The following is a 57,380-nucleotide window of genomic DNA, read 5'->3' on the forward strand; positions in this document are numbered from 1 at the left end:
CGCCGCGGCGGAGAGCGCCGTGTCGCCCTGCATCTCGCCGTCGGCCTCGATCTCCGGATGCTTCTCCTTCAGCAACTGGGTCGCCAGACGCATCTTGCGCGAGGAGTCGGTGTCGTAGCTGCCGAAATCCGAATGCGAGATGAAGGCGATCTTCGGCTTGATGTTGAAGCGCTGGACGTGGACCGCGGCCAGTGACGCGATCTCGGCGAGCTCTTCCGCGCTCGGATTGGGCCGCACCTGCGTGTCGGCGATGAAGAAGGCGCCCTTGCTGGTGATCAGCAGCGCCAGTGCCGCGTAATCGCTGATGCCCGGGCAGAAACCGACGATCTCGCGGACATGGCGCAGATGGCTCATGTAGCGGCCCTCGACGCCGCAGAGCATCGCGTCCGCCTCCCCGCGCGTCACCGCAAGCGCCGCGATGACGGTGTTGTTGGTGCGCACCACGGTGCGGGCCGCATCGGGCGTCACGCCGCGGCGGCCGGCGACCTCAACATAGGACTGCACGTAGGAGCGGTAGCGCGGATCGTCCTCGGGATTGACCAGGTCGAAATCCTTGCCGGCGCGGATCGACAGGCCGAAGCGCTTGATGCGCGCCTCCACGACGGAGGGACGGCCGACCAGGATCGGCCGCGCCAGATTCTCCTCCAGCACCACTTGCGTGGCGCGCAGCACGCGCTCGTCCTCGCCCTCGGCGTAGATCACGCGCACCGGCTGGGTCTTGGCCTTGGCGAACATCGGCTTCATGACGAGGCCGGAACGGAAGGCGAAGCGCTCCAGCAGCGCGGTGTACTCGTCGAAATTGGTGATCGGCCGCGTCGCGACGCCGGATTCCATTGCCGCCTTCGCCACCGCCGGCGAGATGCGCAGGATCAACCTGGGATCGAACGGGCTCGGGATCAGCGAGCCCGGGCCGAAGCCTTGCGTCTCGCCAGTGTCGAAACCCTGCGCGACGGCATCCGACGGCGCCTCGCGCGCGAGCTGCGCGATGGCCTCGACGGCGGCGTGCTTCATCTCCTCGTTGATGGCGCTGGCGCCGACATCGAGCGCGCCGCGGAAGATGAAGGGGAAACAGAGGACGTTGTTGACCTGGTTCGGATAGTCGGAGCGACCGGTGCAGATCATCGCGTCAGGGCGCACCTTGCGCGCCTCCTCCGGCATGATCTCAGGCGTCGGATTGGCAAGCGCCATGATCAGCGGCTTGTCGCCCATCGCCTTGGCCATCTCGGGCTTGAGAACGCCCGGTGCCGAGAGCCCGATGAAGATGTCGGCGCCGCCGATGACGTCACCGAGCGTGCGCTTGTCGGTTTTCTGCGCATAGACCGCCTTCCAGCGGTCCATCGTGGTGTTGCGGCCTTCGTGAACGAGGCCATCGATGTCGCACACCCAGATGTTCTTGCGCTGAGCGCCCATCGACACCAGCAGATTGAGCGTGGCGATCGCCGCGGCCCCTGCCCCGGACGCGACGATCTTGACATCGGACAGCTTCTTGCCGTTCAGGCGCAGGCCGTTGGTGATCGCGGCGGCGACGATGATGGCGGTGCCGTGCTGATCGTCATGGAAGACCGGGATCTTCATGCGCTCTTTCAGCTGCGCCTCGATCTCGAAGCATTCCGGACCGCGGATATCTTCCAGATTGATGCCGCCGAAGGTCGGCTCCAGCGCCGCCACGGTTTCAACCACGCGCTCGATGGTGTCGGCGGCGATCTCGATGTCGAACACGTCGATGCCGGCGAATTTCTTGAACAGGACGGCCTTGCCTTCCATCACCGGCTTGGAGGCCAGCGGGCCGATATTGCCGAGGCCGAGCACGGCGGTACCGTTGGAGACCACGGCGACCAGATTGGCGCGGGTGGTCAGCGTGGCGGCTTCGGCTGGATTCTTGGCGATCTCGGTGCAGGCCGCGGCGACGCCGGGCGAATAGGCCAGCGCGAGGTCGCGCTGGTTGGCAAGCGGCTTGCTTGCCTGGATCTCGAGCTTTCCAGGGCGCGGCAGACGATGGTAGGCGAGCGCCGCCTGGTGGAGATCATCAGAATAGGACGACATGCGGTGTCTCGCCTCGCGTTACCGGCCTCAAAATGCACGATCCGCAAGGGGCTGTCCAAGCGGACCGAATTTCCGGGTCATGGAAACGGGATGAAGCACGCCGGGCGCCCCGGTGGCAACATCGGATTGCGGCCTCATCAACAGGAGGCCCGGTCAAATATCTGAAAACCATAGCTTTCCCTGGACCGCGCCGCATTTCACGAATATGGCAGGTTGCGCGATGCAACACGGCAACTGGAGCTGGGAATGAAGCGAATCCTGATCGGCTTGATCGCATTGCTCGCGCTCGGCGCGGGCGCTTGGTTCGGCTTCAATATCTACATTCAGCACCGGGCGACCAGCGAGGTCGAGGCGGCCTTCGAGCAGATCCGCTTGGGCGGCGGCAAGGCCAGCCATGGCAGGATCACGTTCGAGCTCGCGACCCGGACGCTGACGATCGAGGACATCGCTGTCGAGCCAGCCCAGCCGCAGCTCGCCAACGTCAAGGTCGCCAAGGTCACGGCCGTCGGCGTGCGCCAGCCGGACGAGGCCCGGTTCTCGGCGGACAGCATTGAAGCATCGGGGGTCGAGGTCGCCTTCACGTCCACCGAGCGGGCAAAGCTGAAGGCGAACTACAAGATCCCGCAGATCAGCGCCCGCGACTTTTCCGGTCCGATCCGTGCAGACGCTACGCCGCTGTCCGGCTCGATCATCGACATGTACCGCTTCATGCTCGCGCAATACGCGACTGTCTCGGCGTCCTCGATCGCGGTGCCGACTGTCGCGGTCAACGTCGATGCGGGCAACGGTAATCCCGGCAGCGGCGATTACGTCTATTCGGGCCTGTCGGTCCAGAACGTCGACCGCGGCAAGATCGAGACGGCGAAGACGGACCGCGTCACCTATTCGATCGACCTCGCCCAGCCGGGCAAGCCCGCGAAAATGACCGGCGAGCTGTCCGGCCTTGCCGCCTACGATTTCGACTCGACCGCCATCAGGGCCGCGCTCGATCAGAACGGCTCGAGCGACGACGGCCTGCACAGGATCTATCGGCGCATCTCGGTCAACTCCTATGTGGTGACGACGTCACCCGGCGTGCGCGTGCAGGTCGACGGCTTCACCTTCGACGACATCGGGATCCGGCCCGCAAAATTCCGCCCTGCCGAGATCATCGCGCTGGTGCCCGCCGACGGCGCGATCCCGACGCCGGCGCAGTCGCGCGACATGATCGCGAAGGTCGCCGACTTCTTCGAGGGCTTCCAGATCGGCAAGGCCGAAATCGGCAAGCAAACGGTCGAGACGCAGCAAGGGACGGGACGGCTCAACGCCATCAAATACGATCCCGACAGGATAGCGCTGGAAGGCCTCGAGATGCCGATGCCGCAGGGCCAGCTCAAGATGGAGCGCTTCACGCTGAGAGCCTTCAGCGCGGCCAATCTGATGCGCTGGGCGGCCAGCCTCCGAACACCCGGGCAGCCGCCCTCGCCCGATCAGATGCTGGGCCTGTTCCGCGTGCTCGAAGGCGCCGAGATCAAGGGCGTGGTCTCGCCCTACAAGAACACGCGGCAGCTCTTCACCGTCGACACGATCAGCCTGAACTGGGGCCAACTGGTCGGGTCGATCCCGAGCAAGGCCAGCCTCGTCGTGAAGATGGTCACGCCGACCGATCCCGCCAATCCGGTGCTGCAGCCGCTGATCATGGCGGGGGTCGACAAGCTCGCGATCGACCTCGATCTCGGCGCGGCCTGGACGGAATCGTCGGGCGCGTTCGCGCTCGCGCCGGCCACGCTCGATCTCGGCAGCCTAGCGAGAGCGAGGGCCCGCTTTGCGCTCGCCAACGTCCCGCGCGCCCTGTTCACGACCGACCCGGCGCAGGCGATGGGTCAGGCGGCGCAAGTCGAGACCGGCGCGTTCGAGCTCTCGCTGCGCGACAGCGGCGTGGTCGATCTCGTCGTGGCCCAGTTCGCGCGCATGCAGGACGTCAGCCGCGACGCCGCCCGCAGCGCGATCGTCGCGATGATCAGGGCCCAGGGCGAGAAGATCGTAGGGGCCAATGGCGACGTGAGAACGGCGATCGATGCGCTCGCCGGCTTCGTCGAGACCTCAGGCCAGACGCTGACCGTCAAGCTCACACCCCGCGCCAAGGTGCCACTGATGCAATTGATGCAGCTGTCGCAAAGCGATCCCGAGAGCGCGCTGGCCCAGTTCAGGATCGAGGCGTCGACGGGGTTGTAGGGTCTATCGCTGCGGAAGAGGTGGCAGCGGGCTCGCAAAACTTCCTCCCCGTCATTGCGAGGAGCACTTGCGACGAAGCAATCCAGGCTGCCTCTGCGGAGGCAGTCTGGATTGCTTTGCTACGCTCGCCATGACGGCGTGGAGAGAGCGGAGGCAATATCGGCGAGATCAACTCGTGGAGAGTCCCCCCTCACTCGCCCCGCATCTTCTATGCGCGGCGGCCTCTCCCCGCGAGCGGGGAGAGGCGAAGAGCAGCCTCACTTCTGCGGCAGGTTCACCTTCACATGCAGCTCGCGGAGCTGCTTGGTCGTGGCGTCCGACGGCGCGCCCATCAGCAGATCCATGGCCTGCTGATTCATCGGGAACAGCGAGATCTCGCGCAGATTGTTGGTGCCGCAGAGCAGCATCACGATGCGGTCGACGCCTGCCGCCATGCCGCCATGCGGCGGAGCGCCGTACTGGAAGGCGCGGTACATGCCGCCGAAGCGGTCGACCACTTCCTGCTCGCCGTAGCCCGCGATCTCGAACGCCTTCACCATCGCTTCCGGCACGTGGTTGCGGATGCCGCCCGAGGCGATCTCGTAGCCGTTGCAGGTGATGTCGTACTGGAACGCCTTGATGGTCAGCGGGTCCTGGCCCTTCAGCGCGTCGAGGCCACCCTGCGGCATCGAGAACGGGTTGTGCGAGAAGTCGACCTTCTTGTCGTCCTCGTTGTACTCGTACATCGGGAAGTCGACGATCCAGGCGAGCTCGAACCGCTCCTTGTCGGTAAGGTTCAACTCCTCGCCGACCTTGTTGCGCGCGAGACCTGAGAACTTCCAGAACTTGTCGGGGTCGCCGGCGACGAAGAAGGCGGCATCGCCCTCCTTGGTGCCGATCTGCGCACGGATCGCGGCGGTGCGCTCAGGCCCGATGTTGTTCGCGAGGGGACCCGCGCCCTCGCCGCCCTCGCGCCACATGATGTAGCCGAGGCCGGGCTGGCCCTCGCCCTGCGCCCACGAATTCATGCGGTCGCAGAACGCGCGGCTGCCGCCGCCCGTGGCCGGGATGGCCCAGACCTGGTTCTTGGGGTCTTCGAGCATGCGCGCGAACACCTTGAAGCCGCTGCCGCGGAAATGCTCGGAGACGTCCTGCATCTCGATGGGGTTGCGCAGGTCCGGCTTGTCGCTGCCGTACTTCCGCAGCGCTTCGGCGAACGGGATGCGGCGCCAGTTCTTGCTCACCGGCTTGCCCTTGGCGAACTCCTCGAACACGCCGGTGATCACAGGCTCCATCGCCGCGAACACGTCTTCCTGCGTGACAAAGCTCATCTCGACGTCGAGCTGGTAGAACTCGCCCGGCAGACGGTCGGCGCGCGGGTCCTCGTCGCGGAAGCACGGCGCGATCTGGAAGTAACGGTCGAAGCCCGACATCATCAGCAGCTGCTTGTACTGCTGCGGAGCCTGCGGCAGCGCGTAGAACTTGCCGGGATGGATGCGCGAGGGCACCAGGAAGTCGCGCGCGCCTTCCGGCGAGGACGCCGTCAGGATCGGCGTGTTGAACTCGAAGAAGCCCTGCCCCTCCATGCGCCGGCGCATCGACTTGATGATCTCGACGCGGGTCATGATGTTCTGGTGCAGCTTCTCGCGGCGCAAATCGAGGAAGCGGTACTTCAGGCGGATGTCTTCCGGATATTCCTGGTCGCCGAAGACCGGCAGCGGCAAGTCGCCGGCCGGGCCCAGGACCTCGATCTCGCTGACATAGATCTCGATCTTGCCGGTCGGCAGCTCGTCATTGTCGGTACCATCGGGGCGGCGGCGGACCTTGCCGTCCATCTTGACCACGAATTCCGAGCGCAGCTTCTCGGCCTGCGAGAACGCCGGCGAGTCCGGGTCGACCACGCATTGGGTCAGCCCGTAATGGTCGCGCAGGTCGATGAACAGCACGCCGCCATGGTCGCGAACGCGATGGACCCAGCCCGAGAGGCGGGTGGTCTCGCCGATGTTGCTCTCGCGGAGCGCGCCGCATGTATGTGACCGGTAGCGATGCATGGTCGTCCCAAAATCGATGTCTGAAGGAAAACGAATCGAACCGCCTGTCATGGCCGGTCCGAGATTGCGGCAGGGTTTACCCGACGCGCCCCAAGGCGGCAACCAAGGGAACGGCCTGTTTTGGGCCCGAAGTGCCCATTTTTGGCATATCGGAGGCCGAACCTTTGCCATCCGGCGTTCCAGCCCTATCTTGAGGCCATGACGGTACATTTCCCCTTCCAGAACTCCTATGCGGCGCTGCCGGACGGCTTCTTTGCCCGCGTCGCGCCGACCCCGGTGTCCGCGCCCCGGCTGATCAAGCTGAACCGGCCGCTGGCGATCCAGCTCGGGCTCGATCCTGATATGCTGGAGACGGCGGACGGCGCGGCGATCCTGGCCGGCAAGACGGTTCCCGCCGGCGCCGATCCCATCGCCATGGCCTATGCCGGCCACCAGTTCGGCCAGTTCGTGCCCCAGCTCGGCGACGGCCGCGCCATCCTGCTCGGCGAGGTCATCGACAAGGACGGCGTCCGCCGCGACATCCAGCTCAAGGGCTCGGGTCCCACCCCGTTCTCCCGCCGCGGCGACGGCCGCGCGGCGCTCGGGCCTGTTCTGCGCGAATACATCGTCAGCGAAGCCATGTATGCGCTGGGTATTCCGACCACGCGCTCGCTCGCGGCAGTCGTCACCGGCGAGCACGTCATCCGCGAGACCGCGCTGCCCGGTGCGGTGCTGACGCGCGTTGCCTCCAGCCACATCCGCGTCGGCACCTTCCAGTTCTTCGCCGCGCGCGGCAACACCGAGGCGATCCGCGCTCTCGCCGACCACGTCATTGCCCGCCACTATCCGCAGCTGCGCGACGCGGAGCGGCCCTATCACGCGCTGCTCGCCGGTGTCGTCGCGCGCCAGGCCGAGCTCATCGCGCGCTGGCTCTTGGTCGGCTTCATCCATGGCGTGATGAACACCGACAACAGCTCCGTCTCCGGCGAGACCATCGACTACGGCCCGTGCGCCTTCATGGACGCCTACAACCCTTCGCAGGTATTCTCGTCGATCGACGCGATGGGCCGCTACGCCTATGCCAACCAGCCGCGCATCGCGTTGTGGAATCTGACCCGCCTCGCCGAATGCCTGCTGCCGCTGTTCTCCGACGATCAGGAAAAGGCGATCGCGGAAGCGCAGGATATTCTCGGCGCCTTCTCGGATCAGTTCAGCGCCGCCTATCAGGCGGCCCTGCGCAGGAAGATCGGCCTGTTCACGGAGCGCGACGGCGACGAGGCGCTGATCCAGGACCTGCTCGACGCCATGGCCAAGAACCAGGCCGACTTCACCCTCACCTTCCGCAAGCTCGGCGACGCCGCAGCCGACGACGCCGCGGACGTGCGGGCGCAGTTCATGGAGCCCGCAGCCTTCGACGAATGGGCCGACCGCTGGCGCGCGCGCATCGCACTGGAGCAGCAAGGCGCGGAAGAGCGCCGCACGGCCATGAACGCCGTCAATCCCATGTTCATCCCACGCAACCATCGCGTCGAAGCCGTGATCCAGGCCGCGGTCGACGACGACAATTACGCGCCGTTCGAGGAGCTGGTGCTGGTGCTGGCAAAACCGTTCGACGACCAGCCGGACCACGCCCCCTACGCCGATCCCCCACTGCCGGACCAGCGAGTGCTGCGGACGTTCTGCGGGACGTAACGGCGATTGTGGGCTTCAATGGGGCTCCCGTGATCACGCAACTCCCGGACGACTTTCGGTTCTCAAGCTTCCCGATGGAGCTCTGCAGCCTCACGGTTCGCGTCGCGGACCTTGCGGGGCGCTTTGGCTTTAAGCTGATCCATTGGGATGATCAGCTCGGCCCGGCTACCTCGATGCTGGTGAAATTGGAATCCGGACGTGACGCGGCCCTGACCGAAATTAAGTATGCGATAGAATACCACGGCATGAAGGGCCCTGTTGTCGAGGTCGAGGCGCGGGATGTTGCGGCGGTCGGCGTCGCAGCATTGGTGGAGGAAGTGCTGGCCGCCCTCCGGCTGTCACGCGCGGATACCGACTGGATCGCGCCAGCCGAGAATAAGGCACGAGCAATCGATCTGCTCCACTGCTGGGCTCAAACATCATGGGATGACACGCATCCCCGTCCCGAGCAGAGGGAATGAGCTGCCCCTACTTCGTCGCCTTCTTCACCCCGCCGAACGAGGCCGCGTCGAACTTCTGGGGATCGACGGGCTCGTAGCGCGACCAATCCATGTCGGGCACGCCGGCGTAGCGCTCGGCCCACGCCTTGATCGTCGTGATGTTGCCGGGCGCGACGGGGCGGATCTCGAAATGCAGCACCTTGTTCGGGCCGATCTCGCCGATCGCGTCCTTGGCCTTGACGCTCGTGCCCACCGCGAGCGCCGCACCCTTCGGCCCGATGATGCGGCCGAGCTGGACGTAGCGCGTATAGACGACGCCGCCATTGGGATAGGTGTGCTTGAGCACGACATACCGGCCGCAGCCGCCGATGACGGGCAGATCGGCCGACGCCTGCTCACTATTCTCGATCTTGACGACGACGCCGTCCGCCATCGCCGCGACCGGGCCGCCTGGCTTGTCGGAGGTGAAGTCGACGCCGGGATGCTCGTCCTGCGTCCAGCATCCACAGGAGGTCATCGTCTTGTCTGCCGGCTTGTCGGCGCGCGGAAAGCTGCGCGGGGTCAGAAATTCGTTGACCAGAAGACCCGGCCCCTCCGGCGACGTGTAGGCATGAACTGCATAGAGCGACAGCTTGTCGCCGACGGGCACTTCGTTCGGAAGAAAGCCGTAGACCACATCCTGCATGAACACCTTGAGCTCGCGCCCCTTGGCGGAGCGCACAGTGATGCAATTAGTCGCCAGCAAGCCGTCGGCGTCCGGCTTGGGCATGCCGCTCATGATCAGCGCGCGTTTGAGTGCGCCGCTGGCGCAAGGACCTCCGTGGGACGCCAAGGTGACATCGAACTTCAGCGGTGACATCGGATAGACGTCCATTCCGCTCGCCGGCCGCCGCCGCGCCAGGAATTCGTCGAGATCGGTCTCCTTGTACCGCGCGAAGTTGAATTCGGCCCGGGCCGCCTCGGGAGCGGCACAGGACACGACCATCAGCACAAGGGCCACAAGCCATCCCGGCTTGCGGAAAACATGCGGCGTCGCCATGCGAAGGTCTCGTGATGCAAATGCGGTGAGCGGCCCGAGCAAATCATAGCCGCACCTTCGCGGCAAGGTAGATCGTTGCGCGCGCCTCAATCGCTACAGGTCATCGCGCGACGGGCGGGTCGTCCACGCCATCCACATCTTCGACGACTCCACGGGAACCGCTGTCATCAAACTGAAACACACGCGCTCTAACGGCTGACGGGCCGCCTTGCCGGAGGCGGTCGTCCTCCAGCCATGACAAGCGCGCCATGCCCTTCAAGTTCATCCACCTCACCGATACGCATCTCGCGAATCCCGGGCTGAAGCTCTACGGCCTCGACCCGCGCGCCCGGCTGGATGCGGCGATTGCCGACATTAACAAGCATCAGTCCGACGCCGCCTTCGCGGTGGTGACCGGCGACCTCACCCATTGGGGCGAGGCGGAGTCCTACGCCAATTTCGCCGACGCGATGGCCGCGCTGAAGATTCCCTACATCGCCATGGTCGGCAATCACGACAAGCGCGTGACCTGCCTCGATGCGCTGAAAGCCGCGCCGCGCGATGCCAACGGCTTCGTGCAGGGCACCAAGACCACCGAGCACGGCCTGTTCGTCTTCCTCGACACGCTGGACGAGACCAGCCACGCCGGCGAGATGTGCGCCAAGCGCTTCGACTGGCTCGGCCAGACGCTTGCGTCCGCGCCTGCAAGCCAGGAATTCGTCGTCTTCATGCATCACCCGCCCTTCCCGATCGGCGTCCACGCGATGGACGAGATCGGACTGAAGCAGAGCGCCGAATTCGCCGAGGTGATCGCGCCGTATCGCTCCCGCATCCGCCACCTTTTCTTCGGTCACGTGCACCGGCCGATCTTCGGCAGCTACGGCAAGATCCCGTTCTCGACGCTGCGCGGCACCAACCACCAGGTCTGGTTCGAGCTCAATGCCGACGCGCCGCATCTGGCCAGCCACGAGCCGCCGGCCTATGGCGTGGTGCTGATCGACGACCAGAACATCGTCGTGCACAGCCACGACTTCCTCGACACCAGTCTGCGCTTCCCGTTCGAGCCACCGGCGGGAATGGACGGCCGCGACTATGCGCTCAAGTTCGCGGCGCGGTGAGATGAGCCTTGCTGAACCCGCGGCTCTCCCGGTCGCGACCTCGGCGGCGCCGCGTCTCGATGTCCTGCAGCGCTTCGCGGCGCGCCTCAAGGCCTCGCTGCCCGCCTATCTGCTGCTGCTGCCCTCGCTGGTCTTCCTCGCGCTGTTCACCTACGGCGCGATGGGCCGCGTGCTCGTCGATGCGCTCTACCAGCGCGCCACCCCGAAGGCGCCGGTCCGTTTCGTCGGCCTCGACAATATCGGCGCGGTACTGGTCGACCCCGCCTTCGCCGGCGCGGTCGTCAACAATCTCATCTACGCCGTCGGCACCACGATCCCCAGCATCGCACTTGCACTGTTGTTCGCACTCGCCCTGTCGCGCACCCACGCCGTCAGCAGCGCGCTGCGCGCCGCGTTGTTCCTGCCGGTGCTGATCCCGATGGTCGCGGCCTCCGCGCTGTTCATGTTCATCTTCCTGCCCAATGTCGGCCTGCTCGACCATTATATCGGCCGCCTGCTTCCGGTGCTGCCGAACTGGCTCGGCGACCCCGATATCGCGCTTTACGCGATCATGATCATCACGATCTGGAAGAACGCCGGCTATTACATGCTGTTCTTCCTCGCCGGCCTGCAGGCCGTGCCCGAGGACGTGATGGAGGCCGCGCATCTCGACGGCGCCGGACCCTACATGCGCCTGCGCCACATCATCCTGCCCGAGCTCAAGCCCACCTTCCTGTTCGTGACCGTGATCGCGATCCTCAACGCGGTGACGCAGGTCGACCACGTCTTCGTCATGACCCAGGGCGGCCCGTCCAATTCGACCAATCTCGTGCTGTTCTACATCTACCAGCAGGCGGTCGAGCATTACGACGTCGGTAAGGCCTCGGCCGCGACGCTGCTGACGCTCGCCGCGCTGATGGGGCTGACCGCACTCTCCTTCCGCACCATGGCGAACCGCGAGGGCGGGCCATGAAGCTGATCGACAGGTTCTACGGGGATGCTCCGCTCGCCACGAGGCGCGAGATCACGCCCAAGCTCGGCTTCCTGCTGACCTTGCTGCTCGCGACCGTCTGGCTCATCCCGTTTCTGTGGATGGTCGTCGCGACGCTGCGCCCGGCCTCCGACGGCATCAACGCTATGGCCGAGCTGATGCCGAGCCTGAAGCCTACGCTCGACAACATCAGGGATGCCTGGGATATCGGCGATTTCCCGCGCTACACGCTCAACACCACGATCATCTGCGCCGGCATATTGCTGGTGCAGTTCGTCACGATCACGCTGGCGGGCTTTGCCTTCGCGCGCCTCGACTTTGTCGGCAAGACGCCGATCTTCTATCTGTTCCTGATGCAGTTGATGCTGGTGCCGGTGCTGCTGATCGTGCCGAACCTGTCGCTGGTGGCACAGCTCGGCCTCTACGACACCCTCGCCGGCGTGATGATGCCGTTCTTCGCTTCCGCCTTCGGCACCTTCCTGATGCGCCAGGCGTTCGAGGCCATTCCGACCGAGCTGGAAGATGCCGCCCTGATCGACGGCGCCAGCCTCATCCAGCGCATCCGCCACATCTACGTGCCGCTGTCGATGCCGAGCTTCTCGGCCTTCACCATCATCTCGGTGACCAGCCACTGGAACGACTTCCTGTGGCCGCTGATGGTGATCAACTCGCCGGACAAGCGGCCGCTCACAGTCGGCCTGTCGGTGTTCACCAAGACCGCCGAGGGCACGCAGGCCTGGGGCACCATCGCCGCCGGCACGCTGATGGTGATCGGCCCGCTGCTCGTCACCTTCCTGATCTTCCAGAAGCGCTTCATCAGCTCTTTCGTCACCTCAGGCATCAAATAGGAGATTTTCCGATGCTGTTCTCCCGCAGGCTCACGCTCGGCCTTGCTATGGCCGGTACTCTGGCAAGCGCCCTCGCCTTCCCGGCGCTCGCCGGCGAAGGCCCGACCGAGATCGATCTGTTCTTTCCCGTGCCCGTGGACGGCAAGCTCGCCCGCGACATGGGCACCCTGATCAAGGAGTTCAACGAAGGTCACCCCGACGTCAAGGCGACCGCCGTCTACACCGGCTCCTATGACGATACGCTGATCAAGACGCGCGCAGCGATCAAGGCCGGCAAGCCGCCGTCCGCCGTGATCATGTCGGCGAACTTCCTGCTCGACATGCAGATCGAGAACGAGCTCACCAATCTCGATGCGCTGATCAAGGCCGACGGCACCACCAAGGAGCAATTCCTTGGTCAGTTCTTCCCGGCCCTGCAAGGCAACGCGGTGATCAACCGCTCGGTCTACGGCGTGCCGTTCCACAATTCGACGCCGCTGCTCTACATCAACGCCGACAAGGCCAAGGAAGCCGGCCTCGACCCGAGCAAGCCGCCGCAGACATGGGCCGAGCTCACCGACTGGGCCAAGAAGCTCACCAAGCGCGAGGGCGACAAGGTGACCCAATGGGGCATCGCGATCCCCTGCGCCTACGACTATTGCGGCTGGATGATGGAAACGCTCACCATGACCAATGGCGGGCGCTACTACAACGAGGAGTTCGGCGGCGAGGTCTATTACGACACGCCCTCGATGCTGGGCGCACTGACCTGGTGGAACGACCTCGTCTACAAGCACAAGGTCCACGCTCCCGGCGCCACCCCTGGCCCCGCCGTCAGCACCTCCTTCATCTCCGGCAATGCCGCGATGATGATGCTCTCGACCGGCTCGCTCACTTACGTGCGCGACAACGCCAAGTTCGCCTACAAGGTCGCCTTCATCCCGCGCAACGTCCGCAACGCCGTGCCGATCGGCGGCGCCTCGCTGATCATTCCGGCCGGCCTCGAAACCGAGAAGCAGAAGGCGGCCTGGACGCTGATCAAGTGGATGACCTCGCCCGAGAAGAGCGCCTGGTGGAGCCGCGCCACCGGCTATTTCGCGCCCAACATGGCGGCCTACAAGACGCCCGACATGGTCGACTTCCTCAACAAGAACCCGGACGCCAAGACCGCCGTCGAGCAGCTCGACGTCGCCAAGCCCTGGTTCGCGACCTACAAGACCGTGCCGGTGCGCAAGACCCTCGAGGACGAGGTGATGCTGGTCCTCAACGGCAAGAAGCAGCCGAAGGAAGCCCTCGTCGCCGCCCAGAGGGCCGCCGACGAGACGCTCAAGCCGTACAACGCGGAGACGTCGCTGAAGCTGCCGTAAACGAACGACCTCGTCATGCCCGGGCTTCCCGGGCATCCACGAGCTTGCACGCGCGTGAAAAGAACGTGGATGGCCGGGACAAGCCCGGCCATGACGACTTGGCGAATGGAGCCATTAACCCCCCGTCCACCATCCGGCCCGGCCTCCCGCCGGTAACCATCGCAATTAACAGACCCTCAACGCACCCCCGACAAATCTACCTATGTTTCTGGAGATTTCGCCGTGGATCTGTTGGTTTTCGAGTTCCTGGGGCTGGCGCTGGTCGGCATGTGCGTGGTCGTGGTGGCGCTGCCCTGCGGCCGCAAATCCTCGCACCGGGTCCGCTACGAATAGGAATTTCGTCGGAAAAAGCGATTCCGGACCGAATGCAAGGCTCGAATTCGCATCGAGCCCCTTGACATCACAGCGCTTTCGGCAGAACGGCTGATGGCAAGTGTCATGGGTCGTTCATGGATTTAATTACCACCACCGCTGACCTCGCGGCTGCCTGCAGCCGGCTGGCCAAGCACCCCGTCATAACCGTCGATACCGAGTTCCTGCGCGAGACCACCTACTACCCGCTGCTGTGCGTGGTGCAGATGGCCAGCGCCGAGGAAGCCATCGTCGTCGACACCCTGGCCGCAGGGATCGACCTCAAGCCGTTCTTCGCGTTGATGGCCAACGAGAGCGTGCTGAAGGTCTTTCACGCCGCGCGCCAGGACATCGAGATCATCTGGCACCAGGCCAACATCATCCCGCACCCGGTGTTCGACACCCAGGTCGCCGCGATGGTGCTCGGCTACGGCGACAGCATCGCCTATGACGCCCTGGTCGAGAAGGTTGCCGGCCACCGCCCGGACAAGACCCACCGCTTCACCGACTGGTCGCGCCGGCCGCTGACCAAGGAGCAGATGCATTACGCGGTGTCCGACGTCACGCATCTGCGCGACGTCTTCGCCGCGCTCGATGCCGACCTGAAGAAGCGCCGCCGCAGCGAATGGGTCTCCATCGAGATGGAGGTCCTGACCTCGCCGAGGACCTACGACTTCCATCCCGAGCGGGCCTGGGAGCGGCTGAAGACGCGCGTGCGCAAGCCGAAGGACCTCGCCGTGCTCATGGAGGTCGCCGCCTGGCGCGAGCAGGAGGCGCAGAGCCGTGACGTGCCGCGCGGCCGCGTGCTGCGCGACGAGGCCGTCAGCGACATCGCCACCCACGCGCCGAACACCATCGAGAAGCTCGCCAATCTGCGCTCGGTGCCGAAGGGCTTCGAGAAGTCGAAATGGGGCGCCGACATCGTCGCCGCGGTCCAGCGCGGGCTGGCGCGGGATTTAACGACGCTGCCGAAGCTGGAGAAGCCGCGCAACAACAACAACGGCGCCGCCATCGTCGAGCTGTTGAAGGTGCTGCTGCGCATGACCGCGGAGAAGCATGCGGTCGCCAGCAAGGTGATCGCAACCGTGGACGATCTCGAGGAGATCGCGGCCAACGACGAGGCCGACGTCCCCGCCCTGCGCGGCTGGCGCCGCGAGCTGTTCGGTGATGCCGCCTTGAAGCTCAAGCGCGGCGAGCTGGCCTTGGCGGTCGAGAAAGGCCGCGTGATCGGGGTGCAGCGGGCTTAGGCGGCCGCTGCGATCTACCAGCGCGAGAACTGTTACCCGTCATCCTGAGGTGCGAGTGGCGCGATGCAAAGCATCGCGCCAGGAGCCTCGAAGGATGCACGCCCCCGCTGCCCCCCCTCCGCAAGAGCCGGGCCGTCGCCCTTCGAGGGCCGCTTCGCGGCCACCTCCAGCAACAACCGCTTCGCGGTTGCGCGGGGGTGACGGCGATGAATTGGGGGCTCGCTGCTTCCACATCGTCATTGCGAGCGCAGCGAAGCAATCCAGAATCTTTCCGCAGATGCAGTCTGGATTGCTTCGTCGCAAGGGCTCCTCGCAATGACGAGGAGAGCAGCCAGCCCTTACGCCGGCGTCAGCTTCGCCACTTCAGGCTTCATGTCATTGAGCACGCCCGAGATCGCGGCGACCAGTTCGTCGATCTGCGCCTTGGTGACAATCAGCGGCGGGCAGATGGCAATGGCGTCCAGCATGTTGCGCGAGATCACGCCGCGTTCCTGCAGCATGCGGCTGGCCATGCCGCCGACGGCGCCCGGCGTCGCCGCGGCGGTCTTGCGGCCCTTGTCGAGCACGAGCTCGATCGCCGCGATCATGCCGACGCCGCGGACCTCGCCGACCAGCGGATGGCTGGTGAGCTCACGCAGTTTGCCCTGCATGTAAGCGCCTAGCTCGGCCGCGTGCGCGACCAGGCCGCGCTCCTCGATGATCTTGAGGTTCTCGAGCGCGATCGCCGAGCCCACGGGGTGGCCGCCGGCGGTGAAGCCGTGGCCGAGCACGCCGATCTTGTTGCTCTCGTCCGCGATCGGCTCGAACATGCGGTCGTTCATGATGATCGCCGAGAACGGGAAATAGCTCGAGGTGATCTGCTTGGAGACCACGAGCACGTCGGGCTTGATGCCGTAGGTCTCGCAGCCGAACATCTTGCCGGTGCGGCCGAAGCCGCAGATCACCTCGTCGGCGACCAGCAGGATGTCATACTTCTTCAGGACGGCCTGGATCTTGTCCCAATAGGTCGCCGGCGGCACGATGACGCCGCCTGCCCCCATCACCGGCTCGCCGAAGAACGCCGCGATCGTGTCGGGGCCTTCCTTCTGGATCAGCGCGTCGAGCTCCTCGGCCCGGCGCGTCGCGAACGCCTCCTCGCTCTCGCCGGGCGCGCCGTCCTTGTAGAAATGTGGCGAGCCCGTGTGCAGGATGTTCGGCAGCGGCAGGTCAAACGAGCGGTGGTTGTTCGGCAGGCCCGTGAGGCTCGCCGAGGCGATGGTGACGCCGTGATAGGCGCGCATCCGGCTGATGATCTTCTTGCGCTGGGGTTGGCCGAGCGAGTTCGAACGATAGGCGATCAGCTTGAGGACGGTGTCGTTGGCTTCCGAGCCTGAGTTGGTGAAGAACACCTTGCTCATCGGCACGGGCGCGAGCGCGACCAGCTTCTCGGCGAGGTCGATCGAGGGCCCGTGCGATTTGGCGGAGAAAGTGTGGTAGAACGGCAGCGCCAGCATCTGCTTGTGCGCGGCCTCGACCAGCCGCTTCTCGTTGAAGCCGAGCCCGACGCTCCACAGGCCCGCCATCGCCTCGAAATAGCGCTTGCCCGACGCGTCGAACACGTAAGGCCCCTCGCCGCGCTCGATCACGAGCGGACCGGCCTGCTGGTGGGCGCGCGCATTGGTGTACGAATGCAGCTGGTAGGCCACATCGCGGGCTTCTTGCGAATTGGGCAGCATGGACATTGCTAGGATCCTTGAAAACGTCACGTCGCAGGCACAGCCGGCGTCATCACTCGATGATCAAGTATCTTGGCTATTGCGACAGCGGAGAACTTGCAACGTCAATTCGTCGGCAGCAAGCGCTCAGCAGCGTTGCACAAAGCCGCACATGACGGCACGACGCACGAGGCAGCTTTCACGCCGCATCGTCGTCATGCCCGTCGTCGTGGCCGGCAGCGGCTTCCCTCACCTCCACCAGCGCCATCGAGAGCAGATAGACCGTCGTCGGCAGACCGAGCCTGCGCGCCATGTCGGCGGCATGCGACAGGTCGCTCGCCAGCTCCTTGAGCTCGTCTCCCCGTGACAATCTCTTAACCCCATCCGCCGGTTGCGGCGGCCTACACCGCAACGGCACCGCTGGTTTTGATCAGTTCGGCGCTGGGGAGGATTGTAGCAAAATTCGCAACGACATTCACTACCGCAAGCTTATAAGCGGCGGCATCTCCCGTGCCGGGTTGCCGGCAGGCCACGGCGTCCGCGACCATCTGGTAGCGATGGCTGCGATGAAACCCGTCGACGGCGGTCGCCAGGATGGTCTCGTCCAGGGAAAAACCGACGAGAATACAGCGCACATTGCGGATATTGGACATGTAGTCCACAAACCGCGAGGAGCTGTAGGCGGACGGCAGCGGGTGCTCGAACGTCATCTCGCCCGGCCGCGGCTTGGCTTCCGCGATCCAATCGGTCAGCCTGGATGCCGGATTGAACCAGGCCGCCTGCGCGATGCGCTTCAGATGCATCACCGGCCACAGATTGCCGCGCCACAACGTCAGCAGTTCCAGGCAACGTGCGGTGGCAGCGTCGCCATCGCGGATGACGTGGCGGCGCCCAGGGGTCAGATATTCGACCTGGAGATCCGCGCAGATCAGGATCGGCGGATCGTCGTGAATGGAAGCCAGCATTGTCTTGCGCCGAACTGCACCAATTTCAGCTGTCGGCGAGCGCGAGGTCCCGCAGCGGTGAAGTCACCGCCCGCCCCGCCGAGGCGTCGAGCACGCCCGGCCGGTCCCAATCGCCCTCGGGCCGGATGATCACATAGGGATCGCTGTCCAGCGTGATCGCGTCCGGACCCGGCTCGATCTCCAGCAGCATCTCCGTGTAGGAAAAATCCGAGAAGGTGATCTTCCTGTTGTGACCGAGCGGCTTGGCGCCGAAATGGGCCCAGAAATCGACCAGCCTGTCCTGGGCCTGGCCGTAGATCTTGCGAAAGCCCTTGCGCTTCACGTAGTCGACGCTCGCCTGCACCAGCTTGAACGAGACGCGCGAGCGCCGGTACTGGTGCCGCACCGCGAGCCGTTCCACCTTGGCGAAATCGCCGAAGAAGCGCACCCGCAGGCAGCCGGCGGGCTCGTTGCCGACGAAGCCGATGAAATGCGCGGCCACCATGTCGTTGCCGTCGAACTCTTCCTCGAACGGGCAATCCTGCTCGGCGAGATAGACCGCGGAGCGAATGGCCGTAACCAGCATGAGATCGCTGGGATCGCGCGCGAGGCGGATGGTGATGGCGCGGGAACAGGGCTTGGCGAGGGGAATCCTAGTACCGTGCATCTGCAAAACTCCTAGCTTGGATGATCGCGCCCGGCATGCGCATCGGTGCCCGATGCCAAGGCCGCTCGTAGCACCAGAGGTCGGGCTGGAAGCTCGGCACCGGCACGAAGCCGGTCGCCTTCATGATGTCGCGTCCGGCCACCGTTGACGGCTGCGCATAGCAATCGGCGCCGCGAAACCTTAGCTGTCGAAGATGCGCCGCGGCCTTGCCGAGACCGGCGATACCGCGCCCCGTAGCGGCGATCGCCCAGATGTAGATGGCCGCGACGTCGTCGTTCGCGGAAGCGAGATAACGCGCCTCGGGCGCCGTGAGGCAGATCTCGTCGAGCCGCAGCGCATCGTGCCCGCGGTCGTTGAGAAACAGGAAGGCCATGCCGCCGACCAGATCGCCCTTGCGGCTGAACGTCAGGATGCTCTGCGAATCGAACGCGAAATATCGCGCAAGCTCGGCGGCCCCGATCCGCACGCCCGGCACCAGCCGATGCGCCATTTCCGCAAGCGCGGCAATTTCGGAAAATTGCGCGCAGCGGACATCGACGTCCGCGCTCGGTGGCAAGGCATCGAAATCATGCCTTGCGGCAAACGAGCCTCTTTCCATACCCATGTCACGCCTCTATCGTCCGAGGCTTTCGTGCCCCGCTATGCCAGTGAGCTTAGCGGCTGGGGATCAGGAGTATGCAGCAGTTATTGCACCGGGGTGCTGCGATGACGCAGCACCGTGAAGAAGCCCTGGATGCGTCCTGGGACGATTTGAAACTGTTTTTAGCGTGCGCAAAATATAAAAGTTTTCGCAATGCAGCCGAGGAGCTCGGGCTCACCTCGACCACCCTGATGCGCCGGATCGACCGGCTCGAGGAGAGCATCGGCTGCAAGCTGTTCCTGCGCGACCAGAGCGGACTCACGCTCAGCGATGAAGGCACGGCAATGATCGCAGACGTTGCGCATATGGAGCGCCATGCCTTCAACGTCTTCCGCCGCGCCTCGCGGTCGTCGAACGACACCTCGGGCACCGTCCGTGTCGCCGTGACGGAAGGCCCCGGCAATTTCTGGATCCTGCCGCGACTGATCGACTTTCAGAAGACCTACCGCAGGATCGCCGTCGATCTGCGCTGTGCGATGGAGCAGGCCGACGTCGCTCGGCTTGAATCGGACATCGCGATCCAGCTCGAGCCGCCGACCAATCCCGACCTGATCGTCGCCAAGCTCGGTCGCCTCCACATCTATCCCTTCGTCTCCAAGGAATACGAAAGCCTCTACGGCGTGCCGTCGACGCTGGCCGAGCTGGCAAACCATCGCATCATTAAGCAGAGCGCACCGCAGGTCGACGACGGCGCCTATGCCCGCGTGCTCGGATTGAAGTCGCTCGACGGCATCGTCGGGATCAAGACCAATTCCTCGGTCGGCGTGCTCTATGCGGTGGAGCGCGGCGCCGGCATCGGCTTCCTGCCGACGGTGTCGATTGCGCTCGGCGCGCCCCTGATCGCCGTCGATCTCGGCGTCAGCCACCACGCCGATCTCTGGCTCACCTATCACAGGGAATTCCGCACGTCAGAGCGCCACAAGATCGTGGTCGACTGGCTGAAGAAGATCTTCGATCCCAAGACCTATCCCTGCTTCCGCGACGAGTTCATCCATCCGAACGCGCTGGTGCCGATGATGACGGCGGCGCGCGAGGGATTTGGGTTGACGGGATATGTCGCGGCGACACCGACCTGAACATCCTGAGCTTCCGCTCCGATCGCATCGGACATGGATCGAGGTCAGCTCACCATTTGTATTCGAAGCCGACCGTGCCCTGGTGCGAGGTCAGCTCGTTGCGAAACTTGCCGTCGTAATTGACGTAGAGCCGCGCCACGCTGGTCAGGCTGAGCGAGGCCGAGGCGCCGGCATCCATGCCGTAACGGCTCTCGCCGATGCCGGGAACCACGATGTTCTGGGCGCCGAGGCTGACCCGGATCGATCCCAAATCCTGGTGGAAATTGTCGACGAACTTGCCGTAGGCCGACAGGTCCAGGATCTTCTGGTCGATGATGAAGTAGCGGCCGATTTCGGCACCGACCATGATGCGTGCGCGCGAGAGCGCCGTCGAGCCGACATTGAGCGGATCGAGCCCGCCGGCCTCTTGGAACGCCGCGCTGGTGGCACGCACATATTCCAGCGCACCCTTCGGCACGATCCGCATCTGGTCCTTGGTCCAGTAATAGCTGATCTCGGTCAGCGCACCGTCGATCGCGGCGTGATAGCTCGCCGTCGCAAAGCCAAGGCCGGTGTCGCGGCTGGAGCGGACCTTGCCGAAGCCGTGCACGACCGCAAAGGCCCAGGTCCACGGTCCCTTGTCGACCGAGCCGTTGAAGCCGATCTGCGTCAGGTCGAGCGTCGCCGATTGCAGCGCCAGCGGCACGTCGACGTCGGTGTGGCTCTGGTCGACGGACAAGCCGAGATTGACGCCGGGGGCCACGCGCGCGCCAAAGCCTGCGACGCCGCCGAAGGTCTTGCGCTTGTCGCCGACGAAGTCGCCCTGCGGACCGGTCCGCACCGAGATGCCATAGCCCTCGAACCAGGTGCGATAGCGCGGATCCTCGGTGGCCGCCGAAGCCCCGCCCCCGCCGGGATTGCTGCGGAACGCCCGGTTGACGCCGCCGGATGCCTGGTTGCCGAGCCGCTCCAGGAAATTCGAGCCGAGGTCGAGCGCGCTGTTGCCGACCGACCGGTCATCATTCGTCGAGGACGCCGACGGCGTCGGGGCTGGCGGCAGCGGCGGGGCGACTTGAGCAAAAGCGGGAGCGGCCGTCGCCATCAAACCGAGCACAACTGTGCCCGCGACCCAATTCGTCGTCAGACGAACCCGGTCCGCTGCCATCACCTGCCGTGTCCCGGAGAGCTGCGAAGTGCAGCGCATGACGATGAATCCCGAAGCCAATGGCCGCGCGCAAAAATGCAACAGAGTCCGCGACGCGTGCGCCGATTTGTGCCGAACTGCCACGGAGGGTCAACCGCCCTGGACCTACGGCCGAGGCTATTGCCCCGATTGTGGTTCCGCTGCCACAGGTCGCAAATTGCAGCCAGCGACACCCGATCCTGCCTTGAAATCGGAGCGCGGCTTGCTAACGGCCGAATTTCATGTTGCAATATTGGACACAATCGGAATTGGCCGCTTCACTGTGCGTTTCGCGACATTGACCTTCAAGACTCGGACAGACTTCGGAAGCCCGTTTGTGGCGTGGCACGCGAAAAAGCGGCCGCGTCTTTTTTATACCTAGTGGAGGAGACTAGCGATGCCGCAAAAGGGCACCGTCAAATGGTTCAACCCGACCAAGGGCTATGGGTTCATCAAGCCGAACGGCAGCGACAAGGACGTGTTCGTCCACATCTCGGCCGTCGAGCGTGCGGGACTTTCCACCCTCAACGAGAACCAGGTGGTTGAATACGACCTCGTGGAGAACCGCGGCAAGGCTTCCGCGGAAAACCTCAAGGTCTCCTGATCTTTCAAAGCTGACACACGAGAGATCGTGACGTTGCCCCCGGCTCTGCCGGGGGATTTTGTTTTGGGCGAGCGCCGCCAGGATTGCGCTTCAGCGCACCACCGGCGCGACCAGGAAATTCTCCGACGGCCCGCTTCCATCGGTCTTGCAGACATCGCCCTCGATCTTGACCTTGCCGGTCGCGAGCAGCCGCAGCGCTTCGGGATAAATGCGATGCTCGACTTCGAGGATGCGCTCCGAGAGCGTCTCCCCCGTGTCGTGATCGCTCACGGGAACCGCGCCTTGCATCACGATCGGGCCGGCATCGGTCTCGGGGATGACGAAGTGCACCGTCGCGCCAGACAGCTTCACGCCGGCGCGCAAGGCCTGGCCATGCGGGTCCAGGCCCGGGAATGACGGCAGCAGCGAGGGATGGATGTTGAGCATCCTCCCGTACCAGGCTCTGGTGAACTCGGCCGTGAACAGGCGCATGAAGCCGCCGAGGCAGATCAGATCGATGCCGTGCTGGTCGAGCGAGGCCTGCAGCAGCTTCTCGAAGCCGGCGCGGTCCTTGCCGAACGGCTTGCTCTCGATCACCTGCGTCGTCACGCCGGCCGCATTGGCCCGTTCGAGCCCGATCGCATCGGCCTTGTTCGAGATGACGAGCGAGATCTCCGCCGGGAAATCCGCGGCGGCAGCGGCCCTGATCAGCGCGGACATGTTGGAACCGCGGCCGGAGATCAGGATGGCGACGCGGCGCTTCGTCATGGCGCCAGCCATCACAACGCCATGTCGAGATGACCGTTGTAGACGACGCGGTGCTCGCCATCGGCCGGGATCACCGTGCCGAGCTGCGCCACGGTCTCGCCCGCATCGGTGAACACCTGCATGACCTGCTCGACCTTGTCGGGCTCGACGATCGCGATCATGCCGATGCCGCAGTTGAAGGTGCGCAGCATCTCAAGCTCGGCAATGCCCGCCTGCGCGGCCAGCCATTTGAACACCGGCAGCACCGGCAGACGCGCCAGATCAATGCCGACGCCGAGGCCCTGCGGCAGCACGCGCGGAATGTTGTCGGTGAAGCCGCCGCCGGTGATGTGGGCAAGGCCCTTCACCGCGCCGGTCTCGCGGATCGCGCGCAGACAGGATTTCACATAGAGCTTCGTCGGCGTCAGCAGCGCTCCGCCAAGCGTCATGACGGGTGCAAACGGCGCCTGCGCTTCGAAGCCGAGACCTGATTGCTCCACGATCTTGCGGACCAGCGAGAAGCCGTTGGAGTGCACGCCCGACGATGCGAGACCGATCACGGCATCGCCCGCCGCGATGTCCTTGCGCGGCAGCAACGTGCCCCGCTCGGCCGCACCGACGGCAAAGCCGCCGAGGTCGTAATCGCCGTCCTTGTACAGGCCCGGCATCTCGGCGGTCTCGCCGCCGATCAGGGCGCAGCCGGATTCACGGCAGCCTTCCGCGACGCCCGCGACGATCGAGGCGGTGGCCTCGGGGTCGAGCTTGCCGCAGGCGAAATAGTCTAGGAAGAACAGCGGTTCGGCGCCCTGCACCACGAGGTCGTTGACGCTCATGGCGACGAGGTCGATGCCGATCCCGCCATGCAGGCCGGTCTCGATCGCGATCTTGACCTTGGTGCCGACCCCGTCGGTCGCGGCAACCAGGACAGGGTCCTTGAAGCCGGCAGCCTTGAGGTCGAACAATCCGCCAAAGCCGCCGATCTCGGCGTCGGCGCCGGGCCGCGCGGTGGCGCGCACCATCGGCTTGATCAGATCGACCAGGCGGTTGCCCGCGTCGATATCGACGCCTGAATCGGCGTATGTGAGGCCGTTTTTGCGGTCGGTCATGCCCGATTTCCAGTGGGTTTGCGGCTGGTTACGTCGAATTCCGGGGACGCGCAATGGCTCGCATGGCGCACCGCCATATACTATGTAGAGATATCAACCGGTTCAGCCTCCCGAGGGGCCGGATTCGAGGTCAGACCGGGTGCCGGGAAGCGCTTTCGTGAGTATTCCGAATATCATTACCCTGGGCCGCATCATGCTGGTCCCGATCATCGTCTGGGCCATCGTATCGAGCCAAATGGAGGTCGCTTTCGCCGTCTTCCTGATCGCCGGTGTCAGCGACGCCGTGGACGGCTTCCTGGCCAAGCGCTTCAACATGACGAGCGAGCTTGGCGCCCTGCTCGATCCCCTCGCGGACAAGGCCCTGCTGGTCTCGATCTACATGTCGCTGGGCATCTGGGGTGCGATCCCGCGCTGGATCGTGATCCTGGTGGTCTCGCGCGACATCATGATCGTCGCCGCCGTGATCGTATCCTGGCTGTTCGACCGGCCCGTCGAGATGAAACCGTCGAAAGTGTCCAAGCTCAACACCGTTGCACAGGTGGCGTTCGCGGCCTTGGTGCTGGCGGCGCTTGCCTTCGGCTTCAAGCCGGCCCCTTATGATATCATCCTGATGGGCCTCGTCACGGTCTTCACGCTCTCCTCGGTGTCGCTCTACCTCGTCGAGTGGCTGCGGCACATGAGTACGATCGAGGCCAAATGAGAGGGAATGCGGCCTCGCAAAAGGCCAACTCCCGCCCGATCAAGTCGAATTCTCTTCAAACGGGCCGGCACGCCGGCTGGAGCAAACCAAGCGTGGCAGGCCGCGTCCATCCCCGACAATTGGCGTTCTCGCTTCCGCACGCGGAGAGCCTCAGCCGGGACAACTTCCTCGAAGGCCCCGCCAACGCGGCGGGCCTCGACCTGGTCGAGCGCTGGCCGGAATGGCCGAACCGGATCATGTGGCTGGCCGGCCCGGAAGGCAGCGGCAAGAGCCACCTCGCCGCGATCTGGGCCGAGGCCTCGGGCGCCCGCTCGACCGCCGCCAATGCCCTGACCGCGACGGACGTCCCGGGCGCGCTCGCCACCGGGGCGCTGGTGGTCGAGGATCTCAAGGCCGGGGATTTCGACGAACGCGCCCTCTTCCACCTGATGAACCTCGCCCGCGAGGACAGCGCCTATGTCCTGTTCACCGGCCGCGAAGTCCCGGCCGCGCTGGAGATCGAGCTTCGCGACCTGCGCTCGCGCCTGCGCGCCGTGCCGGTGGTTGCCTTGCAGCCTCCCGACGACCAGCTGTTCCGCGGCCTGATCGTCAAATTCTGCGCCGACCGCCAGCTCACCGTGGACGAGAGCGTGGTTGGTTACCTCGCCACCCGCCTGGAGCGATCGTCCGCCGCGGCCCGCCAGGCCGTAGAACTGCTCGACAGCGAGGCCCTGCGGCTCGGACGTCCCGTCACGCGGGCGCTGGCCGCCGAGCTGCTCCGCGACGCCTGAGCCGCCCGGCCCGCCCTTGGGCCTTCCACGAAGTCCGCTTGACGCGGCGCAGCGGCGGAACATCAATGTCATCGAAACGTCATCGCTCTAACACATGCTCCCGCAGGTTTTGCGCTTAAGTCGCAAAGTGAGGCGAGACAGGATGGACCGACTTCTGATGGACTCTGCGCAAGCTGTTGAAACTAAAGAAAAAGCCCCGGAGACCGAGGGCCAGCCGGCGATCGCATCGAGCCCTGAAAGGTTCATCAATCGCGAGCTCTCCTGGCTGCATTTCAACCGCCGCGTCCTGGAGGAAGCGGTCAATCCCAGCCATCCCGTGCTGGAGCGGGTGCGATTCCTGTCGATTTCGGCCAACAACCTCGACGAATTCTTCATGGTCCGCGTCGCCGGCATCAAGGCCCAGGTGCGCGAGGGCATTGCCGAGCGCAGCCCCGACGGCCTGACCCCGTCCGAGCAGCTCGCGCTGATCAACCGCACCGTCATCCAGCTCGCCTCGGACCAGCAGGCGATCTGGCGCGACCTGCGCGCCACGCTCGCCGATGTCGGCATCGTGCTGGTCGACGGCAAGGACGTCACCAAGGCGGAACGGAACTGGATCGAGGATTACTTCCTCCACAACGTGTTCCCGCTTTTAACGCCGCTCGCGATCGACCCCGCCCACCCCTTCCCGTTCATTCCGAGCCTCGGCTTCACCATCGCGCTCCAGCTCACGCGCGCCGCCGACGGCAAGCAGATGAACGCGCTGATCCGAATGCCCGGCAAGATCGACCGCTTCATCCGGCTGCCGGCCGAGGGCATCGTTCGCCTGATCTCGTTGGAGCAGGCTACCGCGCTGTTCATCAACCGCCTGTTCCCCGGCTACAATGTGCACGGTCAGGGCGCCTTCCGGATCATCCGCGACTCCGAGCTCGAAATCGAGGAAGAGGCGGAAGACCTCGTTCGCCTGTTCGAAACGGCGCTGAAGCGCCGCCGCCGCGGGTCGGTGATCCGGCTCGAGATCGACGCCAAGATGCCGGACCAGCTCCGCAGCTTCGTGCAGCACGCGCTCTCGGCCGCCGACGACGAGGTGTTCCTGGTCGACGGCGTGCAGGCGATGAACGAGCTCTCGCAGCTCACCCGCCTCGACCGCCCCGATCTCGAATTCACGCCATACGTGCCGCGCCACCCCGAGCGCGTGCGCGAGCATGGCGGCGACATCTTTGCCGCGATCCGGCAGAAGGATCTCGTCGTTCATCACCCCTACGAATCCTTCGACGTCGTGGTGCAGTTTCTGCAGCAGGCCACGCGCGACCCCGATGTCGTCGCGATCAAGCAGACGCTCTACCGCACCTCCAACAACTCTCCGATCGTGCGCGCGCTCGCCGAGGCCGCCGAGGCCGGCAAGACCGTCACCGCGCTGATCGAGCTGAAGGCGCGCTTCGACGAGGAAGCCAACATCCGCTGGGCGCGCGATCTCGAACGCGCCGGCGTGCAGGTCGTCTACGGCTTCCTCGAGCTGAAGACGCATGCCAAGCTCTCGATGGTGGTGCGCCGCGAGGGCGGCAGCCTCACCACTTACGTCCATACCGGCACCGGCAACTATCATCCGGTCACCGCGCGCATCTACACCGACCTCTCTTATTTCACCTCGGATCCGACCATCGGCCGCGACGCCGCGCGCGTGTTCAACTTCATCACCGGCTATGCCGCGCCGAGCGATCTGGAGAAGATGGCGGTGTCGCCGCTGACGCTACGCAAGCGCATCATCGAGCATATCCAGGGCGAGACCGCACATGCGCGGCACGGCCGGCACGGCGCGGTCTGGATGAAGATGAACGCGCTGGTCGACCCCGACATCATCGACGCGCTCTACGAGGCCTCGCAGGCCGGCGTGCAGGTCGAGCTCGTGGTGCGCGGTATCTGCTGCCTCCGTCCGGGAATTCCCGGATTGTCGGAGAACATCCGCGTCAAGTCGATCATCGGGCGCTTCCTGGAACACGGCCGAATCTACTGCTTCGGCATGGGCCAGGGCCTGCCGAGCGCCAAGGCGGCTGTGTATATCTCCTCCGCCGACATGATGCCGCGCAACCTCGACCGCCGCGTCGAGGTGCTGTGTCCGCTGCAAAATCCCACGGTGCATCAGCAGGTTCTCGAACAGATCATGGTCGCGAACCTGAAGGACAATGAGCAGAGCTGGCAATTGTTGCCGGACGGGTCTTCAACGCGTATGAAGACCGCGAAGGGCGAGGAGCCTTTCAACGTGCACAACTACTTCATGACAAATCCGAGTCTGTCTGGCCGTGGAAAGTCGCTCAAGGAATCCTCGCCGCGTCGTCTCACGCGCCGGAACGAACGCCATCAATCCTGATCAGGGATGTTCGACGTGAAGCGGCCGCGCAAGCGCGGCTCGAGCGTCGCTGTCATCGACATCGGCTCCAACTCGGTCCGTCTCGTCGTCTACGAGGGGCTGACGCGGAGCCTCATTCCGATCTTCAACGAGAAGACGCTGTGCGGCCTCGGGCGCGAGGTGCAGAGCACCGGCCTGCTCGCCCCTGATGCCGTCGACAAGGCGCTGACCTCGCTCAAGCGCTTTCGCGCCCTGTGCCGGGTGATGCAGGTCGGGCGGGTGTTCGCTATCGCGACCGCGGCCTGCCGCGATGCCTCCAACGGCCCCGACTTCATCGCCAAGGCCGAGCGCATCTGCGCCGTGAAGATCGAGATCCTGTCGGGCCCGCGCGAGGCACGGCTGTCGGCGCTCGGCGTGATTTCCGGCATCCATCATCCCGACGGCATCGTCGGCGACCTCGGCGGCGGCTCGCTCGAATTGATCGACGTACGCAAGAACAGCGTGCGCAGCGGCGTGACGCTGCCGCTCGGCGGTCTCGCGCTGCAGGACCTCGCGCACAAATCGCTCAAGCGCGCCGACCGCATCGTGCGCGAGGCGCTCGACGAGGTGCCGCAGCTCGCCGCGGGCCGTGGCCGCACCTTCTACGCGGTTGGCGGCACCTGGCGCGCCCTCGCCCGCATCCACATCATCCAGAGCGGCTACCCGCTTCAGGTCATGCACGGCTATTCGCTGTCCGCGGCCGAAGCGCTCGATTTCTCCCGCAGGCTGCGGCGCCTCGCGGCCGCCGACATGCTCGCCGACATCGAGAGCGTGGCCGACGCGCGCCGCCCGCTCCTCACCTATGCGGCCCTGGTGCTCGAGCACATCATCCGCGTCGCCAAGCCGAAGACCATCCTGTTCTCGACCTTCGGCGTGCGCGAAGGTCTGCTGCACGAGAAGCTGACGGACGCCGAACGCAACAAGGACGGCCTGATCTGCGCCGCGGAAGAGCTCAACCAGCTGCTGTCGCGCTCGGCCAAGCACGCCCACGAGCTGATCGCCTGGACCGATCGCCTGGCGCGCGTGGTCAAGCTGCGCGAGACCGAGGAAGACCGCCGCCTGCGCCACACCGCGTGCCTCTTGTCCGACATCGGCTGGCGCGTGCATCCCGATCACCGCGGCGAGCAGACGCTGAGCCTCGTCGTCAACGGCAATTTCGGCGCGATCACCCACGTCGAGCGTGCCTTCGTCGGCCTGTCCGTGTTCTATCGTTATGCGGGGTTGAGCGAGGAGAACCAGCCGCCGACCACGATGCAGGAGCTGCTGACGCCGGCGCAGCTCGAACGCGCGCGCCTGCTCGGCGCGGCGTTCCGTGTCGCGCATCTGATCTCGGCCGCGCGCCCGGGCGTGTTGCCGGCCACGCATTTCCGCAGCCAGGGCCGCAAGCTGATGCTTGTGTTCGAGCATCGCCTCGGCGACCTCGTCGCCGATCGCGTCGGCAGCCGCTTCCGCCAGCTCGCTCGCCTGATCGGCCGCGCCGGCTCGATCGTGCGACGCTGATTTTGCAAATGCGAATTCATCGCAGATAAGCGGCGGCGTCCTTCGCCGCCAATCATGAAACATTCTCCATGCACGGCGGCGGTTGATGCACATCAACCCGCCGCCGGCGTACCGGATTAGCGTGCGGCCACGTTGATCCGGACACCATTCGCCATGCAGCTCCACCCAGGGATTCGCCGTTCGGTCCGCGCCCGGAAGGCGGCTGGCTGCGTCTTCCTTGCGCTCGCATTCAGCTCTCCGGCTGCGGCGTCGAGGGCGCAGGACGAGGTGAAGCTGAGCGAAGCGCAGGCGCGCAATCTTGGCGTCCGCGTCACCCATCCGATTCCGAGCCGCACCGATCTGACGCTGCCCTATCCCGTGCAGATCGTGATCCCCACGCAGCAATTGTGGGTCGTCAGCGCGCCAGTAGCCGGCATGGTCGCCAATCTCCTGGTCGGACGCGGTGACCGTGTCACGGCCGGTCAGCCGCTGGTCACGCTGGAGAGTCCGAACTTCGTCTCCCAGCAACGCGACTATCTGCACGCGATCGCGCAGGAACACCTTGCCAGCCAGCAACTCAATCGCAACGTCGATCTGTTCGAGGGCAAGGCCGTGCCGCAACGCGTGCTTGAGGCCAGCCAGGCCGAAGCGCGTCAGGCCGCTCTCGTCGTTTCCGAACGGCGTCAGATGCTGCGTCTGAGCGGGATGTCCGACGATGCCATCTTGCGGCTGACCCAGGAAGCGGCGATCAGCGCCACGCTCACGGTCAATGCGCCACAGACCGCGTCCGTGGTCGATCTCGCGGTGTCGCCCGGACAGCGGCTCGAACAATCGGCGCCGCTCGTCAAGCTGGCGCGGCTCTCGCCGCTATGGGCGGAAATCGCGGTGCCCGCCGCCAACATCCGGGCGATCCGCACCGGTGCGAAGATCGAGATCGAGGATTATGCCACGCCCGGCAAGGTCGTGCTGGTCTCCGAGACCATCGACGCCGCCACCCAGACCATTCTGGTGCGCGCGGAAGTCCCGAACGACGGCGAGCTGCATCCCGGGCAGACCACCGCCGCCCGCATCGGCTTCCTCTCCGCGGGCGAAAGCGCATTCGAGATTCCCTATGGCGGACTGATCCGCCGGGGCGAGCAGACGTCGGTCTTCGTCGCCATCGACGGCGGCTTCCGCCTCGTCCCGGTGAAGCTGCTCGCGGAAGATCAGGACCACGTCGTCGTGTCGGGCCCCATCACGGAGGGGGACGCGATCGCGGTCGGCGGCATCTCCGCGCTTCGCGGCATTCTCTCGGGACTGGGGCAATAGATGCTCCGCCGCCTGGTTGCGTTCGCATTGTCGCAGCGCATGTTCGTGATGCTGGGCGTACTGCTGGTGATCGGCGCTGGCACCGTCCTGCTGCCCGGCCTGCCGATCGACGCCTTCCCTGACGTCTCGCCGGTTCAGGTGAAGATCATCATGAAGGCGCCAGGCCTTACCCCCGAAGAGGTCGAGCAGCGCATCACCGTCCCCGTCGAGCTCGAGCTGCTGGGATTGCCGAACAAGAGGGTGCTTCGTTCGACCACGAAATATGCGCTGGCCGACATCACTGTCGATTTCGAGGACGGCACCGACATCTACTGGGCGCGCAACCAGGTCTCGGAGCGATTGTCGAACATCTCGCGCGACTTCCCGGAAGGCGTGACCGGCGGACTTGCGCCGATCACGAGCCCGCTCGGCGAGATGTTCATGTTCACGATCGACAGTCCCGAGCTTTCGCTCGCGGAGCGCCGCACGCTGCTGGACTGGGTGATCCGCCCTGCCCTGCGGACGGTCCCCGGCGTTGCCGATGTCAATGCGCTTGGCGGCTATGTCCGCGCCTTCGAGATTGTGCCGCGCAATGATGCGCTGGCCGCGCGCGGCATTTCCTACGACCTGTTTCGTCGGGCCATCGAGGCCAACAGCCGCAACGATGGCGCCGGGCGGGTCAATCAGGGCGAGGACAGCGCGCTGGTGCGGATCGAAGGCAGCATCCGCTCGATCGAGGACATCAAGGCCATCGTCGTCGACACCCGCGAGGGCGTGCCGATCCTGGTCAACGATGTCGCGACCGTCAAGGTCGGGACGCTGACGCGCTATGGCGCCGTCACGGCGGACGGCCGCGGCGAAACCGTCGAGGGGCTGGTGCTCGGCCTGCGCGGCGCCAACGCGGGCCAGCTCATCCGCGACGTGCGCGCCCGGCTTGCCGAGCTGCAGCCCTCGCTGCCGAAGAGCGTGTCGATCAACGTATTCTATGACCGTAGCCGCCTGGTCAACCGCGCCGTCGGCACCGTGGTGCGGGCGCTTGCCGAGGCGACGATCCTCGTCATCGTTCTCCTGCTGCTGTTCCTCGGCAACTGGCGTGCGTCGCTGGTGATCGCGCTCAGCCTGCCGCTCGCCATCGTAATCGCGTTGATTGTCATGCGGCTGGTCGGAATGTCGGCCAATCTGATGAGCCTCGGCGGACTTGCGATTGCAATCGGCATGTTGATCGACGCCCTCGTGGTCGTGGTCGAGAACATCGTCGGCAATCTCGGCAAGCATGAACCGGGCAAGGGTCTGCCGCCGATCCACCTGATCTACCGCTCGGTGTGCGAAGTCCTGGAGCCGGTCGCCTCGGGCGTGCTGATCATCATCATCGTGTTCGTCCCCCTGCTGACGCTGCAGGGGCTGGAAGGCAAGCTGTTCATCCCGGTCGCGCTGGCCATCATCTTCGCGCTGGCCGGCTCGCTGCTGCTGGCGCTCACCGTCATCCCGGTCGCAACCTCCTACGTGCTCAAATCGGCCTCGCATCGCGATCCCCTGCTGGTGCGCGCGGCCCAGCGGATCTACGCACCGGCTTTGGGCTGGGCCTTGAACAACGAGCGCAAGGTGATGGCGGCGGCGCTGATCGGCCTCGTCGCGGCGGGGTTCGCCTACACCCAGCTCGGCAAGACCTTCATGCCGACGATGGACGAAGGCGACGTCATCGTCAGCGTCGAGACGCTTCCCTCCGTCAATCTCGACGAGTCGCTCGCGATCAATGCAAGGCTCCAGGCCGCGCTGCTGGCCGTGCCTGACATTGCCGGCATCGTCGCGCGGACCGGATCGGACGAGCTCGGCCTCGATCCCATGGGCCCGAACCAGACCGACACGTTCCTCGTGCTCAAGCCGGCCGCCGAGCGCGCAAGCGACAATCGCGAAGTGCTGCTGCAGAAGCTTCGCGAGGTCCTGGCCGGCTTTCCCGGCATCTCGCTCAGCTTCACCCAGCCCATCGACATGCGCGTGCAGGAGATGATCAGCGGCGTGCGCGGCGACGTCGCCGTCAAGATCTTCGGGCCCGACATCGCGAAGCTGAACGAAACGGCGGCCAAGCTGTCGGCGATCCTCTCCGGCATCGACGGCGCCGAGGACGTCTACACCACGCTGAACGAAGGCGCCCAATATTACACGGTCGCGGTCAATCGCATGGAGGCCGGCCGCCTCGGCTTGACCGTGGACTCAATCGTCAACTCGCTGCGCACCCAGATCGAGGGCCGGACCATCGGCACCGCGCTCGAGGAAGGACGCCGCACGCCGATCCTGGTCCGCGGCAGCGAGACGACGCGGGAGGCACCGACGCTGCTGGCGAGCCTGCCGCTGACGCTGGCGTCCGGACGTCACGTCGCGCTGTCACAAGTCGCCCGCATCCAGCGCGTGGACGGGCCGGTGAAGATCGACCGCGAGGACGGCGCCCGCATGAGCGTGGTGCGCGCCAATATCCGCGGGCGCGACATGGTCGGCTTCGTCGAAGCCGCCCGCCAGAAGGTCGCGAGCGACTTGCCGCTTCCGAACGGCTACCGGCTGACCTGGGGCGGACAGTTCGAGAACCAGCAGCGCGCCGCAGCCCGCCTGTCCGTCGTGGTCCCCGTCGCGATCGGACTGATCTTCGTGCTGCTGTTCACCACCTTCGGTGCGATCCGCCAGGCCTTGCTGGTGCTGGTCAACATCCCCTTTGCCCTGATCGGCGGGGTGTTCGCGCTGGTGGTGACGGGTGAATATCTGTCGGTGCCGGCCTCGGTCGGATTCATCGCACTGCTCGGCATCGCCGTGCTCAACGGCGTCGTGCTGGTGTCCTACTTCAACCAGCTCCGCGCCCACGGTCTGCCCGAGGATCGCATCGTCGTCGAAGGCGCCATGCGCAGGCTCCGGCCCGTGCTGATGACCGCGAGCATCACGGCGCTCGGCTTGATCCCGCTGCTGTTCGCCTCGGGCCCCGGATCAGAAGTGCAGCGGCCGCTCGCAATCGTCGTGATCGGCGGCCTCTTGTCCTCCACGCTGCTCACCCTGATTCTCCTGCCGATCCTGTATCGGCGCTATGGCGGGGCACCGAAGGTGGCAAAATGATCGAGCAGCCCGTCTGTCTCACCCTGATCGTGCCGCATCAGCTTCGCGACGAGGTGTTCGACCATCTCGCCGAGAGCGATGTGGTGACGGGATTCACGGCGTTGCAAGGCGCCGGACACGGCACCGAGGTGCGGTTGCTGACGGCGGCCGAACGCGTCAAGGGCCACGCCGATCAGGCCGTCGTGCAGGTGGTTCTGGCGAGCAGCGATGCCGGCCGCCTGCTCGCGCGGCTGCGGGTTTCGTTTGCGGGAACGAAGCTGGTCTACTGGACGACGCCCGTGACGGAGCTCGGCACGATCGACTGAGCGGGCCTATTCGGCCGACGCCCTGGCGTGGCGCTCGGAGGATTCCAGCGCGGCGGCGCTCAGCTTGCGCCGGCGCCAGATGGTTCCGACCATCAGCACGACGACGACGCCGAGCGCTGCGCAGAAATATTCGCCGCCGGATCCGCCATGGCCGAACTGCGGCGGGATGCGCAAGGCACCGAGCACGCCGTCAAGCGAGGCACCGAGGGGACCTTCGAACAGCGTGTGCAGCTTCGGCGCGATGGCGGGATCGGTCGCGATCACCTCACCCGCGATCCAGCCGAGCAGCGCAGCACCGGCCCAGACCAGCACCGGAAGCTTTTCGAGTAGCGCCATGATCAACGCCGCACCGGCGACGATCAGCGGCACGCTGATGGCAAGGCCGAGCACGAGGAGCGACGCGCTGCCATTGGCGGCGGCGGCGACCGCGATGACGTTGTCGAGCGACATGACGATGTCGGCGACCACGACGATCTGGATGGCCTGCCACAGATGCGAGGCCGCATCGACGTCGTCGTCCTCGTCGTGCTCCGGCACCAGGAGCTTGGCCGCGATCACGATCAGCGCGAGACCGCCGACCAGCTTGAGATACGGCAGCTCCATCAGGCTGGCGACGATGCCGGTGAAGATGATCCGCAGCATCACGGCAGCGCCGGCACCGAAGATCATGCCCCACAGCCGGTGTCGCGGCGACAGGCCGCGGCACGCGAGCGCGATAACCAGCGCGTTGTCACCGGACAGGAGGATGTTGATCCAGATGATCTTGCCGACCGCGATCCAGAAGGTCGGCTCGGCCATCTCGTTGCGAAACTGGGTGAAAAATCCCCCGATCGTAGCGGGATCGAAGATCTGCCAGAGCCAGTTCACAATAAATCCTTTCGCCCCATCCTAAACTTACGGCTGGTTGATCAGCCGACGATCTCGTTGCCCGCGAAGAACTGCGCGATCTCGATCGCGGCGGTCTCGGCGGCATCGGAACCGTGGGCGGAATTCTCGCCGATCGACTTGGCGTAGAGCTTGCGGATGGTGCCGTCGGCGGCCTTGGACGGATCGGTCGCGCCCATGGCGTCGCGATACTTGGCGATGGCGCCCTCGGCTTCCAGCACCTGGACCACGACCGGGCCCGAGGTCATGAACTCGACGAGCTCGCCGAAGAACGGGCGCGCCTTGTGGACGGCATAGAAGGTCTCAGCCTGTTCCTTGGTCATGCGGATGCGCTTCTGCGCGACGATGCGCAGGCCCGCCTTTTCGATCACGGCGTTGACGGCGCCGGTCAGGTTACGCGCGGTCGCGTCGGGCTTGATGATCGAGAAAGTGCGTTCGATGGCCATAATCTTGTCCTTGGAAGCAAAGCGGTGGTTGTCGGATTGCGGGGCTTATATCGGCGCCTTTGCCATCCGGCAAGCGACCGCCGGAACGGCCCTCACAGGCGCTTCGCCGCAGGCCGCCCGATCGAACACGGGCACGGATTACCGAGATTTCACCCAGATGAACCCAATCTGAAGGCCCTGTTCAGGGTTTGGTTCAGCCTCGTCGGCGTAAGGTCAACCCATCGAAACCAAAGCCCGATCATCAGGCGGACCGTTTCGGCGGCCTTTCCATCGACGCGGATGCCCCCGCGCCGGCAGTTTTGAGGAGATCACCATGTTGAGGAAACTTTCGCTTGCCGCTGTCGCTGCGGTTGCGCTGGGTGCCGCGCTGGCACCGACCTCGGCCTCCGCGCACTGGCACGGCGGCGGCCCGGGCTGGCATGGCGGTGGCGGCTGGCACGGCGGCTACCGCTGGGGCGGTCCGCGCTTCTACGCCCCCGTCTCCTACGGTTATGGCGGCTGCTATGTGCGCCGGCTGGTCCCGACCCCCTGGGGACCCCGCTGGCGGATGATCAACCGCTGCTACTGAGCCCGTCAGCACCTTCCTGAACACCGACAGGTATCTGCGCCCCCCACAGGTACCTTCCAAGAGAAGCCCCGGCGATCCCCCCGCCGGGGCTTCGCATTTTGGGCGGACAACGCAGGATTCATGCAATTTTGACGAGAATGCCCGGCATCCCCGGGAATCACGAAACCATTTTGGGGGCCAATGACTTGGTACCGTGTCGATACCTTGAGAACACGGAACCTGCGCAATGGCTGCCCCTTTTGCCAATGACAGCGAACAGATGGACCGGCGGACCAGCCGGTCGATTTGCGATGCCGTGGGCGAGCGGCTCCAGCAGAGCCTCCGCCCCGAAACCCGGCTCCCGACCCACCTCGAACAGCTCCTCAACGAGCTGGAGCGGCGCGACCGCGAGCCTCATTGAGGCCCGGCCGGGAGTTGCAGAAACGGGTTGCGTTTGACGGCGCCTGCGGTGACAAGGCCGCATGCTCGTCATCAACGACCTCTCCATCCGCCTCGCCGGACGCCTTCTGATTGACCAGAGTTCCGTGCAGATCACGCCCGGCGCGCGCGTCGGTCTGGTCGGGCGCAACGGCACCGGCAAGTCGACGCTGTTCAAGGTGATCCGCGGGGAGCTCGCCGCCGAGCACGGCACGGTGACCCTGCCGCCGCGCTGGAGCATCGGCAGCCTCGCCCAGGAAGCCCCGAACGGTCCCGAAAGCCTGATCTCGGTCGTGCTCAAGGCCGATCTCGAGCGGGACGCGCTGCTCAACGAGGCCGAGACCGCGACCGATCCGCATCGGATCGCCGAGATCCAGACTCGCCTAGTCGACATCGACGCCCATTCCGCGCCGAGCCGCGCGGCGGCGATTCTCTCCGGCCTCGGCTTTTCCGCCACCGACCAGCTCCGCCCCTGCGCCGAATTCTCCGGCGGCTGGCGCATGCGCGTCGCCCTCGCCGCCACGCTGTTCGCGGCGCCCGATTTGTTGCTGCTCGACGAGCCCACCAACTATCTCGACCTCGAAGGCACGCTGTGGCTGGAGGATCACCTCGCGCATTATCCGCGCACGGTGATCGTGATCAGCCACGACCGCGACCTGCTCGAAAGCTCGGTCGACCAGATCCTGCACCTGGAGCGAGGGAGGCTCACGCTCTACAAGGGCACCTACTCCTCCTTCGAGGAGCAGCGCGCCATGCGCGAGATGCTCGATGCCAAGGCGGTCAAGCGCCAGGAGGCCGAGCGCGCCCGGCTTCAGGCCTTCGTCGACCGCTTCAAGGCCAAGGCTTCCAAAGCCCGCCAGGCGCAGTCTCGCGTCAAGATGCTGGAGCGCCTGAAGCCGATCACGGCGCTGGTCACCCAGGACGTGCGCGAGATCAGCTTTCCCGCGCCGGAGAAACTCCTGTCGCCGCCGATCATCGCGGTGGACAACGTATCCGTCGGTTACGATCCGGCAACGCCGGTTCTCAATCGCGTCACCTTGCGCATCGACAATGACGACCGCATCGCCCTGCTCGGCTCCAACGGCAACGGCAAATCGACACTCGTCAAACTGCTCGCAGGCCGTCTCGCGCCGTTCTCCGGCAAGGTGACGCGCGCGGACAAGCTGTCGATCGCTTATTTCGCCCAGCATCAGCTCGACGAATTGAACGAAGACGGCTCCCCCTACGACCACGTCCGCAAGCTGATGGGTGGCGATGCGCCCGAGGCCAAGGTCCGCGCCCGCGCCGGCGCGATCGGTTTTTCGGGCAAGGCGGCCGACACCAAGGTGGCGAAACTGTCGGGCGGCGAAAAGGCGCGGCTGCTGCTGGGCCTTGCGACCTTCTTCGGCCCCAACATGATCATCCTGGACGAGCCGACCAACCATCTCGACATCGACAGCCGTGCCGCGCTTGCCGAGGCCATCAACGAATTCCCCGGCGCCGTCATCATGGTCTCGCATGATCGTTATCTGATCGAGGCTTGCGCCGACCAGCTCTGGATCGTCGCCGACCGCACCGTCACCAATTACGAGGGCGACCTCGACGAATATCGCCGCCTGGTGCTGTCCACGCGCAACGGCGAGCCCGCGCCGCGCGAGCGCAGCGCGCCAAACGAGAAGCCGCAGCGCGCAAGATCGGACAATCGCGGAGGCCTGAAGAAGCGCATCGCCGAAGCCGAAGCCGAGATCGCCCGCGTCAGCGAGATCATCACCAAGATCGACACCGCGCTTGCTTTGCCCGACATCTTTACCCGCGATCCCAAGCAGGCCGCACGGCTGTCAAAGGCCCGCGCGAACGCAGCCGACGCGCTGGCGCGAGCCGAGGAGCAATGGCTCGAGGCGAGCACCGAGTTCGACGCGGCCACGGGGTAGATTCGAAATCTCGAAAACAACCCCATGCACAGTACGGGCAAGATGTTACCTCGCCGCAAGCCGCGGACTGATATAGCCCTTACGGGCTGACTCAATCCGCGTATTGCCCTGCCGCCTTGATGATCGGCGCCCAGCGGTCGACCTCGCTGTTAAGCATTGCACCGAGCGCCTCCGGCGTCGCCTTGTCCTGCGGGACGGGCTCGGTGTTGATGTCGTTGAAGCGGGCGATCAGGGTCGGATCCTTCAGCGCCGTCTGCAGCGCGGCCGTCAGCTTCTGAACGACCGCCGGTGGTGTGCCCTTGGGCGCATAGATGCCGTGCCAGACGCCGAGCTCGAAGCCTTTGAGGCCGGCCTCGTCCGCCGTCGGCAGATCGGGCAGGCTCTTCAGCCGCTCCTTGGTGGTGATCGCGTAGGCCTTGACCTGTTTGGCCGTGATCGGCCCGGTCGTGTTCGTCGCCTGGTCGCAGGTGAGATCGATCTGCTTGCCGAGCAGATCGTTCATGATCGGGCCGTTGCCCTTGTAGGGCACCGTGGTGAGCTGCTTCTGGATGGCGGTCATGAACAGCATGCCGCACAGATGCGATGCGGCACCGAGCCCTGCATTGGCGTAGGTCAGCTTGTCGCCCTGCTGCTGGGCGTAAGCGACCAGGTCCTTGAGCGTGTCGGCCGGAAAATCCGGACGCGCGATGATGGTCATCGGCGCATTGGTCACGAGCCCGATCGGCGCAAAGGCCGTCTTGGTGTCGTAGCTGAGATTGCGATACAGCGTCGCCGCGGTCGAGATGCCGACGTGATGGATCAGCAGCGTGTAGCCGTCGGGTTGTGCGCGCGCGGCGCGGGTCGTGCCGATGGTGCCGCCAGCGCCCGTTGCGTTCTCGACGACGATTTGCTGTCCCAGCGCCTTTCCCATGCCTGCCGCGGTCAGCCGCGCGATGGTGTCGGTCGGCCCGCCCGCGGCGAACGGTACCAGCATGGTGATGGGCCTCGTCGGATAATCCTGGGCGACGGCCGCGCCGAGCGGCAGCAGCAGCGCCGCGACGAGGGTAATGAACCGCATAGTTTCCTCCGGATTGTTGTTGGCGCCATCAAAGCGCATTCCGGCGCGCGCGGCCATACGTCATCTGGAGGGCGTGACATGTGCGAAAGCGCCGCAGCCGCCGAGGGACCACGATATCTATTTTGCCTTCTGCTTCTGGCAATCCTCCGGCTGCAGGACGCCGATCGGCGAAGTTCCCGTAATCGTATGACAGACCGCAATGATGTGTTGTTGCCCGACAACGTCCCGATAGGTCAGGTCGACGAGAATGCTGACGCCTGAGCGCTTCGCAAGAAACTCACTGGCCTGGACGCTCGATATTCTCGGAGAGAAGACCGTTACGAAGGATTCGTGCCCGGGCCCCCAGTTTCCAAGGTTGGCATCCACCGTAGCGCCCGTCCCTCCGACGCTCCGGAGAAAGACACCGTCCTCCTCGAGGCGCATGAACTTGTTGATCTTGACGTCGGTTGCTTCGGTCTTGCCGGTGTTCCTGATCGTCACGTTCCAGCCAATCTGGCCAAACTTCTTTTTCTTGTCGCCCTGCTCGAAGCTGGGCCCTCCCGAGGTGTCGAGCGACACCGTCGGCATCTGGTCCCTGATCATCGCTTCCAACTGGCTCTGCATGATCTTGAGCTGATCATGGATAGCCTTGTCGGTGTTGCTCAGCGCCAGATATTGCAAGTACGCGACCAGCGCCAAAACAGCGGTAAAGACAGCGACCAGGCAGGTAAAGATGTCAGTTGGGTTCTTCCACCAAACGGACCGGCGTTGTTCGGCCCCCGCCTGCGGGACGATCTCCGAAACGACCTCCGGCGGCGTATGATCCTGAGTGTCGAGCAACTGGTTGCTGCCTATAGGAGTTGATGAACTCTCGATCAGCAATGGTCACGGATTGACGAAAATCGGCTTCCCTAATTGGGCCATTTGAGTGCTCCCGCGCTGGTTGTGTCAAGCAGCAACAATGTCGCGAGCCGAACGGCTGCCGTCCGGCCACGCTGACACGCCATACTTGGTTGAAGAGCGGACGGTGAGATCGTGACGCCGTTAGTTGAAAACCGTGGCGGCCGCTCGCAGATCGGCCGTGGACCACGGTCCGTCGTCAGGCCTGCTTCTTCTTCGGCTTCGGCTTCACCGCCCTCGGCACCGGCTGCGGCTCGGGATTGCCCTCGATCGCGGACAGGCGGCCTGACGTGAAGGTGTAGATGCCGGCACGCGGGCCGGTCGACCAGGTCACCACGGCGACGCGGCGGCCGGCTGCATCGTTGGAGAGATTGATGTTCGATGGCGCACCGATGCCGCGCACCACGTCGCATTCGGTATGACCGAGCGCGACCGTGCCGCCCATCGGCGCCGGAGCTGTCGTCGAGGCATTCGCATCGGCCGGCCCCGGAGGCGGCGTCATGCCGGGACAGGCGCCATCGGCGCTGACGAGATCCTCAGCTCCGACCGGCTTGTCCGGGGTCAGCGGCGGGGATTCGATCGAGATGTTCTTGATGAACAGCCGGCTCGGCGTGTTGAACCATTGCGCGTCCTTGGCGGACGCGAGCAGATCGGTCCCGCCGGAGCAGCCCGCGAGCAGCGGTGCTACGGCAGCCAACGCAACTATGAGCGACCTGGGAAGCTTTTGATGTCGCACGATAAACCAAATTCCCCGCGTGAAGGACCAGCCCTAAGCGATTGTCCCAACATCACTTTGCGGCACGAAGGTGACCAAAGCCAGCATCGCCCGAAAAGTGCAAATTATCATTAATTGCGAACGACCGCTAATTCCGACGCTGCCACCGGCCCCGCTCGTCGGCTTGCCAATAAGTGACATCAAATCCCCGCGCCTTGCAATCCGTCCAGGCACTACGGGCGAAAGCGAGGGCATCCGGGTCGTCACCGTCGAACAGCAGGACCATGCGCTCATAGCCCTGCGCGTCCCCCGGCAACGCCGCGTTGTCGACCAAAAAGCGGACATGGGCCCCGTTGGGATTGCCCTCCTCGATCGCCAGCACGATCGGCTGATCGGCGGCATCGTTCACGCGCCACGTCGCGTGCGGCAGGAAGGAATCGTCGCGATAGGTCCATAAGTGCGCGTCGAGCGCGTCGGCCCGTTCTTCCGAGGTCGACTGCACCACGACGCGCCAGCCGCGCTCGAGCGATTTCTCGAGAAGCGGCGGCAACACGTTCTCCACCGTCATGTTTTGCAGATGGTAGAACAACACTTCAGTCATCGCGACGTCACTTGCGCTCGTAGTGATCGGCGACCAGGCGATCGAGCAGACGGACGCCGTAGCCCGCGCCCCAGCTCTGGTTGATGTCGGTCTTCGGCGCGCCCATGGCGGTGCCGGCGATGTCGAGATGCGCCCATGGCGTGCCGTCGACGAAGCGCTGGAGGAACTGCGCCGCGGTGATCGAGCCGCCATGGCGGCCGCCGGTGTTCTTCATGTCAGCGAACTGGGAATCGATCAGCTTGTCGTATTCGGGTCCGAGCGGCATGCGCCAGACCTTCTCGCCGCTCTCGGCGCCCGCGATCAGCAGCCGGTCGGCAAGCTCGTCATTGTTGGAGAACATGCCGGCATGCTCGGTGCCGAGCGCGACCACGATCGCGCCGGTCAGCGTCGCCAGATCCACCATGAATTTCGGCTTGGTCTTCTTGGCGACGTACCAGAGCACGTCGGCCAGCACGAGGCGGCCTTCGGCGTCGGTGTTGATGATCTCGATGGTCTGGCCCGACATCGAGGTGACGATGTCGCCCGGCCGCTGCGCGTTGCCGTCGGGCATGTTCTCGACGAGGCCGATGGCGCCGACCACGTTGGCCTTGGCCTTGCGCGCGGCGAGCGCGTGCATCAGGCCGACCACGCAGGCCGCGCCGCCCATATCGCCCTTCATGTCCTCCATGCTGCCGGCCGGCTTGATCGAGATGCCGCCGGTGTCGAAGCAGACGCCCTTGCCGACGAAGGCGACCGGCGCCTCACCCTTCTTGCCTCCGTCCCAGCGCATGATCACGGTGCGGCTCGGCCGCGCCGAACCCTGGCCGACGCCGAGCAGCGCGCCCATGCCGAGCTTCTGCATCGCCTTGACGTCGAGCACCTCGACCTTGACGCCGAGCTTGCGGAGCTGGCTGGCGCGGCGTGCGAATTCCTCGGGGAAGAGCACGTTCGGCGGCTCGTTGACGAGATCGCGCGCGATGATCACGCCGTCGACGATGTGGCCGGCCGCGACGAACGCCTTCTTCGCGGCAGCGGCGTCGCCGACCGCAAGCGATACGTCGGCGCGGGAGCCGCCCTCCTCGCCGTCCTTCTTCCTGGTCTTGTAGCGGTCGAATTTGTAAGCGCGCAGGCGCAGGCCCGAGGCGATCGCAACCGCCTGCTCGGCTCCCATCGCGCCGTTGGGCAGCTCCGCCATCACGGTCATGGTGGCGGCCCCGGCGCCGAGCTTGCCCGCGGCCACGCCGCCGAACTTGAGGAAATCGTTCGCCTTCAGGCCGGATCCCTTGCCGGCACCGATCACAAGCAGACGGGTGGCCTTCACCCCTTCCGGCGCCAGGATGTCCAGCACGGCCCCGCTTTTGCCTTTGAAGGCGGCAGCGGCGGCGGCGCGTTTCACGAGATCGATACCTCCGCCGAGCGCCTTGGCGGTTGCCGGGCCGACCTTCAGGCTGTCGTCACAGAACACGACCAGGATGCCACGGGCGGCCGATGACAATGGGACAAAGCCGACCTTGATGGCATCGGACATGGGTAACTCCTTCAAAATTCTTGATCTTTTGATCGTTCCCGGCCGCGGCGGAGGCCGCCTTTGAACGACGATTCATTGCGCCTTGCGCACTATGGGCCAGCCGCCCGGCAGATGCCAAGCACCCCCCGTGGCCTCAAGGCCACAACGAGGGAAATATTAACCATATATTGAGGGTGCCACGGGGCAGCCATTTTGTTGACGGATCAAAGGGATGGTAGTGAGAGAGTGAACCGTCGGAAGAGCCGGCCGGGCGACCTTGGGGATCCCCTTTCGGGGATTGGTCGGACAGCGGGAATTCCGGACGGATTTGGGGACTTTTGGGGACTTGGGGATTCGTGCGGTAGCGCATGGGGTCGATCGATAGGTACATCTTCCGCACGACGCTGGCATCGTTTGCGCTGGTCCTGGTCAGCCTCACCGGCGTGATCTGGATTACGCAGGCGTTGCGCGGCATCGACCTGATGACGAGCCAGGGTCAGACCATCCTGACCTTCCTCGGCATCACCAGCCTCGTCGTGCCCGCGCTCGTGCTGATCATCTCGCCGATCGCGCTGATGATCGCGATCTCGCACACGCTGAACAAGCTCGCGACCGATTCCGAGATCATCGTGATGAATGCCGCCGGCTTCTCGCCGTTCCGGCTGTTCTATCCGTTCTTCTACGCCACCTGCGTTGTGGCGCTGCTGGTTGCCTTCATCGCGGCCTATCTCGCCCCCGACGGCATGCGGCGGATCAAGCAGTGGGATGCCGAGATCACCGCGGACGTGCTCACCAACATTCTGCAGCCCGGCCGCTTCGCCCAGCTCGACAAGAATCTCACGATCCGCATTCGCGAACGCCAGCCCGGCGGCATCCTCGCCGGCATCTTCATCGACGACCGCCGCGATCCGAACGAGCGCGTCTCGATCGTTGCCGAACGCGGCGAGGTCGTGAAGAACGACACCGGCTCGTTCCTGGTGCTGGAGACGGGCAATCTGCAGCGCTTCGAAGCCGGCAAGCGCGATCCGGCGCTGGTCGCCTTCGGCCGCTACGGCTTCGACATGTCGAAATTCTCCAACCAGGGCCGCGACGTCACCCTGGGCATTCGCGAGCGCTATCTCTGGGAGCTGTTCGCGCCCTCGGATAACGATCCCGTCTACAAGCAGATTCCCGGCCAGTTCCGCTCGGCCCTGCACGACAGCCTGCTCGCGCCGATCTATCCCTTCGCCTTCGCCGTGCTGACCTTCGCCTTTCTGGGCGCACCGCGCACCACCCGCCAAAGCCGCAACTTCTCGATCGGCGGCTCGGTCATCGCCGTGTTCGGACTGCGCATGGCGGGATTTGCCTGCTCGGTGATGGCCGTGAAGTCGTCGGCCCCGGTGCTGGTCCAATACGGAATGGTCTTTGGCGCCATCGGCATCGGACTATGGATGATCATCGGCGGCGTCGTGGTCGAGCCGCCGCCCGGCCTGATGGAGGCCATCAACAGGTCGAATGCGCGCATCGCGCGGCTGTTCGGAAGGCCGGCCACCGCATGAGCATGCTCACCAACACACTCGGGCGCTATTTCGCCGGCCGCTTCGTGGTCGCCGCGCTCGGCGTGTTCGCCGGCATCTTCCTGCTGCTGGTGCTGGTCGACTACATCGAGATGGTGCGCAAGACCTCGGGACTGGCCTCCGCCTCGGCGCTGATGGTGGCCGAGACCTCGCTGTTCCGGGTGCCGCAGCTGCTGGAGAAGCTGACGCCGTTCTGCATGCTGATCGGCGCCATGACCTGCTATCTCGCCCTCTCCCGCCGGCTCGAGCTCGTGGTCGCGCGCGCCGCCGGCGTCTCCGCCTGGCAGTTCATCTCGCCGGCGCTCGGCAGCGCGCTGCTGATCGGCGTGATCGCCACAGTCGCCTACAATCCGATGTCGGCGAACCTGCGCGAGCTCTCCAAGCGCATGGAAGCCGAGCTGTTCGGCTCGGCGCCCGGCGGCGGCATCCAGGACGCCTCCGGTTTCTGGCTCAATCAGGTCACCACCGACGGCCAGACCATCATCAATGCGGCGCGCAGCGAGCAGCAGGGCGTGCGGCTGACCGGGCTGACGCTGTTCCGCTTCGACCCCGAGCAGCACTTCAAGGAACGGGTCGAGGCGCGCGAGGCGACGCTCGAGCCCGGCCGCTGGCTGTTCAAGGGGGTTCGCCGCTTCTCGCTGGACGCGCCGCCGGTCGATCAGGCCACCCTGGAGATTCCGACGACGCTGACCGAGGCGCAGGTCCGCAACAGCTTCTCCACCCCCGAGACTGTGTCCTTTTGGCAACTACCGAGCTACATCCGCTCATCCGAGAGCTCGGGCTTCGCGACAGCCGGATACCGACTCCAGTATCAGAAGCTCCTGGCACAGCCGTTTTTGCTGGCCGCCATGGTGATGCTCGCGGCTTCCGTGTCGCTGCGCTTCTTCCGGATGGGCGGCGTGCAAAAGATGGTTTTGAGTGGCGTGGGCGCAGGCTTTCTGCTCTACGTTCTGTCGAAAGTGACTGAAGACTTGAGCAAGGCTGAGTTGATGCATCCGATCGCTGCGGCGTGGTTGCCCGTGGTGGTGGGCGGCCTCACCGGCTTTTTGGCCTTGTTGTACCAGGAGGACGGTTAGTGACTGCCGTCCAACGAGGACCTGTGTCTCGTCTGACGCGCCGCATGGTGATGCGCGCGAACGGGTCCGGCTTGTCGCTTCGCAGGCTGTTGATGGCTGTCGCCGCCGTGGCATCGCTCGGCGCGCTGATCGACGTTGCCGCCGTGGCGCCCGCCTCGGCCCAGAGCTTCACCTACAATCCCCTGCCGCCGCGCCCCAAGCCGCCGAAGGCCGCCAACGACAACCAGATGCTGGTTCAGGCGACCGAGGTCGATTACGACTACAACAATTCGCGCGTTTCCGCGGTCGGTAACGTCCAGCTGTTCTACAACGGCACCAGCGTCGAGGCCGACAGGGTCATCTACGACCAGAAGACCAAGCGGCTGCATGCCGAAGGCAACATCCGCATGACGGATGCCGACGGCAAGATCACCTATGCCGAGATCATGGATCTCTCGGACGATTACCGAGACGGTTTCGTCGATTCGCTGCGCGTGGACACCGCCGACCAGACCCGCATGGCCGCGAGCCGCGCCGACCGCTCCAGCGGCAACTACACGGTGTTCGAGAACGGCGTCTACACGGCCTGCGCGCCCTGTAAGGACGATCCGAAGAAGCCGCCGCTCTGGCAGGTCAAGGGTGCCCGCATCATCCACGACCAGCAGGAAAAGATGCTGTATTTCGAGACGGCGCAGCTCGAATTCTTCGGCGTGCCGCTCGCCTACATGCCCTATTTCTCGACGCCCGACCCGACGGTGAAGCGCAAGAGCGGCTTCCTGATGCCGGGCTACATCTCCGGCACGTCAAATACGGGCTACGGCGTCGAGGTTCCCTATTACTGGGCGATCGCGCCCGACATGGACGCAACCATCACTCCCCGCATCCTGTCGCGGCAGGGCGTGTTGCTGCAGGGCGAGTTCCGCCAGCGCCTGATCGACGGCGCCTACCAGATCCGCGCCTATGGCATCGACCAGCTCGATCCCGGCGCATTTTCCGGCCAGCCCGGCGACAAGCAGTTCCGCGGCGCCGTCGACACCAAGGGTCAGTTCGCGCTGAACGACAAATGGGTCTGGGGTTGGGACGGCGTCCTGATGTCCGACTATTATTTCTTCTCGGACTACCGCCTCTATCAGTACCGCGATCCGCTCGGCTCGTTCCTGCTGCTGCCGACGGAAGCGCTGTCGCAGCTCTATCTGACCGGTGTCGGCAACCGCAGCTTCTTCGACGCGCGGACGATGTACTGGCTGAGCTATTCAGGCAACCAGAGCCAGGTGCCGATCGTCTACCCGGTGGTCGACTATTCCAACGTGCTCAACTATCCGGTGTTCGGCGGCGAGTTCAGCTACAAGACCAATTTCGTTAACATGTCGCGCGACCAGGCGGTGTTCGACCCGATCACGACGATCGCCAACACCAACAGCCTGTGCACGACGGCATCGGCCGATCCGCTGGCCCGCACGCCGTCGCAGTGCCTGCTGCGCGGCTTCCCCGGCACCTATACCCGCCTCTCGGCGGAAGCGCAGTGGCGCAAGTCGTTCACCGATCCGTTCGGCCAGATCTGGACGCCGTTCGCGAGCCTCCGCGCCGATGCGATCAACTCCTCGGTCTCCAACCAGCCGGGCGTGTCGAACTATCTGCCTGTCGGCGACACCCAGGCGTTCCGCCTGATGCCGACGGTCGGCCTCGAATATCGCTATCCCTTCATCAACATTCAGCCGTGGGGTTCGACCACCATCGAGCCGATCGCGCAGATCATCATCCGGCCGAACGAGACCTATGCCGGCAAGCTCCCGAACGAGGACGCCCAGAGCACGGTGTTCGACGCCTCGAACCTGTTCAGCGTCGACAAGTTCTCCGGCTACGACCGCGTCGAGGGCGGCGGCCGCGCCAATGTCGGCGTGCAGTCCACCACGCAGTTCGACAAGGGCGGCGCCGTCAAGGCGCTGTTCGGCCAGTCCTACCAGCTGTTTGGCATGAATTCCTTCGCGGTCCAGGATTCCATCAACACCGGCCTGAATTCCGGCCTGGACAAGCCGCGCTCCGACTACGTCGCGAGCGCCAGCTACTCGCCCAACAGCACCTACACGTTCAGCGTCCGCTCCCGCATGGACGAGCAGACCTGGAACGTGCAGCGCTTCGAGGCGGAAGGCCGCGCCAATTTCAATCGCTGGTCGGTCGCCGTGCTGTACGGCAATTACGCGCCCCAGCCGGAACTCGGCTATCTGACCCGCCGCGAGGGCATCCTGACCGCAGGATCCCTCAAGGTCGCGAACAACTGGGTGGTGTCGGGTTCGGCGCGCTGGGACCTCGAGGCCAACAAGATCAACCAGTATGTGCTCGGTGCCGGCTATGTCGACGATTGCTTCGTGCTGGCGGCGAACTATGTAACTTCGTATAGCTATTCTGCGGGCACCACGCCGCCCGTGCTGAGCCATGCGTTCATGTTCCAGATCGGCCTGCGCACGCTGGCGACCTCGTCGACGACCAGCAGTTCCGCCGGCCTCCAGTGAACGGTTTGAAGTGCCGGCCGCGCTTGCCCCCACACAGGCTCGACGCGGCTGACCTGCGAGCGACAATCATGACGATCCCCTTGCTGCCCGTCTTCCGCCTCCTGCTCGCCGTCAGCGCCGGGCTGATCCTGACCGGACTGCCCTCGCCCTCGCGCGCGCAGAACATCGTCGTGATGGTCAACGGCGATCCCATCACCGATTTCGATGTCGAGCAGCGCTCCAAGCTCGATCAGCTCACGACGCAGAAGACTCCAAGCCGGCAGGAGGTCATCAACGAGCTGATCGAAGACAAGGTGAAGCTGAAGGAAGGCAAGAAATACGGGGTCGACCCCGGTGTCTCCGACATCAACCAGTCCTACGAGGGCATGGCGCAGCGCATGCGCATCACGCCGGATCAGCTCACCAAGTCGCTCGAATCCAAGGGCGTGCGTCCCGAGACGCTGAAGGGCCGCATGAAGGCCGAGATGGTCTGGACCAGCCTCGTGCGCGGCCGCTTCAAGGAGAAGCTGTTCATCGGCGAGCGCGACGTCGCGCAGGCCGTGCAGGCCCAGACCGGCGACAAGCTCCAGATCGAAGGCACCGAATACAAGATGCAGCCGATCGTGCTGATCGTGCCGCGCGGCTCGTCCTCGGCGTTCCTGGAGACGCGCAAGAAGGAAGCGGAGAATTATCGCGCGCGCGTCGGAAGCTGCGAGGAAGCCAACTCGCTGTTCCGCTCGACGCCGAACGCCACCATCCGCGACAGCATCACCAAGACCAGCGCCGAGCTGCCCGAGGCGCTGCGCAAGGTACTCGACGACATCCCGATCGGCCATTTGACCGCGCCGGAGCTGACCAAGAGCGGCATCGAGATGGTGGTGCTGTGCTCGCGCAAGCCGACCATGATCGACACGCCGAAGAAGCGTGAGGTCCGCGAGAAGATGTATCAGGAGAAGTACGAGAAGACCCAGAAGGCCTATCTCGACGAGCTCCGCAAGGCGGCGATGATCGAATATCGCAACAATCGCTGATGGCCGCGTCCGCCGCAAAGCCCCTCGCGCTCACCCTCGGAGAGCCCGCCGGCATCGGCCCCGACATCACGATCGCAGCCTGGCTGAGGCGCCGTGAGCTGAACCTGCCCGCCTTCTATCTGCGCGGCGACGAGGCGCTGATCGCCCGGCGCGCCAGGGCCATCGGCGTCGACATCAAGACCGCAGCCGTAAGTCCCGGCGAGGCCGCCTCCGCCTTCGGCGAAGCCCTGCCCGTCGTCGCCACCGGCGAGCACGCGACCGCCGAGCCCGGCAAGCCCGACGCATCCAGCGCGCCGGCCGCGCTCGCCTCGATCCGGCAGGCCGTCACCGACGTTCGCGAGGGCCGCGCCGGCGCCATCGTCACCAATCCGATCGCCAAGAGCGTGCTCTACCGCGCCGGCTTCCGTCATCCCGGCCACACCGAGTTCCTGGCCGAGCTCGCCGCGGAGAACGGCCGCGTGCCGCAGCCGGTGATGATGCTGTGGTCGCCACGGCTTGCCGTCGTGCCCGTGACCATCCACGTCTCGATGCGCGATGCGCTGGCGGAGCTCACCAGCGAGCTGATCGTCTCGACCGTGCGCATCGTCGCCGGCGAGCTGAAGTCACGCTTCGGCATCGCGCAGCCGCGCATCGCCATCTCCGGCCTCAATCCGCATGCCGGCGAGGACGGCTCGCTCGGTCACGAGGAGCAGACGGTGATCGCCCCAGCGCTCAAGGCGTTGCGGGCTGAGGGCATCGAGGCCAGGGGCCCGCTGCCCGCCGACACCATGTTCCACGAGGCCGCGCGCCGCACCTATGACTGCGCTGTCTGCATGTATCACGACCAGGCGCTGATCCCGATCAAGACCATCGCCTTCGACGACGCGGTCAACGTCACGCTCGGCCTGCCTTTCATCCGCACCTCGCCCGATCACGGCACCGCCTTCGACATCGCCGGCACCGGCAAGGCCAATCCGGCCAGCCTGATCGCGGCGCTCCAGCTCGCGAGCCGCATGGCGGCTGCGAGAAGCGAATGAGCGCGATCGACGACCTCCCGCCGCTGCGCGAGGTCATTCGCCAGCACGAGCTATCGGCGCGCAAATCGCTCGGCCAGAACTTCCTGCTCGACCTCAACCTCACCGCCCGCATCGCACGCGCCGCGGCGCCGCTCGAGGATTCCACCATCGTCGAGATCGGCCCCGGTCCCGGCGGGCTGACGCGCGCGCTGCTCGCGCTCGGCGCGCGGCGCGTCATCGCCATCGAGCATGACGAGCGCGCGATCCCGGCCTTGCAGGATATTTCCGCGCGCTATCCCGGCCGGCTCGAAATCGTGCACGGCGATGCCATGAGCTTCGATCCCCGCCCGCTGCTCAATGGCGAGCGCGCAAAAATCGTCGCCAATCTGCCCTACAACATCGCGACCCAGCTGTTGATCAACTGGCTCACCACCGAGCCGTGGCCGCCCTGGTACGATTTGATGGTGCTGATGTTCCAGCGCGAGGTCGGCGAGCGCATCGTGGCGCACGAGGACGAGGAAGCCTATGGCCGGCTCGGCGTGCTCGCCAATTGGCGCTGCGAGACCAAGATCCTGTTCGACATCTCGCCGTCCGCCTTCGTGCCGCCGCCGAAGGTCACCTCCTCCGTCGTGCGCCTCAAGCCGCGCGCAGAGCCGCTGGCCTGCGATCGCAAGCTGCTCGAGCAGGTCGCAGCCAGCGCCTTCGGCCAGCGCCGCAAGATGCTGCGGCAGAGTCTGAAATCGCTTCAAGTGGATCCCGCGCGCCTTGCCGCGGCCGCCGGCGTCGACGCGACGCGGCGCGCCGAGACCATTCCCATCTCCGGCTTTGTTGCCATGGCGCGTGAATTGGCGGATATACGCAGCGAAACGTGACAATCTAAATTCCGGAGGAAAGAAAATGGCGTTGATGCGTCGGCAGTCCCTGGTCAAGTTCGATGCGCCGCTGTGCGAGACCATCGTCGACACGCCGAAGCCCAAAGGCGCCGAGGTGCTGGTGCGCATCGAGCGCTGCGGCCTCTGCCATTCCGACCTGCACATCCAGGACGGCTATGCCGACCTCGGCGGCGGCAAGAAGCTCGACACCACGCGCGGCATGACGCTGCCCTTCACGCTCGGCCACGAGATCGCCGGCGTGGTGGACGAGGTCGGTCCGGACGTCGCCGCCAATCTCGTCGGCGCGAAGAAAGCCGTCTTCCCCTGGATCGGTTGCGGTCAGTGCCGCGACTGCGCCAATGGCGACGAGAACCTCTGCGTCAAGCAGCGCTTCCTCGGCGTCTCCATCGATGGCGGCTTCGCCACCCACGTGCTGGTGCCCGACGCGAAATATCTGCTCGACTACGATCCGCTGCCCGTCAACCAGGCGGCGACGCTGATGTGCTCGGGCGTCACCGCCTACGGCGCGCTCAAGCGCCTGGTCGATCGTCCGCGCCAGCGCAATCTCCTGCTGATCGGTCTCGGCGGCGTCGGCATGATGGGCCTGTCGTTCGCGCAGGCGATGTTCAAGCAGCCGATCACGGTCGCCGATCTCTCGCCGGCCGCGCGCGACACCGCGCTGAAGAACGGCGCCGCCAATGCCTATGATCCGTCCGAGCCCGATGTGATCAAGCGCATCCTGAAGGAGACCGAGGGCGGCTTCGACGAGATCGTCGATTTCGCCGGCAACGAGAAGTCGATGGCCTTCGCGGTCGCGGTCGCCGCGCGCGGCGGCAAGATCGTGGTCTCCGGCCTGATGGGCGGCCAGTTCACGCTGCCGATGGTGCAGTGGGTCTACAAGCGCATGACCATCGAAGGCTTCATGGTCGGCACGCTCGCGGAAGCCCAAGAGCTGATGGCGCTGGCGCGCGCCGGCAAGATCAAGCCGACGCCGATGCGCGAGGAGCCGATGGGCGACGTCCAGAAATGGATCGACGAATTGCGCGCCGGCAAGGTGGTTGGCCGAATCGTGCTGACGAACTGACCCGTCGCTCGCGGCGGGCGTGACGCAAGTCGCACCCGCCGTTACGGAACGCTCTCCGCCCCGCTGCGTTGGCAGCGCATGTCCATTCGTTGCACCGTCGAAAGCGCATTCTTCATCGCCTGGAGCTGCCTCGAGCAGAGCGGCGAGCTTGGCCCGCCCGACGAGAGCGCCAACGTCATCCTCGATGCCATCGAAGCCCAGCTCAAGACCGGCGAACGCCGGCAGCTGATGCTCGCCAACAAGGCGATCGACGCCTACCGCGCGCATGTGGACCCGCACCGGCCCTCCGGAGGTCGCGAAGCGCGCTTCGGCTGATCGTGCTGGCCGCCCCTCGGGCCCGCCGGCCCGGCGGCATTCGGGCGGATTGAGGCCGGCGGTCCGTTGGGCAGAGCGCACGGGGTACGGCGCCCAGCAGCTCATTGGTACGCCAATCCGCAAGCGTCCTATGTTCACTCCTGAACAGATTTCGCGAGATCAGTGAGGCCGGGGCGACCACGCGCTTCGCCTCTCCCGATTTTCCGGAATTCCGCAAGAACCATCGCAGCAACTTCTCAACCGTCGTCGCGTCCTTGTGTGCACTTTGGAACCGTCGGTTCCGGCGCGGAAACGTAGGATTTTGGCTGGCGCCGATTCCCGGCCAGCTAAGAGAAGAAACTGTGACCGGTCGGCCCCCGAACGATCTGCTCCGGCAGCTCTCCCACCAGGACTTCGAACTGATCGCCCCCTACCTTCAGCCGGTCGAAGTCGAGGCAAGCCAGATCCTGCATCACGCCGGTGATGCCGTGACGGCCATTCATTTTCCCTGCGGTCCCACGCTGGTGTCGTTCGCGGTGCCGGTCGAGGATGACCGCGAGGTCGAAAGCCTGCTGGTCGGGCGTGAGGGCGCGGTGGGCGTCGCCGCCGGACGCAGTCCCTCGCTGACCTATTCCCGCATCGTCGTGAAGCTGGGCGGCACCTTCGTCCGGTTGCCCCGGCGCGCGCTGGAGCAGGCACAGCAGCGGTCGACCGTGCTGCAGGAGGTGTTCTCGCGCTATGCCGACTGCCAGTTCGCGCAATTGCTGCAAACTGCGGCCTGCAACGCCGCGCACTCGATCGAGCAGCGCGCCGCGAGGTGGATCGTCTCTACGCAGGAACGGATCGGCCGGGCCGAGATTCCCCTCACCCACGAGCAGCTCGCCAGCATGCTGGGCGTGTCCCGCTCCTATGCCAGCCGGGTCATCCAGATGTTCAAGGCAAGGCGCATCCTCGCCACCCGCCGCGGCGCGATCCTGATCCTCGACGCGCCGGCGCTCGAGGCCAGGGCCTGCAGCTGCAACGATTGGGTGAAAAAGCATTTCGACGAAGTGATGCGTGCGGCGGCGGCCGGCGGCTAGCGCCGTAACGTCAGGCTTTCAGGTCTGGCGCAGCGATTGCCGCTTCAGATGTAGATAGGTCGGGCTGAAATCTCCGATCCGCTGCAGGTCGCGCCATTTCAGCACGATCAGCTCGCCCTCCCGCAGATCCATCGCGCCGCTCCGCCTGAGCTCGGCGAGCGTCCGGTTCACCGTCGCGATCGCCATGCCCAGCGTCTCGCCGAGCTGTGCCAGGCTGATCGGCATGCGGCAGCGATTGCCACGGACGAGTCCCGCCGCGCGGGCGCGGTAGAACAGCTCGCAGAACAAATGCGCCATGCGTGCCGGCATTGGCCGGGCGCTGTTGTTGGTGATGGCCTCGCGAAAGATCGCGGCATCGCGCAGCGTCTCGCGCCAGACCGCCATGCCGAAGGCCGGCCGGCGCCGAAAGGCTCTGAACAATTCGCGGTGCGGGATGAAGGCGATCGAGGCCGGCCCCAAGGCGCTCAATCCGTGATCCATCTGGTCGATGAACAGGCCCTGCGCATCCGGCAGGTCGCCGGTGAGATGGAACGCCAGATATTGCCGCCGCCCGCTGCCGAGCAGGTGGTAGCGCGCCACCATGCCAGACACGACCAGCGCCGAATGCTCGGGCTGCTCGCCCTGACGGATGAAATCCTCGTTCGGCTGGAAATCGCGCACGATGAAGCTGAGCGCGCGGATCTCGGCGAGATCCTCCTCGTCGAGCGCGGTGTGCCCGCCGAGGTTCCGGATCAACACGTCGTGGGCCTTGTTCATGCGACCGCCAAAAAATGCGCCGGCTCTATCAAATGATACGTCCGGCCTGGGTTCAGCGGATTAGAACGCGAAGCGGAAGCACAGGTTGCTAACCCGCCGAGCCGCATCCAACCGATGACCTTCGCCTGCGAACCGAGCCGCCCTTCGTGAGCCCTGCGACAACAAAGATCCCGAAACGCATTCGCGGTCCGCTTGCATCGGACATAGGGGCGCGCCTCGACGGCCATGAGTTCCGCTCTGCCCGGGCCGTCGGATCGACCCTTGCCGGGCTCTCGCGGCGCGTCGGCCACGCATCAACGTCGCGGCAACGCTGAGGCACGCACGCCAGACTCATGCCGCACCCGAAGTTCATTGCACGTCTCCAGGCCATCGAAGCACTGTCCGACGAAGAGCGCCGGCAGGTCGCCGCCCTGCCCTCCACGCTGCGCCAGGTCGCCGACGGCGAGATCGTGCTGCGCCAGGGCGAGGCGGCTTCGCGCAGCGTCTTCGTGGTCAGCGGCTTCCTCTACCAGTCCCGCATCGTCGGCGACCGCAGCCAGATCCTCGCCTTCCACGTTCCCGGCGACATGCCGTGCCTGCATACGCTGCTGATCACGCCGATGGATGCGGACCTCGTCGGCCTTGGGCCGACCATCGTCGGCACTGTCGCGCACAGCCAGCTCCGCCAACTGCTCGACGGCTCGCCGCATCTGACCCGCGCGTTCTGGCGCGAGACGCTGATCGACGGGGCGATCTCGCGGCAATGGATCGCCCGCCTCGGCGCGCAGGCCGCCCTGCCCAAGGTCGCGCACCTCATCTGCGAGCTCGCCGCAAGGCTGGACGTCGTCGGCCTCGTCAAGGACGGCTGCTTCCACATGCCGATGACGCAGCGGCACGTCGCGGATGCCTGTGGATTGTCGATCGTCCACGTCAACCGCACCATCCAGGAACTGCGGCATCGCGATCTGATCGCGTGGGAGGGCAGCGAGGTCGAACTGCTGCAACCCGAGGAGCTGCGCAAGCTCGCGGATTTCACGCCCGACTATCTGGGCTGAGAGAGGCGGCGCGTGTTCGTGAACGGACCTTGGCGACGTCCGTTCCTCCATGGCAAAACCGCAAGATCGGTCGAGCATATGATGCCCGGCCGCGCTTTAGCTGGTGCTGCCACGGAGAACGGAACGATGACGGCGGCGCTTCAGGACTACCACGCCCGGATGCAGCGGGTGCTGGATCACATCGATCGGCATCTGGACGACGATCTGGACCTGGACGCGCTGAGCAGCGTCGCCGCCTATTCGAAATTTCATTTCCACCGGCAGTTCACGGCGACCTTCGGACTGTCGGTGCATCGCTATATCCAGCTTGCCCGCATGAAGCGCGCTTCATACCGGCTCGCCTACAGCGACGCCGAAAGCGTCACCGATATCGCGATGGGTGCCGGCTATGACGCTCCGGATGCCTTCGCCCGCGCCTTTCGGCAACGGTTCGGGCAATCGCCGTCGTCGTTCCGGAAATCTCCCGACTGGGAGCCGTGGCTTGCGGCCTTCGGGCCTCTCGACAACGCGAGGAGCAAGCTCATGCAGAAGACCTATACCACCGCCGACGTGGAGATCCGCGAGGTGCCGGCGACGACCGTAGCGATCATGGAGCACCGGGGCGACCCGACGACGCTACACGCCACCATCCAGCGCTTCATCATTTGGCGCAAAGCCGCCGGCCTGCATCCCAGGACGAACCCGACCTTCAACGTCTGGCGGTCCGAGCGGCGGCCTGCGTCGCCGGGCGATTACAGCGTGGACCTTTGCGTCGGGACCGACCAGCCGATCGAGGCGAATGGCGCGGCGATCAAGGCCGGCGAAATTCCCGGCGGACGCTGCGCCGTGCTGCGCGTCGTCGGCAACACCGACAATCTGGAGCCCGCCGCGCTTTACCTCTATCGCGACTGGCTACCGGCCAGCGGCGAGGAAGCCCGCGACTTCCCGATCTATTGCCAGCGACTGAGCTTCGTCCCCGATGTCGGCGAGCACGAGGCGACGGCGGATCTGTTCCTGCCGTTGAAATAGCGGTCTCGAGAGCAGCGGACACAGCGAGCCGTCGTATCCACCGCTGCTTCCGCTCCGTCATTGCGAGCCACCGGGTCCGCGCGAAGCGCGGCCCGATGACAGGCTCCGCGAAGCAATGCAGACTGCCACCGCGGAAAGAGCCTGGATTGCTTCGTCGCAAGAGCTCCTCGCAATGACGTGGAGAGAGCGAGCGCCACACCCACGCTCTCGTGCCCCGGACGCAGCGCAGTGCCCCCGGCGACGCGAAGCATCGTCGGGGGTGGTGCGCTGCAGAGCCGGGGCCCATGCAACACAGTCCACAGCGCTGGGTCCCGGCTCTGCGCAGCAGCGTAAGAACGCTGCAGCGCGTCCGGGACACGGATGCGAGCTGCGCCCCCGCCTCCCTTCACGGCTTTTCGACGGCACGGCGGGCTGCTAGACTGGCGGCATTATTTTGGGGAATTTTGATGCGCGCGAGGATTTTCAATCGCGTCCTGGGGCTGGCGGCGCTGGCCCTGCTCGTCATTGCGGCGGCGCCGGCGTCGGCCGAGAAGCGCATCGCGCTCGTGGTCGGCAACTCCACCTACAAGAACATCACGCCGCTGGACAATCCCTCCAAGGACGCGAGCTTGATGGCCGAGACGCTCGGTGCGCTCGGCTTCACGCTAGTCGGCGGACGCGCCCAGCTCGATCTCGACAAGGGCGCGATGGACATCGCGGTGCAGAGTTTTGGGCGGCAGGTCCAGGGCGCCGACGTCGCGCTGTTCTACTATGCCGGCCACGGCGTGCAGGTCGCCGGCTCCAACTATCTCGTGCCGGTCGGCGCCAATCCGACGCGCGAGGCCGACGTCGATTTCCAGATGACCGACGTGAACCTCGTGCTGCGCCAGATGCAGGGCTCCGGCACCCGCCTCAACCTCGTCATTCTCGATGCCTGCCGCAACAACCCCTTTGGCTCGCGCGGCCTTCGCGCCGCAGACGGCGGACTTGCGCAGATGCGCGCGCCCGAGGGCACGCTGATCTCCTACGCGACGCAGCCCGGCAACGTCGCCCAGGACGGCGCCGACGGACACAGCCCCTTTACGAAGGCGCTTGCCACCACGATCCGGGTCGTGGGTCTCGACGTGTTCCAGACCTTCAACCAGGTCGGCCTCGCCGTGAAGCGCGCCACTGCGGGCGCGCAGCAGCCCTGGGTGTCGTCCTCGCCGATCGACGGTACCTTCTACTTCGTGGCGCCGACGCAGGCCGCGCCGCCGCAGGTCGCGGC

At 65.4% G+C, this 57,380-nt stretch carries 51 protein-coding genes (2 of these 51 only partly in view); 32 read left to right on the forward strand and 19 right to left on the reverse strand.

Annotated elements, in window-relative coordinates:
• Positions 1-2,043: the 5' portion of an NADP-dependent malic enzyme gene (locus QRQ56_RS08550; protein WP_438739099.1), read on the reverse strand. It extends 264 nt beyond the left edge of the window; the window shows 2,043 of its 2,307 coding nt (coding positions 1-2,043); the start codon lies at positions 2,041-2,043; its stop codon lies off the left edge, out of view.
• 246 nt (positions 2,044-2,289) lie between these two features.
• Here QRQ56_RS08550 and QRQ56_RS08555 point away from each other — a divergent pair, with 246 nt between their 5' ends.
• The gene (locus tag QRQ56_RS08555; protein ID WP_438739100.1) at positions 2,290-4,257 is read left to right on the forward strand and encodes a hypothetical protein; all 1,968 of its coding nucleotides are present in this window, start codon (positions 2,290-2,292) and stop codon (positions 4,255-4,257) included.
• A gap of 257 nt (positions 4,258-4,514) precedes the next feature.
• Here the strand turns inward: QRQ56_RS08555 and aspS are convergent, their stop codons facing one another.
• The gene (gene aspS / locus QRQ56_RS08560) at positions 4,515-6,287 is read right to left on the reverse strand and encodes an aspartate--tRNA ligase (protein ID WP_438739101.1); all 1,773 of its coding nucleotides are present in this window, start codon (positions 6,285-6,287) and stop codon (positions 4,515-4,517) included.
• 198 nt (positions 6,288-6,485) lie between these two features.
• Here aspS and QRQ56_RS08565 point away from each other — a divergent pair, with 198 nt between their 5' ends.
• Together QRQ56_RS08565 and QRQ56_RS08570 are read left to right on the forward strand one after the other, a co-directional pair.
• Complete coding sequence (locus QRQ56_RS08565) at positions 6,486-7,958, forward strand: protein adenylyltransferase SelO (RefSeq protein WP_438739102.1); 1,473 nt, start codon at positions 6,486-6,488, stop codon at positions 7,956-7,958.
• 29 nt (positions 7,959-7,987) lie between these two features.
• Positions 7,988-8,419, forward strand: a complete 432-nt coding sequence (locus QRQ56_RS08570; RefSeq protein ID WP_438739103.1) for a hypothetical protein — start codon at positions 7,988-7,990, stop codon at positions 8,417-8,419.
• A gap of 7 nt (positions 8,420-8,426) precedes the next feature.
• Here QRQ56_RS08570 and QRQ56_RS08575 read toward each other — a convergent pair whose 3' ends face one another.
• Positions 8,427-9,437 carry a M23 family metallopeptidase gene (locus QRQ56_RS08575; protein ID WP_438739104.1) on the reverse strand — a complete coding sequence of 337 codons (1,011 nt, stop codon included), beginning with the start codon at positions 9,435-9,437 and terminating at the stop codon, positions 8,427-8,429.
• Between the two features lie 248 nt (positions 9,438-9,685).
• Here QRQ56_RS08575 and QRQ56_RS08580 point away from each other — a divergent pair, with 248 nt between their 5' ends.
• The 5 genes from QRQ56_RS08580 (at position 9,686) to rnd (ending at position 15,296) form a co-directional block, all read left to right on the forward strand.
• The gene (locus QRQ56_RS08580; RefSeq protein WP_438739105.1) at positions 9,686-10,534 is read left to right on the forward strand and encodes a phosphodiesterase; all 849 of its coding nucleotides are present in this window, start codon (positions 9,686-9,688) and stop codon (positions 10,532-10,534) included.
• Position 10,535: 1 nt separating this feature from the next.
• A complete protein-coding gene (locus QRQ56_RS08585; protein WP_438739106.1) occupies positions 10,536-11,486 on the forward strand; it encodes a carbohydrate ABC transporter permease in 951 nt (316 codons plus the stop codon).
• A complete protein-coding gene (locus QRQ56_RS08590; RefSeq protein WP_438739107.1) occupies positions 11,483-12,352 on the forward strand; it encodes a carbohydrate ABC transporter permease in 870 nt (289 codons plus the stop codon). Before QRQ56_RS08585 ends, QRQ56_RS08590 begins: the two co-directional genes overlap by 4 nt.
• 11 nt (positions 12,353-12,363) lie before the next feature.
• A complete protein-coding gene (locus QRQ56_RS08595; protein WP_438739108.1) occupies positions 12,364-13,698 on the forward strand; it encodes an ABC transporter substrate-binding protein in 1,335 nt (444 codons plus the stop codon).
• A gap of 449 nt (positions 13,699-14,147) precedes the next feature.
• Complete coding sequence (rnd, locus tag QRQ56_RS08600) at positions 14,148-15,296, forward strand: ribonuclease D (RefSeq protein ID WP_438739109.1); 1,149 nt, start codon at positions 14,148-14,150, stop codon at positions 15,294-15,296.
• A 338-nt stretch (positions 15,297-15,634) separates the two neighbouring features.
• On the opposite strand, the gene QRQ56_RS08605 is transcribed toward rnd, so the two are convergent.
• From QRQ56_RS08605 to QRQ56_RS08625, 5 genes are all read right to left on the reverse strand, one after another.
• Complete coding sequence (locus tag QRQ56_RS08605) at positions 15,635-17,017, reverse strand: aspartate aminotransferase family protein (protein ID WP_438739110.1); 1,383 nt, start codon at positions 17,015-17,017, stop codon at positions 15,635-15,637.
• 172 nt (positions 17,018-17,189) lie between these two features.
• Positions 17,190-17,360, reverse strand: coding sequence for a hypothetical protein (locus QRQ56_RS08610; RefSeq protein ID WP_438739111.1), 171 nt, complete (start codon positions 17,358-17,360; stop codon positions 17,190-17,192).
• Positions 17,361-17,391: 31 nt separating this feature from the next.
• Entirely contained in the window at positions 17,392-17,955 is a 564-nt protein-coding gene (locus tag QRQ56_RS08615; protein ID WP_438739112.1) for an isochorismatase family protein, read from the reverse strand.
• Between the two features lie 25 nt (positions 17,956-17,980).
• The gene (locus QRQ56_RS08620; RefSeq protein WP_438739113.1) at positions 17,981-18,601 is read right to left on the reverse strand and encodes a GNAT family N-acetyltransferase; all 621 of its coding nucleotides are present in this window, start codon (positions 18,599-18,601) and stop codon (positions 17,981-17,983) included.
• Positions 18,588-19,205: a hypothetical protein gene (locus tag QRQ56_RS08625; protein ID WP_438739114.1), complete on the reverse strand. Its 618-nt coding sequence runs from the start codon at positions 19,203-19,205 to the stop codon at positions 18,588-18,590. The genes QRQ56_RS08620 and QRQ56_RS08625 overlap by 14 nt, the downstream gene beginning before the upstream one ends.
• Before the next feature lie 71 nt (positions 19,206-19,276).
• Here QRQ56_RS08625 and QRQ56_RS08630 point away from each other — a divergent pair, with 71 nt between their 5' ends.
• Complete coding sequence (locus QRQ56_RS08630) at positions 19,277-20,317, forward strand: LysR family transcriptional regulator (protein ID WP_438739115.1); 1,041 nt, start codon at positions 19,277-19,279, stop codon at positions 20,315-20,317.
• A gap of 49 nt (positions 20,318-20,366) precedes the next feature.
• Here QRQ56_RS08630 and QRQ56_RS08635 read toward each other — a convergent pair whose 3' ends face one another.
• Positions 20,367-21,500 carry an autotransporter outer membrane beta-barrel domain-containing protein gene (locus QRQ56_RS08635; protein ID WP_438739116.1) on the reverse strand — a complete coding sequence of 378 codons (1,134 nt, stop codon included), beginning with the start codon at positions 21,498-21,500 and terminating at the stop codon, positions 20,367-20,369.
• Positions 21,501-21,876: 376 nt separating this feature from the next.
• Here QRQ56_RS08635 and QRQ56_RS08640 point away from each other — a divergent pair, with 376 nt between their 5' ends.
• Positions 21,877-22,083, forward strand: a complete 207-nt coding sequence (locus QRQ56_RS08640; RefSeq protein WP_007591938.1) for a cold-shock protein — start codon at positions 21,877-21,879, stop codon at positions 22,081-22,083.
• A 90-nt stretch (positions 22,084-22,173) separates the two neighbouring features.
• Here QRQ56_RS08640 and purN read toward each other — a convergent pair whose 3' ends face one another.
• Both purN and purM read right to left on the reverse strand, forming a co-directional pair.
• A complete protein-coding gene (gene purN, locus QRQ56_RS08645; RefSeq protein WP_438739117.1) occupies positions 22,174-22,830 on the reverse strand; it encodes a phosphoribosylglycinamide formyltransferase in 657 nt (218 codons plus the stop codon).
• A gap of 11 nt (positions 22,831-22,841) precedes the next feature.
• Positions 22,842-23,915, reverse strand: coding sequence for a phosphoribosylformylglycinamidine cyclo-ligase (purM, locus tag QRQ56_RS08650; protein WP_438739118.1), 1,074 nt, complete (start codon positions 23,913-23,915; stop codon positions 22,842-22,844).
• A gap of 157 nt (positions 23,916-24,072) precedes the next feature.
• Between purM and QRQ56_RS08655 the strand changes: the two genes are divergently transcribed.
• From QRQ56_RS08655 to QRQ56_RS08685, 7 genes are all read left to right on the forward strand, one after another.
• Complete coding sequence (locus QRQ56_RS08655; RefSeq protein WP_438739119.1) at positions 24,073-24,615, forward strand: CDP-alcohol phosphatidyltransferase family protein; 543 nt, start codon at positions 24,073-24,075, stop codon at positions 24,613-24,615.
• 92 nt (positions 24,616-24,707) lie between these two features.
• Positions 24,708-25,385: a chromosomal replication initiator DnaA gene (locus QRQ56_RS08660; RefSeq protein ID WP_438740116.1), complete on the forward strand. Its 678-nt coding sequence runs from the start codon at positions 24,708-24,710 to the stop codon at positions 25,383-25,385.
• Positions 25,386-25,542: 157 nt separating this feature from the next.
• On the forward strand, positions 25,543-27,732 hold the full coding sequence (locus QRQ56_RS08665; RefSeq protein ID WP_438740117.1) for an RNA degradosome polyphosphate kinase: 2,190 nt from the start codon (positions 25,543-25,545) through the stop codon (positions 27,730-27,732).
• A gap of 15 nt (positions 27,733-27,747) precedes the next feature.
• Complete coding sequence (gene ppx, locus QRQ56_RS08670) at positions 27,748-29,250, forward strand: exopolyphosphatase (protein ID WP_438739120.1); 1,503 nt, start codon at positions 27,748-27,750, stop codon at positions 29,248-29,250.
• Between the two features lie 153 nt (positions 29,251-29,403).
• Complete coding sequence (locus QRQ56_RS08675; protein WP_438739121.1) at positions 29,404-30,537, forward strand: efflux RND transporter periplasmic adaptor subunit; 1,134 nt, start codon at positions 29,404-29,406, stop codon at positions 30,535-30,537.
• Positions 30,538-33,612 (forward strand): efflux RND transporter permease subunit, encoded by a 3,075-nt coding sequence (locus tag QRQ56_RS08680; RefSeq protein ID WP_438739122.1) that lies wholly within the window; start codon positions 30,538-30,540, stop codon positions 33,610-33,612.
• Positions 33,609-33,917 carry a DUF3240 family protein gene (locus QRQ56_RS08685; RefSeq protein WP_438739123.1) on the forward strand — a complete coding sequence of 103 codons (309 nt, stop codon included), beginning with the start codon at positions 33,609-33,611 and terminating at the stop codon, positions 33,915-33,917. The genes QRQ56_RS08680 and QRQ56_RS08685 overlap by 4 nt, the downstream gene beginning before the upstream one ends.
• Positions 33,918-33,923: 6 nt before the next feature.
• Here the strand turns inward: QRQ56_RS08685 and QRQ56_RS08690 are convergent, their stop codons facing one another.
• Both QRQ56_RS08690 and ndk read right to left on the reverse strand, forming a co-directional pair.
• On the reverse strand, positions 33,924-34,784 hold the full coding sequence (locus QRQ56_RS08690; protein ID WP_438739124.1) for a TerC family protein: 861 nt from the start codon (positions 34,782-34,784) through the stop codon (positions 33,924-33,926).
• Between the two features lie 41 nt (positions 34,785-34,825).
• The gene (gene ndk / locus QRQ56_RS08695) at positions 34,826-35,248 is read right to left on the reverse strand and encodes a nucleoside-diphosphate kinase (protein ID WP_438739125.1); all 423 of its coding nucleotides are present in this window, start codon (positions 35,246-35,248) and stop codon (positions 34,826-34,828) included.
• 313 nt (positions 35,249-35,561) lie between these two features.
• Between ndk and QRQ56_RS08700 the strand changes: the two genes are divergently transcribed.
• The 3 genes from QRQ56_RS08700 (at position 35,562) to QRQ56_RS08710 (ending at position 38,143) form a co-directional block, all read left to right on the forward strand.
• Positions 35,562-35,816, forward strand: a complete 255-nt coding sequence (locus QRQ56_RS08700) for a sulfur globule protein precursor (protein ID WP_438739126.1) — start codon at positions 35,562-35,564, stop codon at positions 35,814-35,816.
• 226 nt (positions 35,817-36,042) lie between these two features.
• Positions 36,043-36,216 (forward strand): hypothetical protein, encoded by a 174-nt coding sequence (locus QRQ56_RS08705; protein ID WP_438739127.1) that lies wholly within the window; start codon positions 36,043-36,045, stop codon positions 36,214-36,216.
• A gap of 61 nt (positions 36,217-36,277) precedes the next feature.
• Entirely contained in the window at positions 36,278-38,143 is a 1,866-nt protein-coding gene (locus QRQ56_RS08710) for an ABC-F family ATP-binding cassette domain-containing protein (protein WP_438739128.1), read from the forward strand.
• Positions 38,144-38,234: 91 nt separating this feature from the next.
• Here QRQ56_RS08710 and QRQ56_RS08715 read toward each other — a convergent pair whose 3' ends face one another.
• From QRQ56_RS08715 to QRQ56_RS08735, 5 genes are all read right to left on the reverse strand, one after another.
• Positions 38,235-39,200 (reverse strand): tripartite tricarboxylate transporter substrate-binding protein, encoded by a 966-nt coding sequence (locus QRQ56_RS08715; protein ID WP_438739129.1) that lies wholly within the window; start codon positions 39,198-39,200, stop codon positions 38,235-38,237.
• 117 nt (positions 39,201-39,317) lie between these two features.
• Positions 39,318-40,019, reverse strand: a complete 702-nt coding sequence (locus QRQ56_RS08720) for a hypothetical protein (RefSeq protein ID WP_438739130.1) — start codon at positions 40,017-40,019, stop codon at positions 39,318-39,320.
• Positions 40,020-40,278: 259 nt separating this feature from the next.
• Positions 40,279-40,776 (reverse strand): hypothetical protein, encoded by a 498-nt coding sequence (locus QRQ56_RS08725; RefSeq protein WP_438739131.1) that lies wholly within the window; start codon positions 40,774-40,776, stop codon positions 40,279-40,281.
• A gap of 166 nt (positions 40,777-40,942) precedes the next feature.
• Positions 40,943-41,395, reverse strand: coding sequence for a DNA polymerase III subunit chi (locus QRQ56_RS08730; protein ID WP_438739132.1), 453 nt, complete (start codon positions 41,393-41,395; stop codon positions 40,943-40,945).
• Positions 41,396-41,402: 7 nt separating this feature from the next.
• Positions 41,403-42,902 carry a leucyl aminopeptidase gene (locus QRQ56_RS08735; RefSeq protein WP_438739133.1) on the reverse strand — a complete coding sequence of 500 codons (1,500 nt, stop codon included), beginning with the start codon at positions 42,900-42,902 and terminating at the stop codon, positions 41,403-41,405.
• 347 nt (positions 42,903-43,249) lie between these two features.
• Here QRQ56_RS08735 and lptF point away from each other — a divergent pair, with 347 nt between their 5' ends.
• The 9 genes from lptF (at position 43,250) to QRQ56_RS08780 (ending at position 53,336) form a co-directional block, all read left to right on the forward strand.
• Positions 43,250-44,419, forward strand: a complete 1,170-nt coding sequence (gene lptF / locus QRQ56_RS08740) for an LPS export ABC transporter permease LptF (protein ID WP_438739134.1) — start codon at positions 43,250-43,252, stop codon at positions 44,417-44,419.
• Entirely contained in the window at positions 44,416-45,513 is a 1,098-nt protein-coding gene (gene lptG, locus QRQ56_RS08745; RefSeq protein ID WP_438739135.1) for an LPS export ABC transporter permease LptG, read from the forward strand. Before lptF ends, lptG begins: the two co-directional genes overlap by 4 nt.
• Positions 45,514-45,605: 92 nt before the next feature.
• On the forward strand, positions 45,606-48,002 hold the full coding sequence (locus QRQ56_RS08750) for an LPS-assembly protein LptD (protein ID WP_438739136.1): 2,397 nt from the start codon (positions 45,606-45,608) through the stop codon (positions 48,000-48,002).
• 68 nt (positions 48,003-48,070) lie between these two features.
• Complete coding sequence (locus tag QRQ56_RS08755) at positions 48,071-49,012, forward strand: peptidylprolyl isomerase (RefSeq protein WP_438739137.1); 942 nt, start codon at positions 48,071-48,073, stop codon at positions 49,010-49,012.
• Positions 49,012-50,028, forward strand: coding sequence for a 4-hydroxythreonine-4-phosphate dehydrogenase PdxA (pdxA, locus tag QRQ56_RS08760; RefSeq protein WP_438739138.1), 1,017 nt, complete (start codon positions 49,012-49,014; stop codon positions 50,026-50,028). Before QRQ56_RS08755 ends, pdxA begins: the two co-directional genes overlap by 1 nt.
• The gene (gene rsmA, locus QRQ56_RS08765; protein ID WP_438739139.1) at positions 50,025-50,879 is read left to right on the forward strand and encodes a 16S rRNA (adenine(1518)-N(6)/adenine(1519)-N(6))-dimethyltransferase RsmA; all 855 of its coding nucleotides are present in this window, start codon (positions 50,025-50,027) and stop codon (positions 50,877-50,879) included. The genes pdxA and rsmA overlap by 4 nt, the downstream gene beginning before the upstream one ends.
• A gap of 25 nt (positions 50,880-50,904) precedes the next feature.
• On the forward strand, positions 50,905-51,963 hold the full coding sequence (locus QRQ56_RS08770) for an alcohol dehydrogenase (protein WP_438739140.1): 1,059 nt from the start codon (positions 50,905-50,907) through the stop codon (positions 51,961-51,963).
• A gap of 78 nt (positions 51,964-52,041) precedes the next feature.
• Positions 52,042-52,278 (forward strand): hypothetical protein, encoded by a 237-nt coding sequence (locus QRQ56_RS08775; RefSeq protein ID WP_438739141.1) that lies wholly within the window; start codon positions 52,042-52,044, stop codon positions 52,276-52,278.
• 341 nt (positions 52,279-52,619) lie between these two features.
• Positions 52,620-53,336 carry a Crp/Fnr family transcriptional regulator gene (locus QRQ56_RS08780; protein WP_438739142.1) on the forward strand — a complete coding sequence of 239 codons (717 nt, stop codon included), beginning with the start codon at positions 52,620-52,622 and terminating at the stop codon, positions 53,334-53,336.
• Positions 53,337-53,354: 18 nt separating this feature from the next.
• Here QRQ56_RS08780 and QRQ56_RS08785 read toward each other — a convergent pair whose 3' ends face one another.
• Positions 53,355-54,092, reverse strand: coding sequence for a Crp/Fnr family transcriptional regulator (locus QRQ56_RS08785; RefSeq protein WP_438739143.1), 738 nt, complete (start codon positions 54,090-54,092; stop codon positions 53,355-53,357).
• A 332-nt stretch (positions 54,093-54,424) separates the two neighbouring features.
• Here QRQ56_RS08785 and QRQ56_RS08790 point away from each other — a divergent pair, with 332 nt between their 5' ends.
• From QRQ56_RS08790 to QRQ56_RS08800, 3 genes are all read left to right on the forward strand, one after another.
• Complete coding sequence (locus tag QRQ56_RS08790) at positions 54,425-55,126, forward strand: Crp/Fnr family transcriptional regulator (protein WP_438739144.1); 702 nt, start codon at positions 54,425-54,427, stop codon at positions 55,124-55,126.
• Positions 55,127-55,252: 126 nt separating this feature from the next.
• Positions 55,253-56,134: an AraC family transcriptional regulator gene (locus tag QRQ56_RS08795; protein ID WP_438739145.1), complete on the forward strand. Its 882-nt coding sequence runs from the start codon at positions 55,253-55,255 to the stop codon at positions 56,132-56,134.
• 446 nt (positions 56,135-56,580) lie between these two features.
• Positions 56,581-57,380, forward strand: the 5' portion of a protein-coding gene (locus QRQ56_RS08800; RefSeq protein WP_438739146.1) for a caspase family protein. 541 nt of this gene lie beyond the right edge of the window; the window shows 800 of its 1,341 coding nt (coding positions 1-800); its start codon is at positions 56,581-56,583; the stop codon falls past the right edge of the window.

The sequence above is a fragment of the Bradyrhizobium sp. U531 genome (genome assembly GCF_051710265.1).
Lineage (GTDB): Bacteria > Pseudomonadota > Alphaproteobacteria > Rhizobiales > Xanthobacteraceae > Bradyrhizobium.

What these genes read in the sequence shown, in the direction of transcription:
- QRQ56_RS08590 (WP_438739107.1), top strand. Translation starts at nt 11,483, where the DNA reads ATGAAGCTGATCGACAGGTTCTACGGGGATGCTCCGCTCGCCACGAGG.
- QRQ56_RS08625 (WP_438739114.1), bottom strand. Translation starts at nt 19,205, where the DNA reads ATGGGTATGGAAAGAGGCTCGTTTGCCGCAAGGCATGATTTCGATGCC.
- QRQ56_RS08705 (WP_438739127.1), top strand. Translation starts at nt 36,043, where the DNA reads ATGGCTGCCCCTTTTGCCAATGACAGCGAACAGATGGACCGGCGGACC.
- QRQ56_RS08710 (WP_438739128.1), top strand. Translation starts at nt 36,278, where the DNA reads ATGCTCGTCATCAACGACCTCTCCATCCGCCTCGCCGGACGCCTTCTG.
- lptG (WP_438739135.1), top strand. Translation starts at nt 44,416, where the DNA reads ATGAGCATGCTCACCAACACACTCGGGCGCTATTTCGCCGGCCGCTTC.
- QRQ56_RS08770 (WP_438739140.1), top strand. Translation starts at nt 50,905, where the DNA reads ATGGCGTTGATGCGTCGGCAGTCCCTGGTCAAGTTCGATGCGCCGCTG.
- lptF (WP_438739134.1), top strand. Translation starts at nt 43,250, where the DNA reads ATGGGGTCGATCGATAGGTACATCTTCCGCACGACGCTGGCATCGTTT.
- QRQ56_RS08750 (WP_438739136.1), top strand. Translation starts at nt 45,606, where the DNA reads ATGGCTGTCGCCGCCGTGGCATCGCTCGGCGCGCTGATCGACGTTGCC.
- ndk (WP_438739125.1), bottom strand. Translation starts at nt 35,248, where the DNA reads ATGGCCATCGAACGCACTTTCTCGATCATCAAGCCCGACGCGACCGCG.
- QRQ56_RS08715 (WP_438739129.1), bottom strand. Translation starts at nt 39,200, where the DNA reads ATGCGGTTCATTACCCTCGTCGCGGCGCTGCTGCTGCCGCTCGGCGCG.
- QRQ56_RS08685 (WP_438739123.1), top strand. Translation starts at nt 33,609, where the DNA reads ATGATCGAGCAGCCCGTCTGTCTCACCCTGATCGTGCCGCATCAGCTT.
- rnd (WP_438739109.1), top strand. Translation starts at nt 14,148, where the DNA reads ATGGATTTAATTACCACCACCGCTGACCTCGCGGCTGCCTGCAGCCGG.
- QRQ56_RS08635 (WP_438739116.1), bottom strand. Translation starts at nt 21,500, where the DNA reads ATGCGCTGCACTTCGCAGCTCTCCGGGACACGGCAGGTGATGGCAGCG.
- rsmA (WP_438739139.1), top strand. Translation starts at nt 50,025, where the DNA reads ATGAGCGCGATCGACGACCTCCCGCCGCTGCGCGAGGTCATTCGCCAG.
- purN (WP_438739117.1), bottom strand. Translation starts at nt 22,830, where the DNA reads ATGACGAAGCGCCGCGTCGCCATCCTGATCTCCGGCCGCGGTTCCAAC.
- QRQ56_RS08565 (WP_438739102.1), top strand. Translation starts at nt 6,486, where the DNA reads ATGACGGTACATTTCCCCTTCCAGAACTCCTATGCGGCGCTGCCGGAC.
- QRQ56_RS08575 (WP_438739104.1), bottom strand. Translation starts at nt 9,437, where the DNA reads ATGGCGACGCCGCATGTTTTCCGCAAGCCGGGATGGCTTGTGGCCCTT.
- pdxA (WP_438739138.1), top strand. Translation starts at nt 49,012, where the DNA reads ATGGCCGCGTCCGCCGCAAAGCCCCTCGCGCTCACCCTCGGAGAGCCC.
- QRQ56_RS08630 (WP_438739115.1), top strand. Translation starts at nt 19,277, where the DNA reads ATGCAGCAGTTATTGCACCGGGGTGCTGCGATGACGCAGCACCGTGAA.
- QRQ56_RS08680 (WP_438739122.1), top strand. Translation starts at nt 30,538, where the DNA reads ATGCTCCGCCGCCTGGTTGCGTTCGCATTGTCGCAGCGCATGTTCGTG.
- QRQ56_RS08785 (WP_438739143.1), bottom strand. Translation starts at nt 54,092, where the DNA reads ATGAACAAGGCCCACGACGTGTTGATCCGGAACCTCGGCGGGCACACC.
- QRQ56_RS08580 (WP_438739105.1), top strand. Translation starts at nt 9,686, where the DNA reads ATGCCCTTCAAGTTCATCCACCTCACCGATACGCATCTCGCGAATCCC.
- QRQ56_RS08795 (WP_438739145.1), top strand. Translation starts at nt 55,253, where the DNA reads ATGACGGCGGCGCTTCAGGACTACCACGCCCGGATGCAGCGGGTGCTG.
- aspS (WP_438739101.1), bottom strand. Translation starts at nt 6,287, where the DNA reads ATGCATCGCTACCGGTCACATACATGCGGCGCGCTCCGCGAGAGCAAC.
- QRQ56_RS08595 (WP_438739108.1), top strand. Translation starts at nt 12,364, where the DNA reads ATGCTGTTCTCCCGCAGGCTCACGCTCGGCCTTGCTATGGCCGGTACT.
- QRQ56_RS08775 (WP_438739141.1), top strand. Translation starts at nt 52,042, where the DNA reads ATGTCCATTCGTTGCACCGTCGAAAGCGCATTCTTCATCGCCTGGAGC.
- QRQ56_RS08675 (WP_438739121.1), top strand. Translation starts at nt 29,404, where the DNA reads ATGCAGCTCCACCCAGGGATTCGCCGTTCGGTCCGCGCCCGGAAGGCG.
- QRQ56_RS08615 (WP_438739112.1), bottom strand. Translation starts at nt 17,955, where the DNA reads ATGCTGGCTTCCATTCACGACGATCCGCCGATCCTGATCTGCGCGGAT.
- QRQ56_RS08640 (WP_007591938.1), top strand. Translation starts at nt 21,877, where the DNA reads ATGCCGCAAAAGGGCACCGTCAAATGGTTCAACCCGACCAAGGGCTAT.
- QRQ56_RS08755 (WP_438739137.1), top strand. Translation starts at nt 48,071, where the DNA reads ATGACGATCCCCTTGCTGCCCGTCTTCCGCCTCCTGCTCGCCGTCAGC.
- QRQ56_RS08585 (WP_438739106.1), top strand. Translation starts at nt 10,536, where the DNA reads ATGAGCCTTGCTGAACCCGCGGCTCTCCCGGTCGCGACCTCGGCGGCG.
- QRQ56_RS08605 (WP_438739110.1), bottom strand. Translation starts at nt 17,017, where the DNA reads ATGTCCATGCTGCCCAATTCGCAAGAAGCCCGCGATGTGGCCTACCAG.
- purM (WP_438739118.1), bottom strand. Translation starts at nt 23,915, where the DNA reads ATGACCGACCGCAAAAACGGCCTCACATACGCCGATTCAGGCGTCGAT.
- QRQ56_RS08735 (WP_438739133.1), bottom strand. Translation starts at nt 42,902, where the DNA reads ATGTCCGATGCCATCAAGGTCGGCTTTGTCCCATTGTCATCGGCCGCC.
- QRQ56_RS08790 (WP_438739144.1), top strand. Translation starts at nt 54,425, where the DNA reads ATGCCGCACCCGAAGTTCATTGCACGTCTCCAGGCCATCGAAGCACTG.
- QRQ56_RS08665 (WP_438740117.1), top strand. Translation starts at nt 25,543, where the DNA reads ATGGACTCTGCGCAAGCTGTTGAAACTAAAGAAAAAGCCCCGGAGACC.
- QRQ56_RS08620 (WP_438739113.1), bottom strand. Translation starts at nt 18,601, where the DNA reads ATGCACGGTACTAGGATTCCCCTCGCCAAGCCCTGTTCCCGCGCCATC.
- QRQ56_RS08730 (WP_438739132.1), bottom strand. Translation starts at nt 41,395, where the DNA reads ATGACTGAAGTGTTGTTCTACCATCTGCAAAACATGACGGTGGAGAAC.
- QRQ56_RS08700 (WP_438739126.1), top strand. Translation starts at nt 35,562, where the DNA reads ATGTTGAGGAAACTTTCGCTTGCCGCTGTCGCTGCGGTTGCGCTGGGT.
- QRQ56_RS08555 (WP_438739100.1), top strand. Translation starts at nt 2,290, where the DNA reads ATGAAGCGAATCCTGATCGGCTTGATCGCATTGCTCGCGCTCGGCGCG.